This is a genomic window from Rhizobium sp. OAE497 (genome assembly GCF_040546565.1).
Taxonomy (GTDB): domain Bacteria; phylum Pseudomonadota; class Alphaproteobacteria; order Rhizobiales; family Rhizobiaceae; genus Rhizobium.
In genome coordinates this window covers 1336760-1392777 of the sequence record NZ_JBEPOA010000001.1, presented here as the reverse complement: position 1 = coordinate 1392777, position 56018 = coordinate 1336760, and the positions used below count along the sequence as shown (strand labels likewise).

The 56018-nt window shown below is 62.5% G+C and carries 57 protein-coding genes, 1 tRNA gene and 1 pseudogene (2 of these 59 running past the window's edge); 28 read left to right on the top strand and 31 right to left on the bottom strand.

Annotated elements, in window-relative coordinates:
• The 5 genes from ABIE40_RS07110 to clpP form a co-directional block, all read right to left on the bottom strand.
• Positions 1-1373, bottom strand: the 5' portion of a protein-coding gene (locus tag ABIE40_RS07110) for a methyl-accepting chemotaxis protein (protein ID WP_199628756.1). The gene continues 550 nt to the left of window position 1, outside the view; only the first 1373 of its 1923 coding nucleotides appear in the window; the start codon lies at positions 1371-1373; its stop codon lies off the left edge, out of view.
• A 299-nt stretch (positions 1374-1672) separates the two neighbouring features.
• Positions 1673-1948, bottom strand: coding sequence for a DNA-binding protein HupB (gene hupB, locus ABIE40_RS07105; protein ID WP_112718664.1), 276 nt, complete (start codon positions 1946-1948; stop codon positions 1673-1675).
• A gap of 205 nt (positions 1949-2153) precedes the next feature.
• Positions 2154-4571: an endopeptidase La gene (gene lon, locus ABIE40_RS07100; protein ID WP_112718666.1), complete on the bottom strand. Its 2418-nt coding sequence runs from the start codon at positions 4569-4571 to the stop codon at positions 2154-2156.
• 405 nt (positions 4572-4976) lie between these two features.
• A complete protein-coding gene (gene clpX, locus ABIE40_RS07095; protein ID WP_112718668.1) occupies positions 4977-6254 on the bottom strand; it encodes an ATP-dependent Clp protease ATP-binding subunit ClpX in 1278 nt (425 codons plus the stop codon).
• Between the two features lie 303 nt (positions 6255-6557).
• On the bottom strand, positions 6558-7187 hold the full coding sequence (gene clpP / locus ABIE40_RS07090; protein ID WP_112718670.1) for an ATP-dependent Clp endopeptidase proteolytic subunit ClpP: 630 nt from the start codon (positions 7185-7187) through the stop codon (positions 6558-6560).
• Positions 7188-7564: 377 nt separating this feature from the next.
• Here clpP and ABIE40_RS07085 point away from each other — a divergent pair, with 377 nt between their 5' ends.
• The gene (locus ABIE40_RS07085) at positions 7565-8818 is read left to right on the top strand and encodes a GGDEF domain-containing protein (RefSeq protein ID WP_112718674.1); all 1254 of its coding nucleotides are present in this window, start codon (positions 7565-7567) and stop codon (positions 8816-8818) included.
• Between the two features lie 57 nt (positions 8819-8875).
• On the top strand, positions 8876-10120 hold the full coding sequence (locus ABIE40_RS07080) for a cytochrome P450 (RefSeq protein WP_199628757.1): 1245 nt from the start codon (positions 8876-8878) through the stop codon (positions 10118-10120).
• Between the two features lie 2 nt (positions 10121-10122).
• Here the strand turns inward: ABIE40_RS07080 and ABIE40_RS07075 are convergent, their stop codons facing one another.
• The 6 genes from ABIE40_RS07075 to ABIE40_RS07050 all read right to left on the bottom strand — a co-directional run bounded on the left by ABIE40_RS07075 (position 10123) and on the right by ABIE40_RS07050 (position 15826).
• On the bottom strand, positions 10123-10878 hold the full coding sequence (locus tag ABIE40_RS07075; protein ID WP_199628758.1) for a DUF1194 domain-containing protein: 756 nt from the start codon (positions 10876-10878) through the stop codon (positions 10123-10125).
• A gap of 115 nt (positions 10879-10993) precedes the next feature.
• A complete protein-coding gene (pstB, locus tag ABIE40_RS07070; RefSeq protein WP_413709262.1) occupies positions 10994-11800 on the bottom strand; it encodes a phosphate ABC transporter ATP-binding protein PstB in 807 nt (268 codons plus the stop codon).
• Positions 11800-12651, bottom strand: a complete 852-nt coding sequence (gene pstA / locus ABIE40_RS07065) for a phosphate ABC transporter permease PstA (protein WP_112718687.1) — start codon at positions 12649-12651, stop codon at positions 11800-11802. Before pstA ends, pstB begins: the two co-directional genes overlap by 1 nt.
• A gap of 1 nt (position 12652) precedes the next feature.
• Positions 12653-13630 carry a phosphate ABC transporter permease subunit PstC gene (gene pstC / locus ABIE40_RS07060; protein WP_112718689.1) on the bottom strand — a complete coding sequence of 326 codons (978 nt, stop codon included), beginning with the start codon at positions 13628-13630 and terminating at the stop codon, positions 12653-12655.
• A gap of 84 nt (positions 13631-13714) precedes the next feature.
• Positions 13715-14737, bottom strand: coding sequence for a phosphate ABC transporter substrate-binding protein PstS (gene pstS / locus ABIE40_RS07055; protein ID WP_130282636.1), 1023 nt, complete (start codon positions 14735-14737; stop codon positions 13715-13717).
• Between the two features lie 291 nt (positions 14738-15028).
• Positions 15029-15826, bottom strand: a complete 798-nt coding sequence (locus ABIE40_RS07050) for an SDR family NAD(P)-dependent oxidoreductase (RefSeq protein ID WP_199628760.1) — start codon at positions 15824-15826, stop codon at positions 15029-15031.
• Positions 15827-15977: 151 nt separating this feature from the next.
• On the opposite strand from ABIE40_RS07050, the gene ABIE40_RS07045 reads away from it, so the two are divergent.
• Positions 15978-16439: a MarR family winged helix-turn-helix transcriptional regulator gene (locus ABIE40_RS07045; RefSeq protein ID WP_199628761.1), complete on the top strand. Its 462-nt coding sequence runs from the start codon at positions 15978-15980 to the stop codon at positions 16437-16439.
• Positions 16440-16451: 12 nt separating this feature from the next.
• On the opposite strand, the gene ABIE40_RS07040 is transcribed toward ABIE40_RS07045, so the two are convergent.
• The 3 genes from ABIE40_RS07040 to ABIE40_RS07030 form a co-directional block, all read right to left on the bottom strand.
• On the bottom strand, positions 16452-16796 hold the full coding sequence (locus tag ABIE40_RS07040) for a cupin domain-containing protein (protein ID WP_112718699.1): 345 nt from the start codon (positions 16794-16796) through the stop codon (positions 16452-16454).
• Between the two features lie 8 nt (positions 16797-16804).
• A complete protein-coding gene (locus ABIE40_RS07035; protein WP_199628762.1) occupies positions 16805-17422 on the bottom strand; it encodes a LysE family transporter in 618 nt (205 codons plus the stop codon).
• Between the two features lie 79 nt (positions 17423-17501).
• A complete protein-coding gene (locus ABIE40_RS07030; RefSeq protein WP_354540984.1) occupies positions 17502-19490 on the bottom strand; it encodes a tetratricopeptide repeat protein in 1989 nt (662 codons plus the stop codon).
• A 108-nt stretch (positions 19491-19598) separates the two neighbouring features.
• Here ABIE40_RS07030 and ABIE40_RS07025 point away from each other — a divergent pair, with 108 nt between their 5' ends.
• A complete protein-coding gene (locus ABIE40_RS07025) occupies positions 19599-20444 on the top strand; it encodes a class I SAM-dependent methyltransferase (RefSeq protein WP_199628764.1) in 846 nt (281 codons plus the stop codon).
• Positions 20445-20514: 70 nt separating this feature from the next.
• Positions 20515-20835, top strand: a complete 321-nt coding sequence (locus ABIE40_RS07020) for a hypothetical protein (protein ID WP_130282646.1) — start codon at positions 20515-20517, stop codon at positions 20833-20835.
• A gap of 55 nt (positions 20836-20890) precedes the next feature.
• Here ABIE40_RS07020 and ABIE40_RS07015 read toward each other — a convergent pair whose 3' ends face one another.
• The gene (locus tag ABIE40_RS07015; protein WP_199628765.1) at positions 20891-21565 is read right to left on the bottom strand and encodes a TetR/AcrR family transcriptional regulator; all 675 of its coding nucleotides are present in this window, start codon (positions 21563-21565) and stop codon (positions 20891-20893) included.
• Between the two features lie 76 nt (positions 21566-21641).
• Here ABIE40_RS07015 and ABIE40_RS07010 point away from each other — a divergent pair, with 76 nt between their 5' ends.
• Positions 21642-22772, top strand: a complete 1131-nt coding sequence (locus ABIE40_RS07010; RefSeq protein WP_199628766.1) for an FAD-dependent oxidoreductase — start codon at positions 21642-21644, stop codon at positions 22770-22772.
• Positions 22773-22881: 109 nt separating this feature from the next.
• On the opposite strand, the gene ABIE40_RS07005 is transcribed toward ABIE40_RS07010, so the two are convergent.
• On the bottom strand, positions 22882-24165 hold the full coding sequence (locus ABIE40_RS07005) for an O-acetylhomoserine aminocarboxypropyltransferase (RefSeq protein WP_112718709.1): 1284 nt from the start codon (positions 24163-24165) through the stop codon (positions 22882-22884).
• A 103-nt stretch (positions 24166-24268) separates the two neighbouring features.
• Entirely contained in the window at positions 24269-24697 is a 429-nt protein-coding gene (locus ABIE40_RS07000; protein ID WP_112718710.1) for a CoA-binding protein, read from the bottom strand.
• Between the two features lie 95 nt (positions 24698-24792).
• On the opposite strand from ABIE40_RS07000, the gene ABIE40_RS06995 reads away from it, so the two are divergent.
• Positions 24793-25116 (top strand): hypothetical protein, encoded by a 324-nt coding sequence (locus ABIE40_RS06995; protein ID WP_112718711.1) that lies wholly within the window; start codon positions 24793-24795, stop codon positions 25114-25116.
• A gap of 447 nt (positions 25117-25563) precedes the next feature.
• On the top strand, positions 25564-26400 hold the full coding sequence (locus ABIE40_RS06990; RefSeq protein WP_112718713.1) for an EamA family transporter: 837 nt from the start codon (positions 25564-25566) through the stop codon (positions 26398-26400).
• Here ABIE40_RS06990 and ABIE40_RS06985 read toward each other — a convergent pair whose 3' ends face one another.
• Positions 26401-27234, bottom strand: a complete 834-nt coding sequence (locus ABIE40_RS06985; RefSeq protein ID WP_199628767.1) for an enoyl-CoA hydratase — start codon at positions 27232-27234, stop codon at positions 26401-26403.
• A 74-nt stretch (positions 27235-27308) separates the two neighbouring features.
• Between ABIE40_RS06985 and ABIE40_RS06980 the strand changes: the two genes are divergently transcribed.
• The 5 genes from ABIE40_RS06980 to ABIE40_RS06960 all read left to right on the top strand — a co-directional run bounded on the left by ABIE40_RS06980 (position 27309) and on the right by ABIE40_RS06960 (position 29596).
• Complete coding sequence (locus ABIE40_RS06980) at positions 27309-27734, top strand: PaaI family thioesterase (protein ID WP_199628768.1); 426 nt, start codon at positions 27309-27311, stop codon at positions 27732-27734.
• A gap of 230 nt (positions 27735-27964) precedes the next feature.
• Entirely contained in the window at positions 27965-28429 is a 465-nt protein-coding gene (gene rplM / locus ABIE40_RS06975) for a 50S ribosomal protein L13 (protein WP_112718718.1), read from the top strand.
• A gap of 2 nt (positions 28430-28431) precedes the next feature.
• Positions 28432-28899: a 30S ribosomal protein S9 gene (rpsI, locus tag ABIE40_RS06970; protein WP_112718719.1), complete on the top strand. Its 468-nt coding sequence runs from the start codon at positions 28432-28434 to the stop codon at positions 28897-28899.
• Positions 28900-29004: 105 nt separating this feature from the next.
• Positions 29005-29295 carry a type II toxin-antitoxin system RelE/ParE family toxin gene (locus ABIE40_RS06965; protein ID WP_199628769.1) on the top strand — a complete coding sequence of 97 codons (291 nt, stop codon included), beginning with the start codon at positions 29005-29007 and terminating at the stop codon, positions 29293-29295.
• Position 29296: 1 nt separating this feature from the next.
• Complete coding sequence (locus ABIE40_RS06960; RefSeq protein WP_199628770.1) at positions 29297-29596, top strand: addiction module antidote protein; 300 nt, start codon at positions 29297-29299, stop codon at positions 29594-29596.
• 3 nt (positions 29597-29599) lie between these two features.
• On the opposite strand, the gene ABIE40_RS06955 is transcribed toward ABIE40_RS06960, so the two are convergent.
• Entirely contained in the window at positions 29600-29977 is a 378-nt protein-coding gene (locus ABIE40_RS06955; protein WP_199628771.1) for a VOC family protein, read from the bottom strand.
• A 279-nt stretch (positions 29978-30256) separates the two neighbouring features.
• Between ABIE40_RS06955 and cml the strand changes: the two are divergent.
• The 6 genes and pseudogenes from cml to ABIE40_RS06925 all read left to right on the top strand — a co-directional run bounded on the left by cml (position 30257) and on the right by ABIE40_RS06925 (position 35153).
• Positions 30257-31436: pseudogene (gene cml / locus ABIE40_RS06950) on the top strand (CmlA/FloR family chloramphenicol efflux MFS transporter).
• 90 nt (positions 31437-31526) lie between these two features.
• Positions 31527-31883, top strand: coding sequence for an antibiotic biosynthesis monooxygenase family protein (locus ABIE40_RS06945; protein ID WP_199628772.1), 357 nt, complete (start codon positions 31527-31529; stop codon positions 31881-31883).
• Between the two features lie 90 nt (positions 31884-31973).
• A complete protein-coding gene (locus ABIE40_RS06940) occupies positions 31974-32348 on the top strand; it encodes an antibiotic biosynthesis monooxygenase family protein (RefSeq protein WP_199628773.1) in 375 nt (124 codons plus the stop codon).
• On the top strand, positions 32338-33291 hold the full coding sequence (gene speB / locus ABIE40_RS06935; RefSeq protein WP_199628774.1) for an agmatinase: 954 nt from the start codon (positions 32338-32340) through the stop codon (positions 33289-33291). The genes ABIE40_RS06940 and speB overlap by 11 nt, the downstream gene beginning before the upstream one ends.
• A gap of 80 nt (positions 33292-33371) precedes the next feature.
• Positions 33372-34295: an N-acetyl-gamma-glutamyl-phosphate reductase gene (gene argC / locus ABIE40_RS06930; protein WP_199628775.1), complete on the top strand. Its 924-nt coding sequence runs from the start codon at positions 33372-33374 to the stop codon at positions 34293-34295.
• A gap of 66 nt (positions 34296-34361) precedes the next feature.
• A complete protein-coding gene (locus ABIE40_RS06925; RefSeq protein WP_199628776.1) occupies positions 34362-35153 on the top strand; it encodes a sulfite exporter TauE/SafE family protein in 792 nt (263 codons plus the stop codon).
• Here the strand turns inward: ABIE40_RS06925 and ABIE40_RS06920 are convergent.
• Both ABIE40_RS06920 and ABIE40_RS06915 read right to left on the bottom strand, forming a co-directional pair.
• Entirely contained in the window at positions 35150-35557 is a 408-nt protein-coding gene (locus ABIE40_RS06920; protein WP_199628777.1) for a DoxX family protein, read from the bottom strand. The two genes, ABIE40_RS06925 and ABIE40_RS06920, sit on opposite strands and share 4 nt — an antisense overlap.
• Before the next feature lie 159 nt (positions 35558-35716).
• Positions 35717-36820 (bottom strand): COX15/CtaA family protein, encoded by a 1104-nt coding sequence (locus ABIE40_RS06915; RefSeq protein WP_199628778.1) that lies wholly within the window; start codon positions 36818-36820, stop codon positions 35717-35719.
• A 116-nt stretch (positions 36821-36936) separates the two neighbouring features.
• On the opposite strand from ABIE40_RS06915, the gene ABIE40_RS06910 reads away from it, so the two are divergent.
• Together ABIE40_RS06910 and ABIE40_RS06905 are read left to right on the top strand one after the other, a co-directional pair.
• Complete coding sequence (locus ABIE40_RS06910; RefSeq protein WP_199628779.1) at positions 36937-37146, top strand: DUF2842 domain-containing protein; 210 nt, start codon at positions 36937-36939, stop codon at positions 37144-37146.
• 119 nt (positions 37147-37265) lie between these two features.
• Complete coding sequence (locus ABIE40_RS06905) at positions 37266-38504, top strand: GNAT family N-acetyltransferase (RefSeq protein WP_199628780.1); 1239 nt, start codon at positions 37266-37268, stop codon at positions 38502-38504.
• Positions 38505-38509: 5 nt separating this feature from the next.
• On the opposite strand, the gene ABIE40_RS06900 is transcribed toward ABIE40_RS06905, so the two are convergent.
• Positions 38510-40657, bottom strand: coding sequence for a GumC family protein (locus ABIE40_RS06900; protein ID WP_199628781.1), 2148 nt, complete (start codon positions 40655-40657; stop codon positions 38510-38512).
• 191 nt (positions 40658-40848) lie between these two features.
• Here ABIE40_RS06900 and ABIE40_RS06895 point away from each other — a divergent pair, with 191 nt between their 5' ends.
• From ABIE40_RS06895 to ABIE40_RS06870, 6 genes are all read left to right on the top strand, one after another.
• Positions 40849-41424, top strand: coding sequence for a polysaccharide biosynthesis/export family protein (locus ABIE40_RS06895; protein ID WP_112718731.1), 576 nt, complete (start codon positions 40849-40851; stop codon positions 41422-41424).
• Positions 41425-41430: 6 nt separating this feature from the next.
• Entirely contained in the window at positions 41431-42594 is a 1164-nt protein-coding gene (locus tag ABIE40_RS06890; RefSeq protein WP_199628782.1) for a glycosyltransferase family 4 protein, read from the top strand.
• A gap of 66 nt (positions 42595-42660) precedes the next feature.
• A complete protein-coding gene (locus ABIE40_RS06885; RefSeq protein ID WP_199628783.1) occupies positions 42661-44223 on the top strand; it encodes an undecaprenyl-phosphate glucose phosphotransferase in 1563 nt (520 codons plus the stop codon).
• Positions 44220-45473, top strand: coding sequence for an O-antigen ligase family protein (locus ABIE40_RS06880; protein WP_199628784.1), 1254 nt, complete (start codon positions 44220-44222; stop codon positions 45471-45473). The genes ABIE40_RS06885 and ABIE40_RS06880 overlap by 4 nt, the downstream gene beginning before the upstream one ends.
• Before the next feature lie 31 nt (positions 45474-45504).
• Positions 45505-45798, top strand: a complete 294-nt coding sequence (locus ABIE40_RS06875) for a helix-turn-helix domain-containing protein (RefSeq protein WP_112718735.1) — start codon at positions 45505-45507, stop codon at positions 45796-45798.
• 64 nt (positions 45799-45862) lie between these two features.
• A complete protein-coding gene (locus tag ABIE40_RS06870) occupies positions 45863-46012 on the top strand; it encodes a hypothetical protein (protein WP_165402739.1) in 150 nt (49 codons plus the stop codon).
• A gap of 3 nt (positions 46013-46015) precedes the next feature.
• On the opposite strand, the gene ABIE40_RS06865 is transcribed toward ABIE40_RS06870, so the two are convergent.
• Entirely contained in the window at positions 46016-46228 is a 213-nt protein-coding gene (locus tag ABIE40_RS06865; RefSeq protein ID WP_112718736.1) for a hypothetical protein, read from the bottom strand.
• 174 nt (positions 46229-46402) lie between these two features.
• Between ABIE40_RS06865 and ABIE40_RS06860 the strand changes: the two genes are divergently transcribed.
• Entirely contained in the window at positions 46403-46636 is a 234-nt protein-coding gene (locus ABIE40_RS06860) for a DUF982 domain-containing protein (protein ID WP_199628785.1), read from the top strand.
• A gap of 16 nt (positions 46637-46652) precedes the next feature.
• On the opposite strand, the gene ABIE40_RS06855 is transcribed toward ABIE40_RS06860, so the two are convergent.
• The 8 genes from ABIE40_RS06855 to bcsA form a co-directional block, all read right to left on the bottom strand.
• Positions 46653-46874 (bottom strand): hypothetical protein, encoded by a 222-nt coding sequence (locus ABIE40_RS06855; RefSeq protein WP_199628786.1) that lies wholly within the window; start codon positions 46872-46874, stop codon positions 46653-46655.
• Positions 46875-47125: 251 nt separating this feature from the next.
• A tRNA-Pro gene (locus tag ABIE40_RS06850) sits at positions 47126-47202 on the bottom strand.
• A gap of 90 nt (positions 47203-47292) precedes the next feature.
• Complete coding sequence (locus ABIE40_RS06845; protein WP_210341176.1) at positions 47293-47904, bottom strand: HAD family hydrolase; 612 nt, start codon at positions 47902-47904, stop codon at positions 47293-47295.
• Positions 47905-48000: 96 nt separating this feature from the next.
• Positions 48001-49041: a trans-3-hydroxy-L-proline dehydratase gene (locus tag ABIE40_RS06840; protein ID WP_199628788.1), complete on the bottom strand. Its 1041-nt coding sequence runs from the start codon at positions 49039-49041 to the stop codon at positions 48001-48003.
• 57 nt (positions 49042-49098) lie between these two features.
• The gene (locus ABIE40_RS06835; protein ID WP_199628876.1) at positions 49099-51519 is read right to left on the bottom strand and encodes a cellulose synthase; all 2421 of its coding nucleotides are present in this window, start codon (positions 51517-51519) and stop codon (positions 49099-49101) included.
• Entirely contained in the window at positions 51516-52562 is a 1047-nt protein-coding gene (locus ABIE40_RS06830; protein ID WP_199628789.1) for a family 8 glycosyl hydrolase, read from the bottom strand. Before ABIE40_RS06830 ends, ABIE40_RS06835 begins: the two co-directional genes overlap by 4 nt.
• Entirely contained in the window at positions 52559-55111 is a 2553-nt protein-coding gene (locus ABIE40_RS06825) for a cellulose biosynthesis cyclic di-GMP-binding regulatory protein BcsB (protein WP_199628790.1), read from the bottom strand. Before ABIE40_RS06825 ends, ABIE40_RS06830 begins: the two co-directional genes overlap by 4 nt.
• A protein-coding gene (gene bcsA / locus ABIE40_RS06820) for a UDP-forming cellulose synthase catalytic subunit (RefSeq protein WP_112718827.1) crosses the window boundary here: on the bottom strand, positions 55111-56018 show its final stretch. It continues 1294 nt past the right edge of the window; the window shows 908 of its 2202 coding nt (coding positions 1295-2202); its start codon lies off the right edge, out of view — the gene reads right to left on this strand; it ends in the stop codon at positions 55111-55113. The genes ABIE40_RS06825 and bcsA overlap by 1 nt, the downstream gene beginning before the upstream one ends.

Here is a 56018-nt window from a genome sequence, read left to right as displayed (position 1 = left end):
GCGTTCAGCGCCAGCAGGTTGGTCTGGAAGGCAATCTCGTCGATGACGCCGATGATGCTGGAGATCTGGTTCGACGACTGCTCGATCCGCTCCATCGCATCGACGGCATTGGCAACAACCGTGCCGGAAGCCGTGGCGCTGCGGTTTGCCTGGATCGCCACCTGGCGGGCCTCGTCGGCGCGCTTGGAGGAGTTCGAGACATTGACGGTGATCTCATCGAGAGCGGCTGCGGTCTCTTCGAGCGAAGCGGCCTGCTGTTCGGTGCGCTTCGAGAGATCCTCGGCGCCCTGGCTGATCTCGCGAGTACCCCCGGTGATAGAGACCGCCGACTGGGCGACGGCGCGGAGCGTGCCGCCGAGCTGCGAGATCGCACCGTTCAGGTCATGGCGGAGTGCTTCGAAATCCGGGGCGAAGGCGTCGTTGAGCTGGAAGTCGAGCTCGCCGGCTGCGAGGCGGCGCAGACCACCAGCAAGACCGGCCGTTGCCTGCTCGAGGCGCTGCTGGGCGGCGGCTTCCGCTTCGGAAGCAAGGCGAGCCCTGTCGGCGTCGGTCTTGGCGCGGGTCATCTCGGCGTCGGCCTGCAGGCGCTGATTGTCTATCGCGGCAAGACGGAAGATCTCGACGGCATTGGCCATCTGGCCGATTTCGTCCTCCCTGCCCTTGCCCGGAATTTCCGATGCGGTGTCGCCGGCGGCCAGACCGCGCATCGACTTGGTGATGCGGACGATCGGGCTCGCGATGCCCGAAATGCCGAAATAGATCGCGGCGAAGACGATCAAGGCGCTGAGGCCGAGAACGGCGGAGATCAGCGTCAGGGTCGTGGAATACTGGCTGCGGCTTTCGGCGAGACCGGCGGCAGCTGCGTCCTCGTTGAAGGCGACGAGCTTGTCGACATTGTCGGCCAGGATATCGGCGACCGGGCCGAGGTTTGCGTCGAAGGCATTGATCGCGTCCTGCTGCTTGCCGGCCTTCGCCAGCGCGATCATCTTCTGGCCCTCTTCGATATATTTCTGCGAGGAGCTGTCCATCTCCTGATAGATGCCGCGCTCGACATCGGTATCGACGAGGTCCTGATAGGCGAGGACCGTCTTGCGGAGCTTGGCTTCGCGCTCGCCGATCTTCTTTTCCAGCGCCGCCTCGTCGCCCGAGGTGCGGCCCATCGCCAGATCGCCATAGGAGCCGCGCAGCGAATAGCGGGCAAGCTGGATATCCTTAGCCTTGGAAATGCCGGGATGCATGCTGGTCGCGAACAACTCGTTGTTCTTGTTGGAATCGCGCAGTCCGGTGACGGCGATATAGCCGGTGGCTCCGAACATTATGGTGAGAACGGCGAAAATACTGATCATTGCCGTTTTAATATCAGGACGCTTCATCGAAAGACCTCATGAAAAACACGCCGCTACCGGCGCCAAAATCAAGCAACAGAAAAAGGAGAAAGCGGCGTCATGCCGACCGGATACGATCGGAGAGCAATGAAGGACGACCGTTGGGGGCGGATGGTATGGATCAATATTTAATCGAATGTGAACGATGCACGGCAGCTATTGCCAGAGAACTGCGCGCTTTTGCGCGGTGAAGCAAAGCCCTGAAATGCGCAAAGGGTCCGGCTTTCGCCGAACCCTTCGAAACTTTACCTGCCGGTCTCGTTATCCGGCGGCCAAGTTAAACCGGATTAGCCGTTGACGGCATCCTTCAGGCCCTTGCCGGGCGTGAACTTCGGCACGTTGCGAGCCGGAATATCGACTTCAGCGCCGGTGGACGGGTTACGGCCCTTGGTAGCTGCGCGATGAGAAACGGTGAAGCTGCCGAAACCGGCGAGGCGTACGTCGCCCTTCTTCTTCAGTTCGCCCTGGACAACGTCGAAAACAGCGTCGACAGCAGAAGCGGCATCAGCCTTGGTGAGGCCAGCCTTTTCGGCAACTGCGGACACGAGTTCATTCTTGTTCATGTTTCCACCCCTTTCAATGGTTTGAAACGACTCAAATCTGTAAGCCAGGCACAGAATAGGTTTCATCAGGCCCGCCGCAACCCAAAAGCCCTGCAAATCAAGGAAAAGCAAGCACCTCCGGCAGGTTTTCACAAAAAAGGCTGGCGATTTACGCCAGCCTTTTTCAGGATTTGCAGCAATTTGACATAAATGCGGCGGATATCGCTCAGTGAGCGATGCCGGCACCCGTGTCATCAAGGCCTTCGACCGTTGCGATGACCGGCGTTTCAACCGTTCCATCCCATTCGATCGGCTCCGGTCTGCGGATCAGAGCATGCTTGATCACCTCGCCCATGCGGGATACCGGGATGATCTCCATGTTGTTCTTCACGTTATCCGGAATCTCCGCCAGATCCTTGGCGTTCTCTTCCGGGATCAGCACCTTCTTGATGCCACCGCGAAGCGCCGCAAGCAGCTTTTCCTTCAGACCACCGATCGGCAGCACGCGGCCGCGCAGGGTGATTTCACCCGTCATCGCCACGTTCTTGTCGACCGGAATACCAGTCATGATCGAGACGATCGCGGTTGCCATTGCCACGCCAGCAGACGGACCATCCTTCGGCGTCGCGCCTTCCGGCACGTGGACGTGGATGTCGGACTTGTCGAAGCGCGGAGGCTCGATACCGAAATCGACGGCGCGCGAGCGAACGTAGGATGCAGCAGCCGAGATCGACTCCTTCATCACGTCCTTCAGGTTGCCGGTGACCGTCATGCGGCCCTTGCCCGGCATCATCACGCCTTCGATCGTCAGCAGCTCGCCGCCGACTTCCGTCCATGCGAGACCGGTGACAACGCCGACCTGATCCTCGCGCTCGGCTTCGCCGTGGCGGAAGCGCGGAACGCCCAGGTAGGTGTCGATGTTCTCGGCCGTGACATGAACCGACTTGGTCTTGCCCTTGATGATCTCGGTGACCGCCTTGCGGGCGAGCTTCATCAGCTCGCGCTCGAAGGAACGGACACCGGCTTCGCGGGTGTACTGCTGGCTGATCGCCATCAGGGCATCGTCGCTGACCGAGAACTCGTTCGGCTGCAGCGCATGTTCCTTGATGGCCTTCGGCAGCAGGTGCCGCTTGGCGATCTCGCGCTTTTCATCTTCGGTGTAGCCGGCGATACGGATGACTTCCATGCGGTCCATCAGCGGAGCCGGAATGTTCAGCGTATTCGCCGTCGTGATGAACATGACGTCGGACAGGTCGTATTCGACTTCCAGGTAGTGGTCCATGAAGGTCGAGTTCTGCGCCGGGTCCAGCACTTCGAGCAGAGCCGAAGACGGATCGCCGCGGAAGTCCTGGCCCATCTTGTCGATTTCGTCGAGCAGGAAGAGCGGGTTGGACTTCTTCGCCTTTTTCATCGACTGGATGACCTTGCCGGGCATCGAGCCGATATAAGTACGGCGGTGACCGCGGATTTCAGCTTCGTCACGAACGCCGCCGAGAGCCATGCGGACATACTCACGGCCGGTCGCCTTGGCGATCGACTGGGCCAGCGAGGTCTTGCCGACGCCCGGAGGGCCAACGAGGCACAGGATCGGGCCCTTGATCTTGGTCGAGCGGGCCTGGACGGCCAGATACTCGACGATGCGTTCCTTGACCTTCTCCAGACCGAAGTGATCGGCCTCGAGGATCTTCTCGGCATTGTTGAGATCGCTCTTGATCTTGGACTTCTTGCCCCACGGAATGCCGAGCAGCCAGTCCAGATAGTTGCGGACGACGGTGGCTTCAGCCGACATCGGGCTCATCTGGCGCAGCTTCTTCAGCTCCGCATCGGCCTTTTCACGGGCTTCCTTGGATAGCTTCGTCTTGGAGATGCGCTCTTCCAGTTCGGCCATCTCGTCGCGGCCTTCCTCGCCGTCGCCGAGCTCCTTCTGGATAGCCTTCATCTGCTCATTCAGGTAGTATTCGCGCTGGGTCTTCTCCATCTGGCGCTTGACGCGCGAGCGGATGCGCTTTTCGACCTGCAGAACCGAGATCTCGCCTTCCATGAAGCCGAGCGCCTTTTCGAGACGAGCCTTGACGCTGGTGGTTTCCAGCATTTCCTGCTTCTCGGTGATCTTGATCGACAGATGCGATGCGACCGTATCGGCGAGCTTCGAGTAGTCGTCGATCTGGCTGGCAGCGCCGACAACTTCCGGAGAGATCTTCTTGTTGAGCTTCACGTAGCTCTCGAATTCCGAGACGACGGAGCGCGACAGCGCTTCCAGCTCGACCGGATCGTCATGCGGCTCTTCGAGCACATGGCCGAGGGCTTCGTAGAAATCTTCACGGCTGGTGTAGGCGTCGATCTCGGCGCGGGCGCGGCCTTCGACCAGAACCTTCACGGTGCCGTCAGGCAGCTTCAGGAGCTGCAGGACGTTGGCCACGGTGCCGACATTGTGGATCGCGGACGGATCCGGATCGTCATCGCTGGCGTTGATCTGGGTAACGAGCATGATCTGCTTGTCGGAACCCATGACTTCTTCAAGCGCACGGATCGACTTTTCGCGGCCGACGAACAGCGGCACGATCATGTGAGGGAAGACTACGATGTCGCGCAGGGGCAAAACAGGATAGGCAACACTGCTCGCTACAGACGTTTTCTTCGTCATTTCTTATTCCTTTCCGTCGTCCCGTTTCCGGGCTCTCTGGCGCGGCCGCTTGGGACCCGGCCGGCACTCTCACTTGCCTATACAAGTGGAGGTTCTTCTTACGCTTTTCAAGCCACGCTAACGCCCGCGCTCCCTGCTTGTGACAGACTTATTACAATGGAACGCCAACACTATGACGCGCGTAACTGTAGTGGCGCTTACCAATTCCGGACCGGCTAAAACACAAGGCCGGAAAACACGCTACGGAATCATTCCATCATTGCCAAGGACGTGGCTTTCCGCAACGTCAGGAACAGCGTTTTCAAGCTTCTTCTGCAACAATTAACAGGCCCGGTCCCGGTTCTCAAAATAGAAAGGGGCCTGCCGACGGCAAGCCCCTAAATCTAACCATGCTGTCTACGACTATCAGGCAGAGGCGTTGGCCTTCTCATCCTGACGGTCAGCGTAGATGTAGAGCGGACGGGCAGAGCCGCGGGCAACCTCTTCCGAGATGACCACTTCGCGGACACCTTCCAGCGCCGGCAGTTCGAACATCGTGTCGAGCAGGATCTTTTCCATGATCGAGCGAAGGCCGCGGGCGCCGGTCTTGCGGACAATCGCCTTGCGGGCGATTTCGCGAAGAGCGTCCTCGTGGAAGGTCAGTTCGACGTCTTCCATCTCGAACAGGCGCTGATACTGCTTGCTGAGCGCGTTCTTCGGCTCAGACAGGATCTGGATCAGTGCGTCCTCGTCAAGATCTTCCAGCGTCGCCAGAACCGGCAGACGGCCGATGAATTCCGGGATGAGGCCGAACTTGACCAGATCTTCCGGCTCGAGTTCGCGCAGAACTTCGCCGACGCGACGGTCATCAGGAGCCTTGACGGTCGCGCCGAAGCCGATCGAGGTCTTCTCGCCACGGGCGGAGATGATCTTGTCGAGGCCTGCGAAAGCGCCGCCGCAGATGAACAGGATGTTCGTCGTATCGACCTGCAGGAATTCCTGCTGCGGATGCTTGCGGCCACCCTGCGGCGGCACCGAGGCAACCGTGCCTTCCATGATCTTCAGCAGGGCCTGCTGCACGCCCTCGCCCGACACGTCGCGGGTGATGGACGGGTTGTCGGACTTGCGGGAGATCTTGTCCACTTCGTCGATGTAGACGATGCCGCGCTGGGCGCGCTCGACATTGTAGTCGGCAGCCTGCAGCAGCTTCAGGATGATGTTTTCAACGTCTTCACCGACATAGCCGGCTTCCGTCAGCGTCGTCGCATCGGCCATCGTGAAGGGAACGTCGATGATGCGGGCGAGCGTCTGGGCAAGATAGGTCTTGCCGCAGCCGGTCGGGCCGACCAGCATGATGTTCGACTTCGCCAGCTCGATTTCGCCGTTCTTGGTCGCATGCGCGAGGCGCTTGTAATGGTTGTGAACGGCAACCGACAGGATCTTCTTCGCCTGACGCTGGCCGATGACGTATTCGTCGAGAACCTTGATGATGTCCTGGGGCGTGGGAACGCCGTCACGGGACTTGACCATCGAGGACTTGTTCTCTTCGCGAATGATGTCCATGCACAGTTCGACGCATTCATCGCAGATGAAAACCGTCGGTCCGGCAATCAGCTTCCGGACTTCGTGCTGGCTCTTTCCGCAGAAGGAGCAGTACAGGGTGTTTTTAGAGTCGCCGCCGTTGCTGCCGCTGACCTTGCTCATATCACTTTCCTTCCAGCACGCCGCATTTCAAGGTGAAATCGCGGTCCACTCAATGGCCCGCCAGCCCGCTCCGCCACCGGAGCGTCAGCCGGCCAAGCTTTAAAGGGGTAAGAACCGGAACCTAACCCAACACGCTCAAGTTCCGGCGGCAACGAATTCCCCTTCGAATGCCGAATGCTATGTCATAAAAATTCAACATAGCATTAATACTTATTCTTAGCGTGTTCGCTCCGCGATTAAACCCCTTGTTCAATCACAATTGGGATAGAACTGTGGCAGCGAAAACACCATCCCAATTATTCACTAGGCCGCATCGCCTTCCATCTCGCTGCGCGAGGTCAGGACCTTGTCGACGACACCCCAGTCACGGGCTTCGTCGGCAGTCATGAAATGGTCACGGTCGAGGGTCTTTTCAACTTCGTCGTAGGTACGGCCGGTATGCTTGACGTATACCTCGTTCAGGCGGCGCTTCATCTTCAGGATGTCGCGGGCGTGACGCTCGATATCCGATGCCTGGCCCTGGAAGCCGCCGGACGGCTGGTGAACCATGATGCGGGAATTCGGCGTTGCGAAGCGCATATCCTTGTCGCCGGCGCAGAGCAGCAGCGAGCCCATGGAAGCGGCCTGACCGATGCAAAGCGTCGAGACGGCAGGCTTGATGAACTGCATCGTATCGTAGATCGCCATGCCGGCGGTGACGACGCCACCCGGCGAATTGATGTAAAGCGCGATTTCCTTCTTCGGGTTTTCAGCCTCGAGGAAGAGAAGCTGGGCGCAGACGAGCGTCGCCATGTGGTCCTCGACAGGGCCCGTCAGGAAGATGATGCGTTCCTTGAGCAGGCGGGAATAGATGTCGTAGGAGCGTTCACCGCGATTGGTCTGTTCTACAACCATCGGCACGAGGGCCATAGCGGTATCGACTGGATTTCTCATGTGCGTCCTTTGTCAACGTCTTGCCGGCAGGGCCGGGAATCAAAGAAAATGCCTTACCCCTACATAGAGTGTCCCTGCCCTCTACTTCAAGACACGCATAAGGATAACGTTAAGAAGCAAGCGGGCGGTGGATAAGGCTTTCCCCTGCGATGTAGCTCCTATCTCCGAATTGCCTCTTAACGGCGAGAGACTGTCGGCCGCCAGCACAGCTTTTCTCGGCGACAGGATGAAGCAAAGCTTAATCCATCCGCAGGTGCTTTCGGACGTTCACGCTTTGGAAACGCTAACCAAGAATATCGCCGGCAGGCCCGCATCGAATTAATCAACTGGCGAGCTTTGGCGAATGACTATGCCCCGGATTTTGATGGGGTATTGCCGTGTTTAATATTGCTACAGGATTGGCGATCTGGTGCTCGGAAGCGATGACGCTCGCGTTGCTGCTGTTCATGGCCTGGCGCCACAACACGCGCAATCGTGCCTATCTCATCTGGGCGCTCGGCTTCCTGTTGAACGGCGCGGGCTTTGCCATGGTGGCGCTGCGCGGACAAATCCCCAACATTCTGTCGATCGAAGCCGGAAATGCCGTGGCGCTTGCCGGCCAGAGCGCCTGGGTCGCCGGTTTCATGGTGCTCGACCGCCGCAAGATCGAGTGGTGGGCGCTGCTGCCGCCGGCCGTTTGGCTCGCCGGCGTGTTCCTGCCCTGGGTCGCATCCGACTACGGCAACCGCGTCATTCTCTATAACCTCGCCTCGGCAACGGGCGCGACCGGCCTTGCCATGGCGGTTGCCACAGGCAATGTCAGGGGCGAGCGCACGCGCAGCAAGCTTGCCGCGATCTTCGTCGTCCAGGGCGTGCTCTGTTTCTCCGTGGCGCTGATGATGGCGCTGACCTTGCCAACCGACGCGCAAGCGACCAATTACGGCGGTGCGGCGGCCATGGCGAGCGCCTTCCTGCTGACGATCGCCTTCGCGCTCACCTGCCGCATGATCATGGAACGCTCTGAAAGGCATTTGCGCGTGTTGAGCCTCACGGATTCACTGACCGGCGTCTGGAACCGCCGCGGCCTCTTTGCCCGCTTCGATGCCATCCAGGAAAAGGCATTCGACGAGAAGCGCCAGGTCGCCGTCCTGCTGTTCGACCTCGACCATTTCAAGCGGGTCAACGACCGCTTCGGCCATCAGGCGGGCGACGCCGTACTCTCCGCCTTTGCGCTGACGGCGCGCCAGTTCGTGCCGCACAATGTCTTCGGCCGCATGGGCGGCGAAGAGTTCGCGGCCTTTGCGACCGTTGCCGACCAGACCGAAGCGGAAGCGCTGGCGGAATCGATCCGCGCCGAATTCTGCCGCCTGCCGATCGCCACCGGCGAGGCGATCGTGCCTGCAACCGTCAGCATCGGCGTTGCCATTTCTTCGGCAATCGAAGCCAATGTCGACAAGATGATCTCCGCCGCCGACCGGGCGCTCTATGCCGCCAAGGGCGCCGGGCGCAATTGCAGCGTCATCTTCGGCGAACAGGAAACCGCAGCCCCTGCCCCGGCGCAGATGGACCAGAATGCCGGCGAACTCGTTCCCACCGTCGACGACCAGGTCGAGGCGCTGCGCCGCATGGGATCGCTTTCCCGCGCCGGTTGACGCGCGAGCTTCCCTCACGTCTTTTCGAGGCTTGGCAAATCCGCTAAGCCTCGAAGCATGATGATAGCACCCTTCCTTTCGATCGATCCCGATACCCGCCGCGTCTCTCTCGACAGCAGCAATCCTGCTTTCTACAGCAATCCGAACGCCGTCTATTCGGCGCTCCACCAGCATTGTCCGACCTTCTACTGGGAACAGCAGAAGCAGTGGTTCTTCACCGGTTACGACCACGTGAACAGCCTGCTGCGCGACCGCCGCTTCGGCCGCCAGATCCTGCATATCGCGACCCGCGAAGAGCTTGGCCTGCCGGAGCCCGACCAGCATGTGGCTAATTTCGATCTGGCGGAGCGCTATTCGCTACTCGAACTCGAGCCGCCGGAGCACACGCGGCTGCGCACGCTGGTCAACCGCGCTTTCGTTTCCCGCCATGTCGAGCGGATGAAGCCGGAGCTGGAAGAGCTCGCCAACCGGCTGATCGACGGCTTCCAGGACAAGGGCGAAGTCGAGCTGCTCTCGGCCTTCGCCGACATCATCCCGGTGACGATGATCGCCCGGATGATCGGCATCCCCGAGGAGATGGGGCCGCAGCTTCTCGACTGGTCGCATGCCTATATCCGCATGTATCTCTTCGGCCGCACCCGCGAAGACGAAGACGGCGCCGAGAAGGCCGCCAAGGAATTTTCCGATTACGTGAAGACGGTGATCGCCGAGCGCCGCGCCAATCCGCGCGACGATCTGCTCAGCCACATGATCCATACGGAGCACAAGGGTCAGTTCCTGACCGAGGACGAGCTGATCTCGACGACCATCGTGCTGCTCAATGCCGGTCACGAGGCGACCGTGCACCAGATCGGCAATTCGGTTCGCGTCATCCTCGATAACGGCTGCGATCCCGCCCTGCTCTTCAAGGACGAGCCAACGACGGAGCGGACCATCGAGGAGACGCTGCGCATCTGCGCACCCGTTCACATCTTCCAGCGCTGGGCGCTTGAGCCCGTCGAGATCGACGGCATCTCCTTCAAGCGTGGCGACAAGGTGAGCCTCATCCTGGCGGCCGCCAATCTCGACCCGGCCAAGTTCACCGATCCCCTCTCCTTCAAGCCGGATCGCAACGAAGCCCCCAACCTTTCCTTCGGCGCCGGAATCCATTTCTGCATCGGCGCACCGCTGGCGCGTCTCGAGCTCAACATCGTCCTGCCGATCCTCTTCAAGCGGCTGCCGGGGCTCAGGATGGCGAAGGTGCCGGAGGTCAAGGACGTCTATCACTTCCACGGGCTGGAGCGGCTCGATCTGGCTTGGTGAGCTCAGCGCTTATCCGCAATCTCGCCAAATCCGCCGATTTCGCGCAGGAGCTTGCGATAGATGGCACTCGGGTAGTCGGCGGCTGAGCGGACCGGCATGGCGAAGGCGCCTGGGCCGCCTATGACCTCGCGGTGGAAATAGGAGAACAGGGCTTCCGGCGAGAGCGGCGGCTCGTCATCGTCGTGCTCGCCGCGGGCGCTGATGACGAGGGCGTTGATGGTCATGCCGCCGGCGATCAGTTCTCTTCGCACCGGCTCGACATCGCGGCCGATGCTGTTGATGCCGTCGCTGGAGATGTTGACGACGAGGCGCTCGGGCGCGTAGCCGCTCTGGCGCAGGAGAGACGCCGAATAGGAGAGCGCCTCGCTGATCGAGGTGCCGCGGCGCAGTTTCGTCGGAGAATTCTCCGCAAGCCGCAGCGAGAACATCCAGCAATCGGCCTCGTCCTTCAGCAGCGTCCAGGGGATGACCATGCGCTGGCCGTGGTCGCCGCCCCATTCGAAATAGGCAACAGCGATACGGCCGTATTTCCCGCGGCCGATCGCGTCGATGATCTCGGGCTGGCGGAAGGCGGCGACGAAGCCCTCCTGCTGCATCGCCTTTTCGCGCGGATCCATCGACGTCGAGACGTCGGCGGCGATCACCAGCGCCAGATCGATCCTTTCGCTGGCAGCGGCGTCCGATGTCATGCAGATCGAAAGCAGAACTCCTGCGACGGCTCCATGCAGAAGCCATCGGCGCATCATTGTCCGAACCATGGTGCCCCCCGCGCGGCATGCCGCTAGCGATGCAGCCGTCTTATCGAAAGCACCATCGGCTGTACATTAGCACATTGGGATACACCTGTATGGATATAGCCGAGCAGTTGCGGCGTCAGCCGTAACGACCGGTGATATAGTCCTCGGTGCGCTTGTTCTGCGGTGCCTGGAATATCTGCGAGGTCGGGCCGTATTCGACGAGCTCGCCGAGATACATGAAGGCCGTGTTGTCGGAGATGCGGCTCGCCTGCTGCATGTTGTGCGTGACGATCACGATGGTGAAATCGGTCTTCAGCTGCGAGACGAGCTCTTCCACCTTGGCCGTCGAGATCGGGTCGAGCGCCGAGGTCGGTTCGTCGAGCAGCAGGACTTCGGGGCGAAGGGCTACGGCGCGGGCGATGCAGAGACGCTGCTGCTGGCCACCGGAAAGGCCGAGGCCGCTGCCCTTCAGCTTGTCCTTCACTTCGTCCCAGAGGGCCGCCTGGCGCAGTGCCTGCTCGACGCGGACGTCCATGTCGGCCTTGCCAAGGCGTTCGTGGTGGCGGATGCCGTAGGCGATGTTGTCGTAGATCGACATCGGGAACGGCACCGGCTTCTGGAACACCATGCCGACGCGGGCGCGCAGCTCGTTCATCGAGTAGCGCGGGTCGAGGATGTTCTGACCGTCGAGCTTCACCGTGCCGGTCGCCCGCATCTTCGGATAGAGCATGTAGATGCGGTTGAGGATGCGCAGCAGCGTGGACTTGCCGCAGCCGGAGGGGCCGATCAGCGCCGAGACCTGGCGTTCGGGAAAATTGAGGCTGACGCTACGGATGGCATGGGCGTCGCCGTAGTAGAAGTTGACGTCTTCAAGGGTGAGCTTGTCGTTAGCCATCGGCGTCGCGGTCCTGCGGGTGTCTAATGTGGAGGAAGATTGCAGCATCATTTGCCACCTTTGCGGTTCAGAACGGCGCGGGAGCCCACGCTGAGCAGCAGCACGATTGCGGTCATGACGAAGGCGCCGGCCCAGGCGAGCACATGCCATTCGTCATAGGGGCTCATCGCATATTGGAAGATGACGACCGGGATGTTGGCCATCGGCTCGGACATGTCCGTGCTCCAATACTGGTTGTTGAGCGCGGTGAAGAGCAGCGGTGCCGTCTCGCCGGAGATGCGGGCGACAGCGAGCAGGATGCCGGTCAGAATACCGGCGGACGCTGCGCGATAGAGCACGGCGACGGTGACCTTCCAGCGCGGAATGCCGAGCGAGAGTGCAGCCTCGCGCATGACGTCTGGCACCAGCCGCAGCATCTCGTCGGTGGTACGCACGACCACCGGCAGGAAGATGAAGGCGAGCGCGATGCCGCCGGCATAGCCGGAAAAGTGGCCGGTCTGGCGCACGACGAGCTCGTAGACGAACAGGCCGATGATGATCGACGGCGCCGACAGCAGGATGTCGTTCATGAAGCGGATGATATCGCCGATCTTCTTGCCGCGGCTGAATTCGGCGAGATATGTGCCGGCCAGCACGCCGACCGGCGTACCGATGATGACGGCGAGAACCACCATCATCAGGCTGCCCATGAAGGCATTGGCAAGACCGCCGTCTTCGCCCGGCGGCGGGGTCATTTCGGTGATGAGCTTCGGGCTCAGCGCCGAGAGGCCGTTGATCAGCGTCGTCCAGAGGATCCAGATCAGGAAGATGAGGCCGAGGCCGGTGGCGGCGACGCAAAGCGTCAGCGCGATTGCGCTCTTGATCTGGCGGCTGCGGTAGAGGGAGGAGGAAACGCTCATGTTACTCGCCTCTCTGCTTTGCCATGCGCAACAGCATCAGCTTTGCGGCCGCAAGGACGATGAAGGTGACGACAAAGAGGATGAAGCCGAGGGCGATCAGCGACGACAGATAGATGTCGGTATCGGCTTCGGTGAATTCGTTGGCGATGGCGGCGGCAATCGAGTTGCCGGGCTCCATCAGCGAGATCGCGATGTTGTGCGTGTTGCCGAGCACGAAAGTGACGGCCATGGTTTCGCCGAGCGCACGGCCGAGGCCAAGAAAGATGCCGCCGACGACGGCGGTGCGGGTGTGCGGGATGACGATATCGCGCACCACTTCCCAGCGGGTCGAACCCAGCGCATAGGCCGATTCCTTCAGCTGCGCGGGAACGACGAGGAAGACGTCGCGCATGACCGAAGAAATATAGGGAATGATCATGATCGCCAGCACGATACCCGACGTCAGCATGCCGATACCCATCGGAGCGCCGGAGAACAGCAGACCGATGCCGGGGATCGGCCCCAGCCAGTCGATCAGCGCCGGCTGAACGTAATCGGACATGAAGGGGGCGAAGGTGAAGAGGCCCCACATGCCGTAGATGATCGAGGGAATGCCGGCGAGCAGCTCGATGGCGCCGCCGATCGGTCCGCGCAGCCAGCGCGGCGCGACTTCCGTGACGAAGACGGCAATGCCGAGGCTGATGGGAACGCCGATCAGCATCGCCAGCGCAGAAGTGACCAGCGTGCCGTAGATCGGTACCAGACCGGCAAAATGCTGGGCGACGGGATCCCATTCGGTGCCGGTGATGAAACCGAAGCCGAAGGTGCGGAAGGCCAGAAGCCCGCCCCATGCCATGGAGATTGCAGCGGCCAGAAGCGCTGCGAGGACGAACAGGCCGCAGCCCATCACGATCCAGAAGAAAATGCGGTCGCCGGTGGCGCCATCGCGGCGCTTCACCTCCGGCCCAACGGCCGGCAGCGATGCCAGTGCTTCGCTCATATCTATACTCGACTTGCTTTTGAGGGGGCTTCAAAGCAATCGGGGCAGAGAGAAACGCTCCCTGCCCCGGCATTCACGGAGGACTTAGCCCTTGAAGGACGCCGTCCAGTAGTCTTCGATCTGCTTGACCAGGCTGGCCGGCAGCGGAACGTAGTCGAGGGAAGAGGCTTCCTTCTGACCGTTCTCAAGCGCCCACTTGAAGAAGGCGAAGGCGGCCTTGGAGCGCTCGGCGTCCTTCGGCTGCTTGTACATGATCGCCCAGGTGGTCGCGGTGATCGGCCAGGCCTTTTCGCCCGGAGCGTTGGTCATGATCAGGTAGAAGTCCTGAGCCTTGCCCCATTCGGCGCTGGCAGCGGCAGCCGAGAAGCTGTCTGCATTCGGCTTCGGATACTGGCCGGCAGCGTTCTCGACGAGAACGTAGGGCAGCTTGTTCTGCAGGGCGTAGGCGTATTCGACGTAACCGATCGAATCCTTGACGCGGGTGACGTAAGCAGCGACGCCTTCGTTGCCCTTGCCGCCGATACCGACCGGCCAGTTGACGGCGGTGCCTTCACCGACCTTGGACTTCCAGTCCGGATTGACCTTGGAGAAGAAGTTCGTCCAGTTGAACGAGGTGCCCGAGCCGTCCGAACGGTGAACGACGGCGATCTGGCTGTCGGGCAGCTTGAGGCCCGGGTTCAGGTCGGCGATGGCCTTGTCGTTCCACTTGGTGACGTTGCCGAGGTAGATGTCGGCGAGAACCTTGCCCGAGAGCTTGAGTTCGCCCGACTTGATGCCCTTGACGTTGATGACGGGAACGATGCCGCCGACGACGACCGGGAACTGGCCGAAGCCACCGGCCGAAAGGTCTTCAGGCTTCATCGGAGCGTCGGACGCGCCGAAATCGACCGTAGCAGCCTTGATCTGGGCGATACCGCCGCCCGAGCCGATCGACTGGTAGTTCAGCTTGTCGCCGGTCTGCTTGTTGTAGTCCGCAGACCACTTGGACAGGACCGGATAGACGAAGGTCGAACCAGCGCCGGTAATGTCGGCGGCGGAAGCGGAGACTGCGAAAGCCGCAGCCAGGCCGGCGCCGAGGCAGGCCGAAAGAAGTTTCTTGGTGAGCATTATGGTCTCTTCCCTGAATGGAACGAACAATCGACGAGACCGGCGCCATGGAGGGGGTATCCATTGGCAAGGGCGCTGAAATTTCCCGTCGCAAAGGCGGGCTAGGCGCTGCACATTACAGTTTGATGACAGTCCTGCGACAGTTCGGAGTCAGTGCCTCAAGGCGGAACATGCGTGCAGAAGTGTTCATTCACTAAATCAAGGATTTAACTTGTAAGGCTCTGGAAAGATTACAAAATGTTAATGTCGAGCTGCGTTGGTTTGACGCAGCTCGACACCCAGGCTTACCGATTAAGCGACGCCGTAGCGGCTTGCCGGCTTGTTATGAGAGAGGTTCGGACCGAGTGCGTGGCGCGCGGTCGTGAAGGCTTCGTAGTCGGCGGGATCCGGGAGCGACGGAATGGTAACGACTTCGCCCTGGTCGAAACCGGCGAGTGCGGCATCGACGAGATCAGTGACCTCCATGACCATCGACGGCGGCAGCTGATCGATGGAATTGCCGGCGCGCTCGAAGATTTCGGTGCGGGTGAGGCCCGGCAGAACTGCCTGAACCTTGACGCCCTTCGGACCCGCTTCGGCATGGATCGACTGCGTGAGGTTGAGCACGAATGCCTTGGTGGCATTGTAGGTACCGTGGAACCGCTCAGCGAGGAAGGCCACGACCGAGGCGATGTTGATGATGCTACCCTTGCCGCGCTTGGCAAAAGTCTGGGCGGCAGCGACGCCGAGGCGGTTGACGGCAACGACGTTCACTTCGATCATCGTCTCGAGATAATCGATATCATCTTCGAGCATCGTGGTTTTCGAGCCGATGCCGGCATTGTTGACGAGAAGCGTGATCGCCTCGTCCTCCCGCAGCCGCTTCTCAACCTTGCGCACTTCGTCGCGATTGGTCAGGTCGGCCTGAAACACCTCTGCCTTGATGCCATGAGCAGCCGAAAGCTTGTCCGCCAGAGCCTTCAAGCGGGCGGCGTCGCGGGCCACCAGCAGCAGATCGTAGCCACGTTTTGCAAGGCGATCGGCATAGGTGGCGCCGATGCCGGCGGAGGCGCCGGTGATGAGAGCAGCACCAAGAGACGAGTGTGACATCGCTAAATCCTTTTCGATGCGTTGGTAATTAGTGGTATATGCCACTATATTGAGATCGATTGGATTTTGCGCAAGAGCGCACGGCAGAAAAATAATCAAAGGCGATTGACGATCGCCCACGATGCGGGGAGATGGGATCAGGAGATCGACGATGGATGAGAAAGTACCGGTTTACGAAAGCTGGGCCGTTTGCAGCAACAGCGCGCTTCGCCGCGCAACGCGACAGCTCGGGCAGCTCTACGAGGATGTGTTTGCGCCGAGCGGGCTGAGAGGCACGCAATTCAGCCTGATGACGCAGATCCACATGAACGGCAGGCCCTCGCTGAAATTCCTGGCCGACGGGCTCGTCATGGACCTTTCGGCACTCGGCCACACGCTGAAACCGCTGATCCGGGATGGGCTGGTGAAGCTTGAGCCGGATGCGAAGGACAAGCGCGTCAAGCGCGCCATGCTGACGCCAGCCGGCATCGCCAAATGGGAGGAAGGCAACCGCCTCTGGGCCGAAGCTCGCGACCGCTTCGAAAACGCCTTCGGCGCTGAAGCCGCGGCAGAGCTGCGCAACACGCTGAACCGCATTTCCTCAGCGGAATTTGCGGAGAGTTTCAGACGTTGAGGCGGCTCGCCGCTACAGCCGGATCACGTAATCCTTGCGAGTCGTTTCAATGACTTCCCAGGTTCCCTTGAAGCCGGGTCTGAGGATCATCCGGTCGCCGGCTTTGAGGTGAACGGCGGCGCCGCCGTCTTCGGTAACGATCGAGTGGCCGGAGAGGACGTTGAAATATTCCCATTCGTCGTAGGAAATGCGCCACTTGCCGGGTGTCGCTTCCCAGATGCCAGCGTAGAGGCCGCCCTCGGCTTCCTCGAAATTCCAGGTGCGGAACTGGGGATCGCCGGAGAGGATGCGGTCCGCATCGGGAGCGCCGGCCTCCGGTTCGACGGCGTCGATATCGAAAACGAACTGGTTCGGCATAGGGCCTCCTAGCGGGCGGATGTGAGGAGCTTCATGCCGAAGCCCATGAAGATGACGCCGGCCATGGCATCGATGACCCGGCGGCCGCGGGCATAGGCACCGGCAACGGCCGGATTGCGCAGGATCGTCAGCACCAGCGTGTACCAGAGCGACGAGACTAGGACCATGGTGGCGACGGCAAGCGCGCCATGCATCCAGGAATGATCGGCCGGCAACGTCGCGGCGAAGAGACTGGCGACGAAGAAGGCGGATTTCGGATTGGCGAGATTGGTGGCAAGACCCGACCAGAAAGCCTGCTTCGGGCTGATTGCGGGGCGCAGCACGGGTTCGCCCGGCAGCGCAGCGTGGCGGTAGGTGCGCCAGAGCAGCTTGGCCCCGAGCCAGAGAAGATAGGCGCCACCGGCGATCTTCAGGAAGAGATAGGCGAAGGGGGCGGCCGCAAATAGCGCGCTGATCCCGAGCCAGCCCGCCAGTCCCCAACAGAAGGTGCCGAGAATGACGCCAGCGATCACCGCGACCGCAGCGCGGGCAGAGCCTTCGAGCGCCGTGCGCACCACGAGGAAGAAATTCGGGCCGGGCGTGATGGCGGCAACGGCCCAGATGGCGGCAACGGAGAGAAGAAACATGGGGCTGCGGACTCGCGAGAATGGATTTCGAGCGCGAGCTTAGAGGCTTTGCATCCGGCGGCCAAGGCCGTGGGCGGCGCTATTCCAGCCCGACGCGCTTTGCTCCATCTCGAAAGGGTGCCTGATCGGCCGGGGCCAGATGGAAGGCGATGAAGAAATCGTCCATGCGATAGCCTGGATATCGCAGGTTCAGCGCCGCGACATGCGCCCGCCCCTCATCGAGCCGACCGGCGATCGCAAGGCAGAGCGCCGCAATCGCCATGATATGGGCATGCGCATTCGGGCGGGCCGCCGCCCTCGCCGCCCAATCGGCTGCCTCGTCGAAACGGCCGAGGCGCACCAGCGCGATCGCCCGGCTGGCCAATATGCCGAAGAGCATCGGATCGAAGGGGCTGAGCGACTGCGACTGATCGGCTGCGGCCAGCGCCGACAGCGGATCGCCGGACTGGCATTGAACGAAGGCCAGCGAATAATGCGCGATCGCAAAGCTCGGGCTGAGATCGACGGCCTGCTGCAGCTCGGCGACCGACTGATCATGCTGCTTGCGCAGGAAATGTGCACGGCCGAGGGAGAGATGGGCAGCCGGATCGCGGTCATCGGCCATCAGCCCCTGATTGGCGGCGCTATACGCGAGCTCGGTTTCCGTGTCGCGATCCGCCCAATGCTGAAAGGCGCTCTGGAAATGCGTGAAGGACAGCCCGGCATAGGCGCGTGCGAAAGTCGGATCGAGGCTGATCGCCGTTTCGAAGAAATTCCGTGCCTGGTCGTTATCACCCTTGGTGAAGCGGAACATGTGCCAGAGGCCGCGGTGATGCGCTTCCCAGGCATCCAGCGAATTAGGCGGCTTCAGGATGGCGCGGTTGCGTTCCAGCGTCTCCACCTCGCGCTCGATCGAGGCGACGACGCGGGTGCCAATCTCTTCCAGCAAGGTCAGCGTTTCCGCCGCGTTCTGATCGAGGCTGTCGGCCCAGACGATGGTGTTAGTCCGCGCCTCGGTCAGCTCCAGCCGGACGATAAGGCGGGTTGCGATGCGCTCGAAGGTGCCGTTGACGACGTAATCGACATCGAGCGCGGCGGCGATCTCGCCGGGAGAGCGCGGCCGCTCCCTCAGCGCAAACATCGTGCCCTGGGCGATCACCCTCAGCGTGCGCAGCTTCGAGAGCCGGGTGATGATGTCATAGACCAGCGCATCCGCCGTGCCGCCGGGGATCGCCAGGGCCGACATGTCGTTGAAGGGCATGACGGCGATCGAGGCGCGGCGGGCGCCGCTCTTGGCCGGCTCCGGCGGTTGCGGTTCTGCCGCTGCGGCTGCTGAAGTTCTCGCATTTCGGGCGCCTTCCCAGGTCCGGCGCAGCGAACCGGCATCGAGCCCTTCTGCGGCGAAGGCTCTGGCCGCAGCCTTCATATGCTCCTCCGCCTCGCGGAGACGGCCCTCCGAGGCGAGTGTCGCCAGCAGCAGCTCATGCGGCTTCAGATCGAAAGGGGCGATCTCGATCCAGCGGTCGAGATAGGGCAGCCGTTCGCTGGCATCGAGCCGATCGGCGATGGCTGCGAGGATTTCCGCCTGGATTTCACGGAAGCGGCGGCGTTGGGAAACCAGCCATGTCTCGAAGGCCGGATGGCGCTCGATGACGAGGCCATCGAGGAGCTCGCCGGATGACCGGTCCGCAAGCTCACGCAGCCGCTCCCGCGGCAGGCCGCCCAATCCCTCGCGGTAGGCGGCAGCGGCCTCGACGGCATCGATCGCACAACCGGCAAGATCGAGTGCGACGGTATCGCCATGGGCGATGATGCGCTCGCCGATCAGCGAACGGATCCGGCTGAGGCACCAGCGCAATTCGCCGCGCGGATCGTCGGCCACGTCCCAGAAGAGATCGCAGAGCTGCGCCCTGCCCTGCGGATAGGGAGCAAGGATCAGATAGGCGAGCAGCGCCCGCACCTTGCGTGATCCCGGCAGCTTCAGTTCCGCTCCCTCACGGCGGATGGCCATCGGCCCGAGGAGGCAGATTTCGAGCGGCGGCCGCTGCTGGTCCGCCGTTTCCACGGTCGTTCCCACGCCTGATGACACGGCGCCCCCCATGGCCTGCGCCTATACCAGAGCCGTTCGAAGCGGCAGCACCTGTTCACCGGGCGGCCGCTCTTTCACGCTCAACCAATGTGACCCAGGGAGGTCCAAATGTCCACTTCCGCGGCCCTTGCCGGCATGCCCGCTCAACCTGTAACCGATCTCGCAGCCCTCAAGGCCCGCCAGCAGGGCGCTTGGTCATCGGGCGATTACGCCGTCGTCGGAACGACGCTGCAGATCGTCGGCGAAAGCCTCTGCGAAGCGCTCGATCTGCGTGCCGGTTCGAAGGTTCTCGATGTTGCGGCCGGCAATGGCAACGGCGCGCTCGCCGCCGCCCGCCGCTGGTGCGAGGTGACTGCCACCGATTACGTCCCTGCCCTTCTCGACAAGGCGATGGAGCGGGCGAATGCCGACCGGCTGGCAATGGAATTCATGGAGGCCGATGCCGAGAATCTGCCGTTCAAGGATCAGAGCTTCGACTATGTCATGTCGATCTTCGGCGTGATGTTCACGCCCGACCAGGAGCGCGCCGCCGCCGAACTCATGCGCGTCTGCAAGCGTGGCGGTTCGATCGGCTTGTCGAACTGGACGCCGGATGGCTTCATCGGCCAGCTGTTCAAGACGATTGGCAAGCATGTGCCGCCACCGGCCGGCGCCCGCTCGCCGGCCCTCTGGGGCACGCGCGCCAGGCTCGAGGAGCTGTTTCCGGCCCATGTCGCGTCGATTGCCGCGACGCCGCGCCAGTTCGTGTTTCGCTACAAGTCGCCGGCGCATTGGCTGGAGGTGTTCCGGACCTTCTACGGTCCGGTGCTCAAAGCCTTCGGCGCGCTGGACACGGCTGGCCAGATGGCACTTGCCGGCGAGCTGACCGACCTGATGACCCGTTTCAACCGGGCCGAGGACGGAACGATCGTGGTGCCGAGCGACTATCTCGAAGTGGTCATCACACGGCACTAGAGGGGGCGCAGACATGCAGCGGGCGGAAGCGTCCGCTGCATGTCGCGAGACAATTTTCACGAGGCATATCATGTCCGAGACGAACGAATTCATCTCCGAGGTGACGAAGGCCGCCCATCAGCTCCAGACGCTTGGACAGGATGAGGCCCACCATCTGATCCTCCGGTCGGTCACCGAGATACGCACGATGCGCGCGCTGGTCGGCATTCCGGCCAACAGCAATCACGACGCCGTCTTCGATCTCCTGAAGATCGCCACATCGGCCACAAGGCAGACGCCCGGAGATCTCGCACGGGCGCTGCTGATGGCGGCCGACATGATGCGCACGCTCGACATGGTGATCGACAGCCGCGCCGCAATCTGCCTGACCGGCATCTGCCAGTCGAAATAGCGGCACGGGTGTTCGCTCGGATGCGGCTCATCACATACGATTGACGGGCCGGCCGTCATGACGACGCGACGATGCCGCGCAAGAGCAGGTCGATGCCATCCAGATAGTCCTTTCGGTCGTCGTGGGCGGGCAGCTGCGCCGCCACGCTGCGCGTAAACGGATAGCTCTCGGGATCGAGTGCCGACCAGGCTGCCGCGACCTCCCCGAGAAAACTTGCTCGCTCCAGCCCTTGGACAGCTGCAAGCTTGGCGTTTGCCGCGTTTTGGCCCGCCACGCCCAGAATGTAATTGAGCAAGGCAGAAACGGCAGACCATTCGTGTTCGGCAGAAACGCCGAGGGAGCGGACCTGCTGACCGATGCGCTCGAAAATGCGCACCATCGGCAACTGCCCGGGCGCCGACATCAACGCCGCGCCGACCCATGGATGGGCGTCGATGGCATCGAATAGATCCAGCGCCAGGGCGCGGATCGTTTCCTCCGGCGATGCTCCCGCCGGCTTTGCTTCCATTGTCCGGGCGATGATCTCGTCACAGGCTGCCGTGACAAGATCGCTTTTATCAGCGACGTGCCAATAGATGGCACCCGGCCCCGTCGCGAGCAGCTTCGACAAGGCCTGGAAGGTCAGGCCGCCTTCTCCGCCTTCATCCAACAGCCGGATAGAGGCGTCGATAATCTGTTCTCTGGTGAGGGACCGCTGCCGCCTCGATCGTGTGTCGTTCCGTTGTTTCATGGAACATCCTTGACATGAATGGAACGGCATTCCAACCATGGAATGACATTCCATTAAAATTGCGAGGCAGTTTGTCATGCAGAAATCAGTAACGATCATCGGCGCCGGTCTTGGAGGGCTCATGCTCGCCAGGGTCCTCCGCGTCCACGGCATCACATCGACCATCTACGAAGCAGAGGCGTCTCCAACCGCACGCGGCCAAGGTGGCATGCTGGATATCCACGAGGAGAACGGACAGCGGGCACTCAAGGACGCCGGGTTGTTCGACGAGTTCACCAAGCTCGTCCACCCTGGCGGCCAGCAGAGCCGGGTCCTCGACATGCACGGCAAGGTCCTGTTCGATCATCCGGACGATGGCACCGGCGGCCGGCCGGAAGTTCCGAGAGGCGAGCTTCGCCGTATTCTGATCGAGTCACTTCCTGACGGTGCGATCCGCTGGGATCACAAGGTGACGTCGATCAGCGCGCTGGGCAGCGGGCAACAGCTGGTGAAGTTCGCGAACAGTACGACAGCGGCCGCCGATCTTCTCGTGGGCGCAGATGGGGCGTGGTCGAAGGTGCGCCCGCTCATTTCAAGCGCCAAGCCGGCTTACTCCGGTATTTCGTTCATCGAGACCTATCTTCACGATGCCGACGCCAATCACAAGCCGACCGCAGATGCCGTCGGCGGCGGTTCGCTGTTCGCCGTCGCTCCAGGTAAGGGCATCCAGGCTCACCGCGAACCGGGCCAGGTATTGCATGCCTACATCGCCCTGAAGCGCCTGGAAGAATGGTTCGAACGCATTGACTTCTCCGATCGTGCGGCCGCATGCGCCGCTATCGCCGGAGAGTTCGAAGGTTGGGCTCCCGAACTCACTGCGCTGATCACGCGTGCCGACACGGTGCCGGTTCTGCGCATGCTGCACACTCTGCCCGCCGACCATCGTTGGGATCGCGTTCCCGGCGTGACGCTTGTCGGCGACGCGGCGCATCTGATGATCCCCTCAGGCGAAGGGGCCAATCTGGCAATGTACGATGGCGCGGAACTCGGAAAGGCGATCGCCGCCCATGAGGACGATATCGAAACAGCGCTTTCTGTATATGAACGGGAACTCTTCGCTCGCAGCGCGGCTGCGGCAGTGGATGCCACCGGCATGATGGGCGTGCTGTTTGGAGCAGACGCGCCCCAAAGCCTGCTCGACTTCTTTAAGGCGAATGTCCCGAGTTGAATGTCGGCCTGCGGCCCGGCCGCCGAAAACGCCCTGTTTTCAGGGGTTCTCGGCGGCCGGATCATTAAAACCTGCTGACGTCGATGTCAGAGGTATGTGACGAACTGCATCAGATCTTCGCCAGCGACTGCTCGAGGTCGGCGATGATGTCCTTGACGTCTTCGATGCCGATCGACAGGCGCACGACGTCGGGGCCGGCGCCGGCGGCGATGCGCTGCTCGTCGGTCAGCTGGCGGTGCGTCGTCGAGGCCGGGTGGATGACCAGCGAGCGGGTGTCGCCGATATTGGCGAGGTGCGAGAAGAGCTCGAGGCCTTCGACGAAGGTCTTGCCTGCCTCGTAGCCGCCCTTGACGCCGAAGGTGAAGACCGAGCCGGCGCCCTTCGGCGAATAGCGCTGCTGCAGCGCATGGTTCGGATCGTCTTCCAGGCCGGCATAGTTGACCCAGGCGACCTTGCTGTGCGCCTTCAGCCATTTGGCGACGGCAAGGGAGTTCTCGCTGTGGCGCTGCATGCGCAGCGGCAGCGTCTCGATGCCGGTCAGGATCAGGAAGGCGTTGAAGGGCGAGATTGCCGGGCCGAGGTCGCGCAGGCCGAGAACGCGGCAGGCGATCGCAAAGGCGAAGTTGCCGAAAGTCGAGTGCAGCACCACGCCGTTATATTCCGGGCGCGGGCTCGACAGCATCGGGTAATTGCCGGATTTCGACCAGTCGAAGGTGCCGCCATCGACGATGATGCCGCCCATCGAATTGCCGTGGCCGCCGAGGAACTTGGTCAGCGAATGGATGACGATATCGGCACCATGCTCGATCGGGCGGATGAGATAGGGCGATGCCATCGTGTTATCGACGATCAGCGGCAAGCCGTGCTTGTGGGCGACCTCGGCGATCGCTGCGATATCGACGAAGGTGCCGCCCGGATTGGCGAGGCTTTCGATAAAGATCGCCCGGGTTTTGCCGTCGATCTGGCTCTCGAAGCTCTTGGGATCGGCGACATCGCCCCAACGCACCTGCCAGCCAAAATTATCGAAGGCGTGGCCGAACTGGTTGATCGAGCCGCCATAGAGGCGCTTGGCGGCGACGAAATTGTCGCCCGGGCGCATGATGGTGTGGAAGACGATCATCTGCGCGGCGTGGCCGGAGGCGACGGCGAGGGCGGCCGTGCCGCCTTCGAGCGCGGCAACGCGCTCTTCGAGCACGGCCTGCGTCGGGTTCATGATGCGGGTGTAGATATTGCCGAAGGCCTGCAGGCCGAAAAGCGAGGCGGCGTGGTCCGCGTCGTTGAAGACGTAAGCCGTCGTCTGGTAGATCGGCGTCGCGCGGGCGCCGGTCGCCGGATCGGGCTGCGCACCCGCGTGAACTGCCAGTGTATTGAAGCCAGGATTATTGCTTGCCATGAGGCCCTCCCATCGTTGTCGATGGCCGCAGCATAACCAAGGCGCAGCAAATGTTAATCGCCTGCCGTTTCAACCAACGGAAGAAACGTGGAAAATCCGTTCGCTATCCCGCAAGCCGCGGAATTTCGATTGCCGGGCAGCGGTCCATGACCACCTTGATGCCGCCGGCTTCGGCGCGCCGGGCCGCATCGTCATCACGCACGCCAAGTTGCGCCCAGATGACCCGCGGACGAACGGCGAGCGCCAGCGTCTCGGTCACCACTTCCTGCAGATATTCCGAAGCGCGGAACACATCGATCATATCGACCGGCACCGGTATATCCTCCAGCTTGCCGTAGACCAGCTGGCCGTGGATCTGCTTGCCCGCCTGGCCGGGATTGACCGGGATCACCTGATAGCCGCGCGAGAGCAGATATCCCATCACGCCGTTGCTTGGCCGCGCCGGGTTTGGCGAGGCGCCGGTGAGAGCGATCGTCCGCACCGAATTCAGAATGTCGGCAATATAGCTGTCGCTGTAGTGATCGTGATCCATTGGCCCGTCCCCCGTCGGCATTTTTCCACCCAGTTGAAACCTGCAGTTATTTGGAGCGTATATATAGCCATAGGGTTCCCAAGGAGGAATGGCCCATGAAAAAACTTGCGCTCACGCTCGCCATCGTTCTGGTGGCATCTCCGTCTTTCGCGATCTCCCGTCTCAACCCGCTGGCGATGAGCTGCGCCAGTGCCCGGGCGGCGGTGCATAACCAGGGCGCAGTGATCTTTCGCTGGACCTCGCCGCGCGGCCTGCCGCTCTACGACCGCTTCGTACGCAACAGCCGCTATTGTGACGCCAACCAATATGCCGAGTGGAAAAACATACCGACTCGCGACGATCGCTCCTGCCCGGTACTCAATTGCCAGAACATAGACAATCTGGACGGGAATTTCCTGATTCCAGACAATTCATTGTGACGTATCGTGGCGTGTGAGAAACCGCTCTCACCCGGGAATGCCGGGCGCTGCATTTCGCGCATTTGCGAGGCGATTGCGATGAAATGCAGCCTATGGGAGCACAATTTTCACGATGCCAGAGTAATAGAATAATCTCTATATTTCAGCAGGATAACCAGTTGGTGAATAGATCCGGGCACAGATGTTCCACTTCCGTTTCATCTTTAAGCCAGCTTCGTTCACGCATATATTAGAAACACCTCACAGTTGAGTTCGGCGAATCGGAATAAACGCATGAGGAGTGCTCGCAAAACGGGTCCATGCAAAGTACCGTCTTTCGATTTTGCGAGGCCCGAACAACCGATAAACGTGCCGTCAGGTTGCAAAATATGACAGGCGCATTGCTTTTTGCCCGGCCGGGGCTCATACCGCTGCAGCAGTCTCGCCCCACCGTTTCCGGTCTCGATCGTGCCCCTCGACGTCATTCTTCTGGTTCTCTTCGGCGCTCTTCTCCACGCGACATGGAACGCCATCATCAAGGCCGGCGTCGACAAGTCGCTGGATGCGGCGCTGGTATCGGCGGGCGGCGCGGTCTCGGCCCTTCCCTTCCTCGCCTTCCTGCCGCTGCCCAATGCGGCGGCATGGCCGTTCATCGGCTGCTCGGCGATCCTGCAATTTGCCTATTTCCAGCTGGTGGCCGGCGCCTACAGGGCGGGTGATATCGGGCTGGTCTATCCCTTGATGCGCGGCTGCGCGCCGCTTCTGATTGCCGCGACCAGCAGCTTCGTGCTTGGCGAAACGCTGACCGGTGGCGCCTTGATCGGCACGATGACGATCTGCGCCGGCATTCTGACACTCGCCTTCGAGGCCCGGCACGGCAGCCGCCACGCGATCATGCTGGCGCTGATCAATGCCTGCGTCATTGCCACCTATACCTATGTCGACGGCATCGGCGCCCGGCTTTCCGGCAATGCGATTTCCTATACGCTGTGGATGTCGCTGCTGCCGCCGGTGCTGCTGTTTGCCTGGGCGATCTCGCGCCGCGGCGCCCGCGTCGTCGCCATCCATGTCCGGGTGCACTGGTGGCGCGGGCTGATCGGCGGCGCAGGCTCGATCGCTTCCTACGGTTTCGCACTCTGGGCGATGACCAAGGCGCCGGTCGCAACCGTCGCGGCGCTGCGCGAAACCTCGATCCTCTTCGCGCTGATCATCTCGGTGCTGGTGCTGAAAGAACGCGCCAGCCCCTGGCGCTACCTCGCCGGCGTCATCATCGCCGCCGGCGGGTTGATCCTGAAGCTTGGCTGATCACTCCTCCGGCCAGACCGGCATGCGCTTGCCGAGGAATGCGCCGATCCCCTCTTCGGCATCAGCCGTCAGCATGCTGTCGACCATGGTTTCGGCGGCGAAGGTGTAGGCTTCCTCGATCGGCATTTCGAGCTGGCGATAGAAGGCTTCCTTGCCGATGCGGATCGCTTCCGGCGATTTCGAGGCGATGACGGAGGCGTATTTGGTGACCACCTGCGTCAGATACTGCTTCGGCACGATGCGGTTGACGAGGCCGAAATCCTTGGCGGTCGAGGCGTCGATGGTTTCGCCGGTCAACAGCATTTCCATCGCCTGCTTGCGATGCGCGGCGCGCGATACGGCGACCATCGGCGTCGAGCAGAACAGCCCGATATTGACGCCCGGCGTGCAGAAGGTCGCGGTGTCGGTGCAGATCGCCAGATCGCAGGAAGCGACCAGCTGGCAGCCTGCGGCCGTCGCCAGGCCATCGATCTCGGCGATGACGGGCTTCGGCAGACGAGCGATCTCCAGCATCAGGTCGGCCGCCAGCGCAAAGCTCTCTTCGAAAAAGGCCACGCCATCGTCGGCATCGGCGCGGTGCGCGGTCAGCTCCTTCAAGTCATGCCCGGCAGAGAAGACGTTGCCGGTCGAGGCGATAATGACGACGCGGACGGTAGAGTCTTCGCCAGCGGCCTGGAGTTCGCCCATCAGCGTTTCCATGACGGCGATCGACAGCGCGTTGGCTGGCGGATTGTTCAAGGTCAGCCTGAGAACGCCGTCATTCAGCTGGCGCAGCACCAGCGCGCCCTCGCCCGCCTTGTCTGGATCTTTCCGGAAGGAAACGACTTCGGCCATTGGTCTAACTCCCTGCATGTGTCTTTCGTGCTAGATGTTCTGCCACAGCCAGCCGGCAATTTCGAGGAGAAGCGATGCAACCGGTCATGACGATCGACGAGGTCCACCGTTTTCTGGAGACGGACTTTCCGCAGATCCACACCGACGGACGCGTGCTGGAGGTGATCGATATCGCGCCCGGCAAGGCCTCGATGCGGCTCGATCCCTCAGAACGGCATCTGCGGCCGGGCGGCACGGTTTCCGGCCCGGCGCTTTTCACGCTGGCGGATGTCACCGCCTATGTCGCCGTGCTCGCGCATATCGGCCCGGTGGCGCTTGCAGTGACCACAAATCTCAACATCAATTTCCTCCGATTGCCGAAGCCGGAGCCGACCTTCTGCACCTGCCGGATTCTCAAGCTCGGCAAGCGTCTGGCGGTGATCGACGCCTCGATCTTTCAGCGCGATGAGAGCGAATTGATCGCGCAGGCCACCGCCACCTACTCGATTCCGCCGCGATAAATGTGAGGTATCACAATACCATATACTTATCGCATTGATTTTGCTTATCTATTTTTTCGAGCGCCCGGTTTCGCGATATTGACCGCAGAAGGCATTGCCTCTATACACACCGCCAGAAACGCAGCCTTTCCGGGCTGCTTTCTTTTTGGTGCGTCCCAGGACCACTAAACCAAGCAACAAGAAACGCCCTTCGCCTTCGGGCACAAGGGATCCAAAAGAGAGTAACTACTATGGCAACTTTCTCCCAGAAGCCTGCAGAGGTGGAGAAGAAGTGGGTCATCATCGACGCCGAAGGGCTCGTCGTTGGCCGTCTCGCTTCCATCATCGCTATGCGCCTGCGCGGCAAGCACAAGGCAACCTTCACGCCCCACGTTGACGACGGCGACAACGTCATCGTCATCAATGCCGACAAGGTCGTATTCACCGGCAAGAAGTATTCCGACAAGGTTTACTACTGGCACACGGGTTACGCCGGCGGCATCAAGGAGCGTACCGCTCGCCAGATCATCGAAGGCCGCTTCCCGGAGCGCGTTCTCGAGAAGGCCGTTGAGCGCATGGTTCCGCGTGGCCCGCTCGGCCGTCGCCAGATGAAGAACCTCCGCGTTTACGCTGGTTCCAACCATCCCCATGAAGCACAGCAGCCGACCGTCCTCGACGTCTCCAAGCTGAACAAGAAGAACGTAAGGAGCGCCTAAGAATGGCTGACCTCTCCTCCCTGAAGGATCTCGGCACGTCCGCTGAAGCAGCTGCTCCGGTTCACGTCCGCAAGGTCGACTCGCTTGGCCGTTCCTACGCGACCGGCAAGCGCAAGGACGCCGTAGCCCGTGTTTGGGTCAAGGCCGGCTCCGGCAAGATCATCGTCAACGGCAAGGACTTCACGGCATACTTCGCCCGTCCGGTTCTGCAGATGATCCTGCGTCAGCCGATCGTCGCTGCTGCCCGTGATGGCCAGTTCGACATCATCGCAACGGTTGCAGGCGGCGGTCTTTCCGGCCAGGCCGGCGCCGTTCGTCACGGTCTGTCCAAGGCTCTCACCTACTTCGAACCGGGCCTGCGCTCGGTCCTGAAGAAGGGTGGCTTCCTGACCCGCGACAGCCGCGTCGTCGAGCGTAAGAAGTACGGTAAGGCCAAGGCCCGCCGTTCGTTCCAGTTCTCGAAGCGCTAATCGCTTTCTGGATATGCTTTTGGAAAGGCCGGGTGCAAACCCGGCCTTTTCTTATTGGCGGGACGCGTGCTTTGACATCCCGAATTTGTGAACTATAATTCACAGATGATCGAAGTTCGCCAGACTGCCTTGTTCGGGAAATGGCTCGGCGAGCTTCGTGACGCGCATGCCCGCATCCGCATCGTCACACGCATCCGTCGCCTGGAACTCGGCAATCCCGGTGATGTCAAACCGGTCGGCGGTGGCGTCAGCGAGATACGCATCGACTACGGACCTGGATACCGCGTCTATTTCACGCGTGTTGGCGACGCGATCGTCATTCTCTTGTGCGGCGGGGACAAATCCTCGCAAAGCCGAGACATTGCCCAGGCCAAGCAATTGGCGAAGGAGATCTAAGATGCCTCTCGAAACCACGCGCTTCGACGTTCAGGATCACCTGAAGACGGAGGATGAGCGCATGCTCTATCTCGAAGCGGCGTTCGAAGACGGCGATCCGGCCCTCATTGCCCGCGCCCTCGGAGACGTCGCTCGCGCCGCAGGCATGAGCGCGGTCGCCAAGGAGGCGGGCGTCACCCGCGAGGCGCTCTACAAATCGCTGAGCGAAACCGGAGATCCCCGGCTTTCGACATTCTTCGGCGTGCTCAAGGCCCTTGGCCTGAAAGTCTCGATCTCGCCTGCTGATGCGGATGCCGCCTGACGCCTATTCCTCTTTGTGGAAGAAAGTCTCTAGCCGGTAGCCATCGGGGTCGATGATGAAGGCGGCGTAGTAGAACTGGCCGTAATCCGGGCGGATGCCGGGAGGACCGTTGTCTTCGCCGCCATTGGCAATGCCGGCGGCGTGGAAGGCGTTGACGGATTCTTCGCTCGGCGCGGTGAAGCAGAAGTGCAGACCAGATCGGCGGTCGGCCGGGACCGGGCGCTCGACCTGGCTCACCCAGAAGGCCGGGCCATCGGCACCGTAGCCGACTGTTCCGTCGAAATTCGACAGTCGCTCATAGCCGAGCGGCGCAAGCAGCGCATCATAGAAGCGGCGCGAGCGCTCCAGATCCTTCACCCCAATCGATACGTGATCGAACATGCCCATGGGCGCCTCCTTGTCCGTTTCCGCAAACTTCATGGAAGCGATTGCCGAAGTCAACGCGGCATTCGGCAGCCCTGGCTTGCCCGATAAGGGACCGGCTGTTAAACCGGGATGAGGTTTTCAACCGGACAAGACAGGACCTGACATGGGAGCCACCCCGTCCGCAGACAGATAGGCCGCAGCGACCCTTGATGTTGTTGCGGCGTCTGTCCCGTCAATCCAGACCGATGAGAAGGCAGATCGCCGTCGAATGAACGTTCGAACGGATGAAGATACATGCCTTTTCGAAACAGAGACTGGACATACCCTCTCCCCGTGGCGCTGCTTCTGCTTGCGCCCTTCGATATCCTGGCTTCGCTTGCCATGGATATCTATCTGCCCGTCGTGCCGGAGATGCCGGCAGCGCTCGGCACATCGGCCACCGTCATCCAGCTGACGCTCAGCCTCTACATGCTGATGCTCGGCGCCGGACAGCTGCTGTTCGGCCCGCTCTCGGACCGTATCGGCAGACGGCCCGTGCTGCTCGGCGGCGCGCTGCTCTTTGCCGGTTCGTCGCTGATACTGGCCGCCACCTCCTCCGCGCCGCTCTTCGTCGTCTTCAGGCTGCTGCAGGCGGCGGGAGCATCGGCGGCGCTGGTCGCGACATTCGCCACTGTGCGGGACGTCTATGCGGCGCGGCCTGAAGGCGCCGTCATTTTATAGCCTGCTCGGCGCCATCCTCTCCTTCGTCCCGGCTCTCGGGCCGATTGCCGGTGCGCTGATCGCCGGTCATTTCGGATGGCGGGCGATCTTCATCCTGCTTGGCGCGCTGATGCTGACGGCGATGATCGCGGCCCTCGCACGATGGCACGAGACCCGGCCGGAGACGGCGGCTGGCGCGGCAATCGGCATCGGTACGATCCTCAGAAGCGGTGCCTTCTGGACCTATACGATCGGCTTCAGCGCGGCGATGGGGTCGTTCTTCGTGTTCTTCTCCACCGCGCCCCGCGTGCTGATCGAAAGGGCCGGTTTCTCGCAGATGGCTTTCAGCCTCTCGTTTGCGACATCGGCGATGGTGATGATCGTTGCCGCCCGTTTTGCCGGGCGCTTCGTCAGGCGTTGGGGAACGGCGGGCAACCTGGCGCGGGGCATGGGGCTGCTCATTCTCGGCGCGGCGCTGCTCGGCTTCGGCGAACTCTTTCTCGCGCCGTCCTTCGTCAGCTTCATCCTGCCGATGTGGATCATCTCGCTCGGCATCGTCCTGACGACGGCGGTGACGGCGAATGGGGCGCTGGCCGATTTCGGCGACAGGGCGGGCACGGCGGTGGCGCTCTATTTCTGCATTCAGAGCCTGATCGTTGCCTGCGCCGGGACGGGATTCGTGCTCGTTCTCGGCGGCGATACGGCCTGGCCGCTTGCGGGCTTCTGCACCGTCTCGGCTGCGGTCACTCTCCTCGCACTCCGGCGCCTCACATAACAGACGATGCGATGGCGGCGGTCCACCTGCCGCCATCGCTTGCAATCAGCAGCATCCTCGCCTAGGCCTGTCTTCCGAAGAGGAATTGCCATGTCCAGCCAGCCCTCACCCTTCGCCGAAACGCCAGAGCCGCCCTACTACGTCGTGACCTTTTCGTCGACGCGAACCGAGGGCGATCATGGTTACGGCGCCATGGCCGACCGGATGGCCGAGCTGGCGTTGCAGCAGCCGGGTTGTCTTGGCGCCGAGAGCGCCCGCGACGCCGACGGCTTCGGCATCACCAATTCCTATTGGGCCGATGAGGAGAGCCTGAAGGCCTGGAAGCAGGTCGCGAGCCATCTTGCCGCCCAGCGCATCGGCCGCGACCGCTGGTACAAGCAATACAAGGTTCGCATTGCGCGCGTGGAACGGGCCTATGAATTCACCGCCTCTGATGACGGCGAGTAAGCCTGAGATCGGCGGACAGCCGTCGCCCGGAGCCTTCGCTTGCAATCGGCGGCGTCCTCGCCTAGGCCTTTCTTCCGAAGAGGAATTGCCATGTCCAGCCAGCCCTCACCCTTCGCAGAGACTCCGGAACCGCCTTATTACGTGGTGACCTTTTCGTCCCAGCGCACGGGCGAGGAAAGCGGCTATCTGGAAATGGGCGGCGCGATGGTGGAACTCGCGCAGCAGCAGCCCGGCTATCTCGGTTTCGAAAGCGCGCGGACCGCCAGCGGCTTCGGCATCATCAATTCCTACTGGAAGGACGAGGCGAGCATTCTCGCTTGGAAAGCGGTCGTCGACCATGTCGAGGCGCAGCGCCGCGGCCGGTCAGACTGGTATTCACGCTATGAAATTCGCGTCGCGCTGGTGCAGCGCGCCTATGGCTTCGACAAGAATGCCGCGACAACGGGAGACGAACTTGGCCAATAAGACCATCGACCACGCCTTCACGGCCACGAGCCTGACCTCTGCCGCCAGCGACCCGACATTTGCGGGCGCGCTCTCCTTCATGCGCCGCCGCTTCACCAAGGATCTGAAGGGCGTCGATGTTGCCGTATGGGGCGTGCCCTTCGATGCCGCGGTCTCCAATCGGCCGGGCACGCGGTTCGGGCCGCAGGCGATCCGCCGGGCATCGGCGATCTTCGACAACGATCCGCAATATCCGTTCAACCGCGATCTCTTCGCCGATATGGCGGTCATCGATTATGGCGACTGCCTGCTCGACTACGGCGATCACCAGGAGACCCCTGCAGCGATCGAGCGGCAGGCGACCACAATCCTCGACAGCGGCGCCTTCATGCTGACGCTCGGCGGCGATCACTACGTCACCTGGCCGATCCTCAAGGCGCATGCCGCCAAGCACGGCCCGCTGGCGCTGGTGCAGTTCGACGCGCATCAGGATACCTGGCTTGACGACGCCGGGCGCATCGATCACGGTTCCTTCGTTGCCCGCGCGGCGCGCGACGGCATCATCGACCCGGATCGCTCGATCCAGATCGGTATCCGCACGCATGCGCCTGACGATTGCGGCATCCAGATCCTCTATGGCCATCAGGTCGAGGAGATGAGTGCGGGCGAGATAGCCTCGACGATCATCTCGCATACGAAGGGGGCGCCCGCCTACCTGACCTTCGATATCGACTGCCTTGATCCGGCCTTCGCGCCGGGCACCGGCACGCCGGTTGCCGGCGGCCCTTCGAGCGCCAAGATCCTGTCGGTGCTGCAGCGGCTGCATCAGCTCGATATCAAGGGCGCCGACGTCGTCGAGGTCTCGCCGCCCTATGATCACGCCGACGTCACCGCCATTGCGGGGGCGACGGTCGCAATGTATATGCTGGGCCTTCACGCCGAAAGGCGCGCGGCCGCCAAATGACGGCTGTTATCAAACTGATTCAACTTCATGGCAAACTGATTCCGAAAGAACCCGGAACCTATTGAAAGCGCAGGATTATCATGGCAGCGAAGATATTCATCGATGGCGAAGCTGGTACGACGGGTCTGCAGATCCGTGAGCGCCTGGCTGGCCGCCGCGATATCGAGCTGCTGTCGATCCCGACCGAAAGCCGCAAGGACAAGGCGGTTCGCGCCGAACTTCTGAACAAAGCGGACGTCGCGATCCTCTGCCTGCCTGACGATGCGGCCAAGGAAAGCGTCAGCCTGATCGAGAACGACACGACCAAGGTCATCGACGCCTCGACGGCGCATCGCGTCGCCGAAGGCTGGGCCTATGGCTTTGCCGAACTCAGCAAGGATCAGGCCGGCGTCATCGCCTCGGCCAAGCGCGTCGCCAATCCGGGCTGCTGGCCGCAGGGCCCGATCGCGACGCTGCGCCCGCTGATCGAAGGCGGCCTGCTGCCTGCCGATTTCCCGGTCACCGTCAACGGCATCTCGGGCTATAGCGGCGGCGGTCGGACGATGATCGAGGATTATGTCGCCAAGGGCGAGGATGCGCCGGAATACATGCCCTACGGCCTTGGCTTCAAGCACAAGCACCTGCCGGAGCTGCAGCGCTATGCCAAGCTCGGCCGCGTGCCGTTCTTCCAGCCCGTCGTCGGCAATTTCGCGCAGGGCATGGTCGTCACCGTGCCGCTGCAGCTGTCGCACCTGCCGAAGGTGCCGACCGGTGCTGAAATCCATGCCGCGATCGCCGACTATTTCGCCGGCATCAAGGGCGTCGTCGAAGTCGCGCCGTTTGAGAGCACCGAGCGCACGCCCGATCTCAACCCCGAGATCTACAACGACACCAACCGCATGCGCGTGCACGTCTTCGCCAACGACGCGAACGCGCAGGCCCTGCTGGTCGCCGTCTACGACAATCTCGGCAAGGGTGCCTCGGGTGCCGCCGTCCAGAACATGGACTTGATGATCGGTGCCTAAGCGTCACGCCTGATTTCCGGTGGCTGCATCCATGCGGCCGCCGGCAGCCCACTTCCGCAGGCAATCATGTCCGCCTCCCTCTCCTTCGACAGTTTCTCGTCCTGGCTGGTGTCAGCGCTTCCCGATCACGGCGTCTACGCATTGATCTTCTTTGCGCTGATCGCCGGGCTCGCTCGTGGCTTCTCGGGCTTCGGGGCCGCGCTGATCTTCATTCCGCTCGGCGGCGCGATCGTCGGGCCGAAGCTGATCTCGCCGGTGCTGCTGGTCATCGATGGATTGGCGACACTCGGGATGATCCCGGATGCCTGGCGCAATTCGAACCGGCGTGAGGTCTTCGTGATGATTGCGGGGGCGGCACTCGGTGTTCCCGCCGGAACGGCAGTGCTGACGCTAATGGACCCGTTGCTGCTGCGCTGGCTGATCTGTGCCGTCGCGATCTGCCTGCTGGCGCTCCTGGTTTCCGGCTGGCGCTACCACGGCGAGCCGTCTGCGCCGCTGAGCTCAGGCGTTGGCCTGCTGGCCGGGCTCTTCAGCGGGGCCGCCCAGCTCGGTGGGCCGCCGGTGGTTGCCTATTGGCTCGGCGGCAAGAGCGACTTTCAGCGCGTGCGCGCCAATGTCATCTTCTACTTCTCGATCTCCACGATCTTGAGCACGATCAGCTATTATCTTGGCGGCCTTTTCGTCCAGGCCGTCTTCGCGCTGACGATCGTCATTCTTCCGGCCTATGCGGTCGGACTTTACGGAGGCTCGAAGCTGTTCGGGCTGGCGAAGGAAAGCACCTTCCGCCTGATCTGCTATCTCCTGATCGGAGCCTCCGCGATATTCGGTCTGCCCGTCCTCGACGGTATCCTGCGCTAGGCGGGCTGGCGAAGCAGGCCCATCTTGACGCTGAGCTTCTCGCCCGGGCCATGCGCGAAGGCGAAGAGCAGACCAGCCAGGAAGGTGAAGTGATCGACGAAGAAGCCGAACTCGGCCTGATTACCTTCCCAGCGGTTCGGACCGTGGAAAGCGAAAGCGAGGAAGATCACGTAGACGCCGGCAAGCAGCGCCGCTTCGCTGAAGAAGGCGCCGGTGAGGAAGGCCATCGCGAGACCAACCTCGAAGACGGCCGCGACCCAGGCGAGGAACAGAGGGAACGGAAATCCTGCCGCGGCGATATAGCCCGCGGTCGCGCCCATATCCATGAACTTGAAGCTCGTCGCCATCAGGAACATTGCGCCGAAGATCAGCCTTGCGACGAGAATTGCTGTTGTCTTTGCCATTGTCCTACCCTCTTTCGTGGCCGCAGCCATTGTGGAACCATGCCACAAGGACGGGTGGCAGACAGCATTGCCGACAGGGACGCGATATTTTTCTCACGGCATCAAAAAGCCGCGGCGCATGGCACCGCGGCTTAAAGAGTTCGGGAATCTATCGGCGCGTCAGCTGCGCTCGGCAATCACCGTCTGACGGGTGAACTCACCGTAATAGCCACGCCAGTTGGCGACGGCGAAGCCGAAGACGACGAGCGCGCCGCCCTGGTGCAGCAGGCCCCAGTGCAGCGGCACATGCAGCAGCAGCGTGGTGATGCCGATCGCCGCCTGGATGGTTACCAGCGCGAAGAGCACGACGGCGCGGCGGGCATGGGTCGTCTGTGGCGCAGCGCGCAGCGCCATGATCATGTTGATCAGCGTCAGCGCGAAGAGCGTATAAGCGCCGATGCGGTGGATGAACTGCACGGTCTTCGGGTTCTCGAAGAAATTGATCCAGGCCGGCTGCTGGATCAGCAGGTCGCCGGGAACGACAGAGCCATCCATCAACGGCCAGGTATTGTAGGTGAAACCTGCATCGAGACCGGCCACGAGCGCGCCGAGATAGATCTGGAACAGCGCGAAGATGGCGATCACGGCGGCCCACGTCTTCGAGCTCGAGGTCGGCGCCGCTTCATTGGAATGCGGCGAGAGACCGCGCATGATCCACATGCACGAGGCGAAGATCAGGCAGGCCATGACAAGGTGGGTCGCCAGGCGGTACTGGCTGACATCGGTGCGCACCGCAAGACCCGAGGAGACCATCCACCAGCCAATGAAGCCCTGGAGACCGCCGAGCGCCAGAATACCCGCCAGCGGCCAGCGCAAACGGCGCTCGACCTTGCCGGTGATCCAGAAATAGAGGAGCGGCAGCGCGAAGATGACACCGATGCCGCGGGCGATCAGGCGGTGAGCCCATTCCCACCAGAAGATGCCCTTGAACTGTTCGACCGTCATGTCGCTGTTTAACTGCTGGAACTCGGGAATACGCTGATAGAGCTTGAATTCCTCATCCCATTCGGCCGCGTTCAGCGGCGGGATGACGCCGTGGATCGGCTTCCATTCGGTGATCGACAGGCCCGAATTGGTGAGACGCGTCGCGCCGCCGACAAGCACCAGACAGAAGAGCGCGAGCAGCACGAAACCCAGCCAGATGCGAATGGCGCGGCGGTTGCGGTCCTGCTTGCGGACTTCGCCCCGGATTGCATGCTCGGTGGTGATATCTGCGACGGCCATGATTGCTCCTTGTTATCGGCAGTTGATTTGCCCTAGCGGCTCATGCAAAACAAGCCCCGAACCTTTGCGGCATGCCGTCGCGCTGGTTCCATCCTGCAATCCGGAAGCCAAGACTGATGCCCGTTCGCCTGCGCAAATTCATCGGCACGATCCTGATCATCATCCTCGTGCTCGGCTCTGCGCTGATCGCGAACACGATCGCGGTGGCGACGCTCGGCGAAGCTCCCTGGTGGGGCCATCTCCTCTATTTCGCGCTGACCGGCCTGATCTGGATCCTGCCCGCAATGCTGATCATCAAGTGGATGGCAGGCCCGAAGCAACAATAGGCATTAACAGGCAGATAACCCTGATCTGCGGAAAACCGGCCTCTTTCGCTTGCGTTTAAACCCTCTCTAGGCCTTGGCCGCTATATCTTCCGGCACGCAATCTTGACCGGAGATCTCCCGTGCGGACGCAGAAGCTCGATGCCGACCACCAGCCGCTTGACGATGCAGGCAAGGCCGATGCCGGTATTTCCCGGCTGAGATCGGTCGGCGCGCAGCTGGCGATCGCCGATCTGGACATCACCGTCCATACAAAACTGGAGCCGTTGGAGAGCGACTGGCGGGCGCTTGAGAAAGATCCCCTCGCCTCGCTGCATCAGGGCTATGAGTGGTGCCGCTCCTGGGTGCGCGCCTATGACAGGCCGCTTGCCGTGCTCAAAGGCACCGCGCAGGGCAAGGCCGCCTTCATCCTGCCGATCGAGATCGAAAGCCGCCAGGGCGTGCGGATCGCCAAGTTCATCGGCGCCGATCACAGCAATATCAATACCGGCCTGTTCTCGGCCGCCTTCCTCGAAGGCGCAGGCGGTCTCGATGCCGATCGTTTCACGGCGATCCTGAGAGAGGCGCTGCATGGCAAGGCCGATCTGTTGCTGCTGCAGAACATGCCGCTGGAATGGCGCGGGCGGGAAAACCCGCTGAAGCTGCTGCCGATGGTGCAGAACCAGAACCACGCCTACCAGCTGCCGCTGCTCGAAAATTTCGAGGCGACGTTGAAACAGCTGAATGCCAAGAGCCGCCGCAAGAAATTCCGCGTGCAGTCCAAGCGGCTGGAGGCAATCGGCGGCTTCGACTATATCGACGGCGGCTCACCCGTCGAACAGCATGCGCTGCTCGACCTGTTCTTCAGGCAGAAGTCCGAGCGCTTCCGTTCGCTCGGTCTGCCCGACGTCTTTGCCGATGCCGCGACGAAGGCGTTCCTGCATGGGCTCATCGATATCCGCGACGGTAGCGACTATGGCCTGGAAATGCATGCGCTGCGGTTGAAGGGTGAATTCGACGGCAAGATTGCGGCCGTCTCGGGCATCTCGCGCAAGGGCGATCACGTCATCTGCCAGTTCGGTGCGATCGACGAGAACCTCGTTCCGGATGCCAGCCCCGGCGAATTCCTCTACTGGCAGATGATCTCCGGCCTGCAGAACAAGGGCGTCGCGCTCTTTGATTTCGGCCTTGGCGACCAGACCTACAAGCGCTCCTGGGCGCCCGTCGAGACCGACCATCATGACGTGGTTCTGCCGCTGTCGCTGAAGGGCCGGATTGCAGGGACGGCGCATCGCGCCATCACCCGCAGCAAGGCCTATATCAAGGCGCGGCCGGGCTTTTACAGAACAGCCCAGCGCCTGCGCGCCAAGATCGGCATCTGACCGCCTCAGGCGGCGTGGCGGGTAAGATCGGGCTCGGCGCTTTCGCCGCCCGACATCAGCACGACGCGCTGGTAACCGGCCTTTTCGAACTCGGTCATGGCGGTGACGAACTCGTCTTCCAGCACTTCCGGCATCGAGAGGATGATCTCGACATCCTTGCTGCGCGTCAGCCGCGACACGCCGGCGACATCGGCCGCGCCGCATTCGACGACGACGATATCGTAAGCCGACATCAGGGCATCGAGCAGCAGCGACAGGCGGTCGGCGCCGCGCATCGCCTTGCGCACATCGCTAGTGCCCTGCGGGATGAGATGCGCATCTGACGAGCGGTCGCCGTGGATCGTGTCGCCGAAGGCAGCTTCGCCGCAGAGCAGGTCGGTAACGCCTGGCGCTTCCAGGTCTTCGGCCATCATTGCCGTCGGATAGCCGGAGCCGGTCATGTCGACGAGGATGGCGCGCTGGCCGGAGGCGGCGAGCCTGCGGGCAAGCGCAACGGTGGCTGCGGAGCCGTCGTCACCAGTCGGTGAAATGGCGATTGCGAGCGGCGCACGGCTGCCGGTGAGATAATCGGCAACGGAGCCGATCGAGAATTCGTTCTCTTCGACAGCTTCGACGGCGACGGCGGGCTCTTCGGTTTCAGGTTCTTCTGCCGGGGCAGAGAGCATGCTGGGGGCCACCGCACGTTTCGTCTTTGCGGGAGCGGCAACGATAACCGTTTCCTCTTCCTCGATACGGGCAACCGGCAGGGCGGGACCAACAGGACGCAACGCACGACCGCTGAAGAGCTCGGCCAGCATGATGACGATCGAGGTGATGATCAGCGTTGCGAAAGCGGCGACGATGACGATCGGGACGACCTTCGGGAAATAGGGATCGACCGGCTGGATCGCCTTGGAGACGACGCGGGCATCGGCCGGGCTGGAATTGCTGTCGGCACGCGATGCGGCTTCGCGGTAGCGCACCAGATAAGTTTCGAGAAGCTGGCGCTGGGCATTGGCTTCGCGCTGCAGGGCGTTCAGGCCGACTTCGTCTTCGCCGGCCTTGGCGCTGTTCTGCTGCAGGGCGCCGGACTGGCGCTCGAGCTCGGTGGCGCGCAGATCGGCAACCTTGGACTCGTTCTCGATGCTGGTCAGGATTTTCTGCGTTTCGGCGCGGATCTGCGTCTTGATGTCGGCGAGTTGGGCGCGGAGACTGCGCAGGCGCGGATGGTTGTTGAGCAGCGAGGTGCTGAGATCGGAGATCTGCGACTGCAGTCCGGACTCGGTACCCTTCAGGCGCTGCATCGACTGCGAATTCATGATGTCGGGCAGCGTATCGGAGGCTTCGCCGGAGGACAGCGCGTTACGCACGGCCTGGGCGCGGGCTTCGGCATTGGCCTTCTCGCCGCGCACCCGGGTCAGTTCGGCGGAGATATCGTTCAGCTGCTGCGTCGGGAAGTTGCTGCCGCCATTGGTCGGCAGCAGGCCGTGCTGAGCGCGGTATTCGGCAACCTTCTGCTCGGCGTCATTGACCTTCTGGCGCAGGCTTTCGATTTCAGGCTCCAGCCAGCGGGTCGCTTCGGAATTGGAGGCGAGCTTGGCGCCGCTCTGGGTAGCGAGATAGACCGATGCCATCGCATTCGGAATGCGGGCGGCGAGCTTCGGATCCTTGGAGGTGAAGTTGATGCCGATGACGCGCGAGCCCGGCACCTGGAAGACCTGCAGGCGCTCGGTGAAGGCATCGATGACGCGCTCTTCAGGCGGGTTTTCAGCCGGGTTCTTCTTCAGATGCAGGGCAACGAGGATATCCGTCAGCGCCGAGCCGTTGGCTGCCTCGTCGAATTCCGGGAGCTCGTAGAGCTTCTCGCTGTTGATGACCTTCTTGATCAGGTCGGCGGACTGCAGGAGCTGCACCTGGCTCGCGATATTCAGCTCGTCGAGCAGCGGGCCTGCCGTGGCGTCGGATGTCTGGGTATTGGCGAAGGCCGGCGCGCGCTGCTCGATCAGCAGGCGCGTCTCGCCGCGATATTTCGGCGCGATCATCTTGGCACCGGCGAAGGCAACCCCTGCCCCGATCAGCGTGATCGCAACGACCTTCAGCCGCCGTTCCCATACGGCACGGACAAGCTGGCCAAGATCGATGTCGACATCCTGATTTCCCGATACGCCGGACATACTCGTACTCCAAGAACAAAGGTGCCGCGAAGCGTAAACGACTATAGTAACCCAAGCGTTAATTGCCCCGTCCTCAAGTAAGAGGCGGGAGAATGCACCGGGGACAAAAAAAGCTGCGGATTTTTACCAGCCATTAACCCTAACGGATCGATAACGGCGGGGACCAATTTGTTTTCTGTGAGCCTGCACGGATGCCTCTCGCTACGCCAAAGATGTTTCTGGCCCTTGGCCTTGCCGCAATGACTGCGGTCCTGAGCGGCTGCAACACCTATAAGCCGGCGCCGAAGGCTTTCCAGCAGGCGACGATCCAGCCCTATACGCTGGATAGCGGCGACCGCCTGCGCATCACCGTCTTCGACCAGCCGAGCATGACCAACAGCTACACTGTCGATCAGGCCGGCTATATCGCATTCCCGCTTGTCGGCCAGGTCCCTGCCCGTGGCCGCACCCTGCAACAGCTTTCCGGCCAGTTGGCTGGCAAGCTGCGCCAGGGTTATCTTCGCGATCCCGATGTCACCATCGATGTCGATCGCTACCGCTCGATCTTCGTCATGGGCGAAGTCGGCCAGCCCGGTCAATACGCCTATGTTCCCGGCCTGACGGTTCAGAATGCCATCGCCGTTGCCGGCGGTTACACCTCGCGCGCCAATCAGGCCAGCGTCGACGTGACGCGCAAGATCAACGGCCAGGTCATCACCGGCCGCGTCAACATTTCTTCCGCCATCATCGCTGGCGACACGATCTATGTACGCGAACGGCTGTTCTGATCTGACATGACAGACGAACAACGGCCTCTCCGCATCATTCACTGCTTCAGGTCGCCGATCGGCGGAATCTTCCGCCATGTCCGCGATCTGGTCGAGGAGCACAGCAAGGCCGGTCACGAAATCGGTATTCTCTGCGACAGCTCGACAGGTGGCGAGCATGAGGACCGGCTGTTCGACGATATCCGTCCCTATCTGTCGCTTGGGCTGACGCGCGTGCCAATCCGCCGCGCCCCTGGCCTCTCCGATATCCCGGTGATCTGGGATACATACAAGACAATCAAAAGTTTGCGGCCTGATGTGCTGCACGGACACGGCGCCAAAGGCGGTGTGCTCGCGCGGCTCGTTGGCTCAGCCCTGCGGGTGAACAGGTATCGCGTAGCCCGCCTCTATACTGCGCATGGCGGAAGCCTGCATTATTCCCGCACCTCGCTCCTCGGGCAGTTCGTGCTCAAGATGGAACGGCTGCAGGAATATCTGACCGATGCGCTCGTCTTCATCTGCGAATACGAGCGCGACACCTATGCCAAGAAGGTCGGCAAGCCAAAAACCAAGACGCGGCTGATCTATAACGGCATCGGGGAACGGGATTTCCAGGTCATTCCCACCCGATCCGATGCGGTCCATTTCATCTATATCGGCATGCTTCGGGACCTTAAGGGTCCCGATCTTTTTGTGGACGCCTTCGCCAAGACCGAGCGGCTGGCCGGCCGTCCCCTCTCCGCGCTGATGATCGGCGACGGGCCGGACCGCGACAAGTACCGCGACATGATGGTCGAGCGCGGTCTCGGCAAGCGCATCAGCATGCTGCCTGCAATGCGCGTGCAGGAGGCGTTCACGATGTCGCAGAATGTCGTGGTTCCCTCCCGTGCCGAGGCCATGCCCTATATCGTTCTCGAAGCGCTCGGCGCCGGCAAGACGGTGATCGCCAGCCGCGTCGGCGGCATTCCGGAAGCGCTCGGCAAGGAGAGCGCAGCACTGGTGACGCCGGGTGATGCGACCGATCTTGCGCGGGTTATGGCCGAGGCGCTTGCCAAGCCCGAATGGGGGCATCAGACCATGCCTTCGACGGAAGCGGTGAAGGCGGTGTTTTCAGCGCCGGTGATGGCGAAAGATGTGCTGAAACTATACTACGAGCTCATCGGCCAGACGCCGACATCTTCAAATATATAAGATCCTGTAAACCTTTCTTAGGGGCTTCCTGCTATGCCGTTTGTATCAACGAGCGGCGGAAGCCTCATGAACAAGGCAGAAAAGAGCGGTCAGTTCGACGTCGAAACGCTGCGCAAGCAGGTCTCGGACATCCATGCGCGCGGCGATACGGCCGAGAAAGCGGATGAGGCAGGGTCGATCAACCCCTACGCCCTGCAGATCGCCGAACAGTTTCGCGAAGGCACGCATTCGCCCGCCATCATCATCGGCCAGTTCCGGCTCTTCGAATTCGCCTCGCAGTTCGTCATTGGCCTCCTTGCCTTCCTGATCTGGCCGGGCGACGGCAGCACCGAGACCTTCGCCTCGCGCGTCGCGCTCGCCTTCTTCATCGCAGCCTTCGCCGTCGTCAGCCTGCAGATCAGCGATACCTATTCGATCCCGGCGCTACGGTCGCGCGTGCGGCTGTTGCCGCGGATCTTCCTCTCCTGGGCAGCCGCCTTCCTGCTGACGGAAATGGTCTTTGCGCTCTTCAACGAGACCTCTTGGGCGAAGATCAACCTGCATCTTGCCTGGTTCTCGGTCGCCGGCCTGTTCCTGATCGGCATCCGCTTCCTCGTCGCCTACGGCATCCGCAACTGGGCGCGCAACGGCGTCATGGAGCGGCGCGCCGTCATCGTCGGCGGCGGCGATCCGGCCAAGGATCTGATCCGTCTTCTCGAATTGCAGCCCGACAACGACATCCGAATCTGCGGCATCTTCGACGATCGCGGCGAGAAGCGCTCGCCGATCATGGTCGCCGGCTATCCGAAGCTCGGCACCGTTGCCGAACTCGTCGAGTTCGTCCGCCTGACACGCATCGACATGCTGATCATCGCCCTGCCGCTCAGCGCCGAAGCCCGCATCCTGCAGCTTCTGAAGAAGCTCTGGGTGCTGCCGGTCGATATCCGCCTTGCCGCCCATGCCAACCGCCTGCGGTTCCGCCCGCGCGCCTATTCGCATGTCGGCACCGTGCCGATGCTCGATATCTTCAAGAAGCCGATCCAGGACTGGGATTCGGTTGCCAAGCGCGGCTTCGACATCTTCTTCGCGACACTCGCCCTGCTCCTGCTCTGGCCGGTGATGATCGCAACGGCTGTTGCGATCAAGCTGACCTCGAAGGGCCCGGTCTTCTTCATGCAGAAGCGCCACGGCTTCAACAACGAAGTCATCAACGTCTTCAAGTTCCGCTCGATGTACACGAACATGAGCGACCCGAGCGCGAAGGCGGCCGTGACCAAGGGCGACCCGCGCGTCACCCCCGTCGGCCGCTTCATCCGCAAATCGTCGATCGACGAGCTGCCGCAGCTCTTCAACGTGCTACGCGGCGAGCTGTCGCTGGTCGGCCCGCGTCCGCATGCCGTCGCTGCCCAGGCCCACAACCGTGCCTTTGGCGATGTCGTCGAGGGCTATTTCGCCCGCCATCGCGTCAAACCGGGTGTCACCGGCTGGGCGCAGATCAACGGCTGGCGCGGCGAAGTCGACAATGACGACAAGATCAAGTTCCGAACGGCCTACGATCTCTATTACATCGAGAACTGGTCGCTCTGGTTCGACCTGAAGATCCTGTTCCTGACACCGATCCGGCTGCTCAATACGGAAAATGCCTATTGAGCGCGATCGAGGCGACATATCCGCGCGTCGCCGACCCGCAGCGCGTCACGCTGCGCATCATCGGCTCGGCGCTGGTCGCCTTCGGCGTGTTCCTCTCCGGCTTCGTCATCGACGAGCCGGCGCCCTACGAGCTCTGGATGGCCGCCCTTACCGGCATCTGGTTCATCCTCGGCCTGCGCATATCACGCTACAGCGGCATCCTGCTCGCCCTGCTCATCACCTTCAATGTCGGCGGCATGCTGTCGCTGACGCAGATGAAGGACATGACGGGCGGGCCGATGTATATCGCCGTCTCGACCTTTCTGGCGCTGACATCTGTCTTCTATGCCGCGATTATCGAGGACAATGCCAAGCGCCTCGTGCTGATCTTCAACGCGTGGGTGTTTGCCGCCGTCATCACCTCGCTGCTCGGCATTCTCGGCTACTTCCACGCCTTCCCCGGCTCGGAAGTCTTCACGCTCTACGACCGCGCCAAGGGCGCCTTCCAGGATCCGAACGTCTTCGGTCCGTTCCTCGTCGCCCCCTCGCTCTATCTCGTGCACGGTATGCTGACGCGCAGCCTGCTGAGCTCGCCGGTCCGCGCCCTTGCGCTGCTGATCCTGGCGCTCGGCGTCTTCCTGTCCTTCTCGCGCGCCGCCTGGGGCCTCTTCCTGCTGACGATCGTCATCCTGATCTTCGTCATGCTCCTGAAAGAACGCACCGGCGCCTTCCGCCTGAAGATCCTGCTGATGTCGATGACGGCGGTGATCCTGATGGTCGCGGCGCTAGTCATCGCCCTGCAGATTCCGCAGGTCGCCGATCTCTTCAGCACCCGCGCCCAGCTGGTGCAGCAATATGACGGCGAGTATCTCGGCCGCTTCGACCGCCACCGCATCGGCTTCCAGATGATGATGGAGCGGCCGCTCGGGATCGGCCCGATGGTGTTCGGCACGATCTTCCCAGAGGACGAGCACAATATCTGGCTGAAATGCCTGACGACCTACGGCTGGCTCGGCTTCATCACCTATGTCTCGATGCTGATCTGGACCATCTATCTCGGCTTCAAGAACCTGCTCAAGGACCGCCCCTGGCAGCCCTTCCTGATGATCGCCTGGATCTGCGTCATCGGCCATGCGACGATCGGCAACGTCATCGATATCGACCACTGGCGCCACGTCTACCTGCTGTTCGGCATCGTCTGGGGCTGCGCCGCACTCGAGCACCGCCACCAGATCGCCGAGACGCGCAAAACCGGCGTCAGCGCCACTTGAGAAGCGGCCCGTCCGCGCTAAACTTCTCCTCATGATCACGGGAACACAGATACGCGGCGCCCGCGCCATGACGGGCATGAGCATCGAGGAACTGGCCGCTGCATCCGGCCTTTCCGCAAAAATCATTTCGGCGCTCGAACAGGGCGAAGGTAGCGGCGAGCCGCAGGCCTTTCTCGCGGCCAAGCACGCGCTGGAGGCGGCCGGCATCATCTTCATCGCCAGCGGCAATCATGACGAAGGCGGTCCCGGCGTGCGCCTCAAGGCACGCGGCAACGGCGACGATGGTCTGCGGCCCGAAGAGCTCAACGCCACCAACGACGATTAATCCGGAACCAAACCGGCCCTCACGCGTTTTCCGCGCGCAATCAATGCGTTGAGGGAAAATCATCTTGAATCGTAACAGCAGTCTTTATTTCGTCATCGGCGCGCTCGTAGTCGTCGTCATCGGCCTCGGCGCCTATATTTATCGTGAAGAAAGCAAGCCTGAAGGCGTCGAGCTCAGCATCGGCCAGAACGGCATTTCCGTCGAGCAGAAGTAATCTTCAGAGATAGGCCTTGGTCAGGGCGGCGAGCTTTGCGCCGTCTCTGACACCCTGCCGGTAAAGCTGGATCATCACCGCGCCCAGGCGCTCGGCCTCCTGCGTGCGGCGGCCGACGCCGCGGTCCTCGCAGACTTCATCCAGGACATTGGAAATCACGTCGAGATCGTCCGAAAACAGCGGAAGGTCGCGCGGATGGATAGTCGTGTCGAGCATCGAGGCGGCACTTCCTGAAAGCCTGGGACAGGATACCTGCACCGGCAGATGAGATCGGGAACACCTGCACTATGCGCGCGGATTTCACGCTTTGCAACTCTCTGAAATTTAGCGGGAACAAAGGGACATGCCCGGCGTTCGATGCCAGGTTCAAATCAGTACAAAGACCGTGTCATGAGTCAGAGAAGTTTCCCCTCCCCCGTTCGCGTCAAATCCGCAACCGCAGACCTCATCATCTCCACCGCCTGGGATGCTGTCGAGTTCCTGAAGCGCTGGCCGGGCAACCGCGGCCGCGAATACCGCATCGCCATGCAGCATTGCCTCGACGCGCTCGACGGCCTGATCAGCGCCAGCAAGGCGCGGCTCTCCTTCATCACCGCCGCCCGCATCGCCGGGCTGCTTGCCTGAACGGCCGAGGCGGCGGTCAGTGCTTGCGCAGCGGCACGACCTCGGCCAGCCGCGGATGCAGAGCACCTTCGGTGATCGCCCTGCCGCTGAGTTCGATGAGATATTCCCCGGCAAGCTCCGTCAGCGCTATCGCGACATCGCCTTCTGCCCATCCGGCCCTGACAGCCTCGTCCGTCAGCGCCTGAAACGCCTCGACAAGCCGCTCCCGCGAACCGTCCATCATCCTGCGACCGGTCATCGCTGTCCCTCCGCTGCGCCATCTGGCGCGCCGATAGAATAGATGCGCGGGAGGCAAAAAGACGAGGACTATTCAGGATTAGGCCACGTCCAATTTTGGTGGGGTTTGCGAAAGGCGCGGCTGCGCCATGCGCGAGAAGGCAAAATCATCCGGTGGGAATTTGGTGGAATTTCTCCGACGCTTCGTTCTCCTCTAGGCCATCTCGGCCCTTGGGGGAGAGAACGAAAACCCTTGGTGTTCAAGGGTTTAAATGGTCGGGGCGACAGGACTCGAACCTGCGACCCCTTGACCCCCAGTCAAGTGCGCTACCGGGCTGCGCTACGCCCCGACCTGCCTAAACGGCTTGCATCGTTTAGTTTTTCGACGGCTTGAATGCAAGCGGAAAAAGGATCTATCCGCTCAAAAAGCCGACAGTTGATTACGCCCTGGCGATCGAGACGGCGCCGGGCTTGGTTTCGACGCGGAAATCCATGTAGCCGTCGGTTTCGGCATGGGGTGTTTCGAAGGGTGTTGCGTGGGTCGTGGTGATGACGACGACATCGGCGCCGGCGGCTTCACCGGCGAGAATGCCGGCGACGGCATCTTCGAAGACGAGGCAACGGGCCGGATCGACGCCGAGGCGCTTGGCGCCGAGGATATAGCATTCCGGGCTCGGCTTGCCCGCCGAGACTTCCTCGCCCGTCACCATGACCTTCGGCAGCGGAATGCCGGCCGCCTTCAGGCGCTTGAAGGCGAGTTCGGCAGGAGCAGAGGTGACGATCGCCCAACGGTCATCCGGCAGGCTCCTGACGAAATCGATGGCGCCGGGGATTTCGATGATGCCCTCGACATCCTCCATCTCGGCGTCGAGCAGCAGCTTTGCCTCATGGAAGGGATCGACGCCCGGCAGGCCGAGATTGCGGACGGTGTCGGAGGCGCGAACACCGTGCACCGTCTTCATGAACACCTCCGGCTCCAGGCCGTGGCGCTTTGCCCAGTCGCCCCAGACGCGCTCCACGACGGCGATCGAGTTCACCAGCGTGCCGTCCATGTCGAAGAGGAAAGCGTCGTAGTCTTTGCCGAAGATATTGGAGTTGGGCACTGCGTATTCCTTGTCTGCTAGGTGATTGGCGGGCGATGGTCCGGTTCAGCCGGTCTGCTTTTCCATCGGCCAGGTGTCCGAGAGGCGGTAGCCAGCGGGATAGGGGTCGGAGGGGTCGAGCATCAGCTGCTGCGTTCCCGTCACCCAGGCGCGGCCGGAGATGATCGGCACGATGCCCGGCTTGCCGCCGATATCGGCTTCGGAATCGATCGAGCAATGGAACTCGGAGCCGATGATCGAGCGGCCGGTGAACTTGTCGCCGACCTTCATCTGTCCCCTCGCATGCAGGACGGCCATGCGCGCCGAGCAGCCGGTGCCGGTCGGCGAGCGGTCGATCTTGCCCGGCCGGATGGCAACGGCATTGGCGCCGGTCAGGATGCCGTTCTCGACGGCGACGGGGGCTGCGAACTGGCAGAAGGAGATGTGGTCCCAGCCGCTGTTGACGGGGTGGACGAAGCCGAGCTGCTCATTGGCGGCTTTGGTGATCTTCATGCCGAGTTCGGCGAGATCGCGGGCCTCGTGCGGGGCGATCGAGAAGCCGAGCGCATGGGCATCGACGATGACGAAGCTGTCGCCGCCATAGGCGGTATCGACGGTCAGCGTGCCGAGCCCCTCGACCTCCAGTTTCGCATCCAGCTTGTCTGCAAAGGAGGCGACGTTCTTGACGCTGATGCGCTCGGCCTTGCCGTTGCGGCAGGTGGCGGTGACCTCGATGAGACCGGCCGGCGGCTCGAGGGTCATCTTCGTTTCCGGTTCCTGCATCGGGATGATGCCGGTATCGAGGAGCACGGTCGAAACGCAGATCGAGTTGGAGCCGGACATCGGCGGCGTGTCGGCGGGCTCCATGATGATCCAGCCCATCTGCGCCTTCGGGTTCTTCGGCGGCACCAGCAGGTTTACATGGCGGAAGACGCCGCCGCGCGGTTCGTTGAGCACGAAATTGCGCAGCGTCTCATCCGTGGCGATGAAGCGGGACTGATCCCAGACCGTGTCACCGGGCGGTGGCGCGACACCGCCGACGATCACATCGCCCACCTCGCCTTCGGCGTGGCAGGTAACGACATGGATGACCTTGGATGTTCTCATCGCCCCCAACTCCTCTTCAGGCCTCCTGTCTAACCGTGGCAGCGGCGCTTGCCAAGGTCAGTAGCGGCCATCCGGGTGGGTCGCCTCGCGGACATTGGCGAGGCCGCGATTAGCGTCCTTGCTGCCGGTCGCGGCGGCCGCCTCGAAAACGCGGGTGGCATCGCCATACATCTTGAGGTTCAGGTAGCAGTAGCCACGCAGCACCATCAGGTCGATGGTTTCCTGCTTCAGCTGGGCGCGCTGGTCGAGATAGATCAGCGTTTCGCGATAGCGCTTGGCGCCATAGGCGGAGAGCGCACGGTCGGCGAGGATCGCGACCTGCAGCTCGGCAGCGCGCTGGCGGTTCTGTGGGGCGCGGGTTGCGGAGACGGCAGCGTTGTTAGAAAGGCCGGCGCGCAGATAGGCGAGGCTCTGGCCGTAGGCGGCATCTTCGCGGTTCTGCCGTGCCGGGCTCTTCAGCGCCGTCTCGAAGGCGGCAATCGCCTCCATCGGGCGGTTGAGATCCATCAGGCACCAGCCGCGGGTCAGCGCATCGCCGGGGCTCAGCATGCTGGCATCGATCGTCGTGGCGCAGCCGCGGGGGGCGCGTGCCGTCTGCTGAACGGCGGCGGGCCGGGACGGCTCGGCATCGTAGCTCGCAACCTGCGTGCGCTGGCGCTGAACCGGCTGCTGGTAGGCCTGCTGCTGTTGCACCGGCTGATATTGCTGCGGCGCCTGCTGGTACTGTTGCTGCTGCACCGGCTGCGGCGTGGGCGCCACGGCGACGGGTGCATTGGTCTGCGGCGCCTGGGTCGGGCCCGGCAGCGGCGCGGAGACGTTCGGCGTCAGCGACGAGGTGTCGTCGAGCGTGGCGATACGCTGCGAGCGGCCGGCCCAGAGCCTCTGGACTTCGGCTACGCCCTTGCGGTCGTTCAGTTGCTCGCGGGTAATCGCCAGACCATAGGCGGAAGGCTCGTCATCGGGCTTCCAGCGCAGCGCCGTTTCGAACCAGCGCGCGGCCGTCTGCGGCTGGTTGAGCGAACGGGCATACCAGCCATATTGCTGGGCGGTCGGCACGTATTTCTGGGCGATGATCTCGGTCGCCATGCGGCCGAGCACATCCTCGGTGATGTTGGCCGGGGGCTGCAGCGCCATCAGGTTGGCGGTGGCGGCCAGATAGGTGTCCATCGCGTCCTTGGAATCGTTGCGCCACTTGAACATGACGTCTTCGGCTTCCTGCGGCGCCTTGCGGTCGACCAGCGCCAGAGCGAGGCCTTCGGAGGCCGAGGCGCTGTCTTCCTTGGTGCGGGCGGCACGGAACCACTTTTCGGCATCGGTCGCATTCTGGCGGCGCAGCTGGTACCAGCCGAGCAGCAGCGCATCGGCCGGTTCGCCCTGGGCTTCGGCAAGGCGCTCGACGCGCGAAATGTAATCGGCAGCGATCGTCAGCTTGTCGTCGGCATTGCCTTCGGCGAGGAAACGGCGGGCAAGATCGTCGCGGATGCTGTCGAATTCGCGCGCGCCGCTGACGGCCGGCTGTTCGAGCGCGAGCAGCGACTGCATCGGCTGGTACGGCAGCACGGCTGCGGCCTTCTGGACGGTCGCCAGGCGCTCCTGCGGATTGGTGCAGTTCTTCAGGATATAGGTATAGGCGTCGATGCCGCGCTGCTGGCGGTCCGTATCGACGAAGGCTTCGGCGACACGCCAGAGGACATCTATATCGCTGCAGGTCAGGAGGCTCGGCGTTGCGGCGCCGATATCGACGACGGTCGCATATTGCTTGAGATCGGATGCGTTGATCAGCCGCGCGCGGGCTTCGGCGACATCCAGGCGGTCGAGCAGGTCGGCTGGCGGCTGCCAGGCGGGCTCGGCGGTCTGCCGGTTGGCGATCGCCGAACGCAGCTCGGCATAGCGGCCCTCGGAATAGAGCTGCCACATGGTCTCGAGCTGCTTGTCGCCACTCTGCGGTACGGCCAGCGGATCTGCGGGGGGAACCCAGTTCGGATAGAGCGCCTGAAGACGGGAGATTTCGGCCTGCAGACGCACCTTGTCGCCGCGGCTGGCGAAATAGCGCAACGCGCTTTCATCGACCTTCGGCTGTCCCTGGCTCTGGCTCTGTGGCTGCGCAGCAGGTGTTGCCGGTGCGGGCTGCGTCTGCTGTGCTGTCTCGACCGGAGCGGCATCGGCATTGACCGGTGCGGCCGGTGTCACCGTGACCGGCGGAACGGCCGAAATCGGCGCCTGTCCCTGCCCTTGTGCCTGCGTCTGGGCAGTCAGAACGGGCGCTGCAGCCTGCAGACGGTCGGTGATCGCCTGAACGTCGATCTTCGGGTCAGCCGGCGCATCCGGACCCTTGATGCGCTCCATCAGCATCAGGTTCGGAGCGTTGTCTTCTTCACCAATCCCGAAGCGCTGCTGTAGCGCCGCGCGATCCTTCAGGCCGGTAATGACACCAGCCACGACGACTGCCGCGGAAATTGCAACGAGAGAGGACTTCACAGACACTCCGGATGTTTCTCCCCAACGAATGCCAGCCCGAGCAGCTGGAGGGTGGACGGATAGTAGAGCGCTGGCGAGAACTGCAGAGCTGATTCTGGCAGTTTCGTACCATGCACCACACAGGCCACAACATCGTTAACAATTCGATAACCAGCATCCGAAAGTGCCGCCTTCGGTTTACCAGTCGTGAGATCGATTGTGGCCGGAACCCCGTCCACCGTCATGCCTTGCTGCAGCCGTCCGAAGAGCTGGGCATCGGTCACACCGGCGCGCGCGAGATAGAGCGGGATGCGGATGGCATTATAGGCGAACTCGGCATCGAAGCCCTCTGCCGGTGCCGGCATGCGTGCCAGGCTCACCCATTCGGCCGGCAGCTTGCGAGGGCCGAACTGCATGGTGCGCAACAGCGCAAGACCATCGTCGCTGAGCTTCTGCCACTGGTCGGAGGGCGCCAGAAGCGCCATGACCGGCAGCGCCTCATAGATCCAGTAGGATGGGTTGATGACGGGACCATCCTTGCGGCCGGGCGGCATGAAACCTTCGACGCCGGGCATCAGCAGCGTGCGGCCGCCCGATTGCACGACCGCCTCGGTCAGTAGCGAGTGCGCCATCTTGGCGGCTGCCTCTATATATTCAGGCTTCTTCCAGGCAGCACCGGCAAGCGCCAGCGCATAGGCGATCAAGAGGTCGCCGTCGGAGGCGTTGTTGATGTCGGTGACGTGCGGCTTCGAATTCGGATCCCACTTCCAGACCGCCAACCCGTCATTGCGCAGCAAGAGCTCGGTGCGGGTGAAGTACCAGATCTGCTCGAAATCGGAGGGGCTGTTGGCGAGGTAGGAAAGCAGCAGGCCATAGCCCTGCCCTTCGCTGTGGCTGATATTGCCGTTGCCATTGTCGATGACGCGGCCGGTCTGATCGAGGAACTGTGTCTTGTAGGCCGCCCAGGCCTGAGGAGCGACCAGAACCTGTTGTGCCGCGGCTGGCTGCCACAGCAGGTTCAGGGCAACGACGCCCGCCATCAGCCGCGTCGCGATGCCCCTCATTTTCCTCGTCCCAGTCTGCCGAGCATGCTCGATGTCGCGACGCCGATCAGCATCGACAGGACGACCAGCAGGAAGGCATAGGAGAGAATGTTGGTCGACAGCCAGTTGGCGGCGATCAGGCGATAATTGGCGATCGTCCAGGTCTGCGACGGGACGAAATCGAAGCGCGTCACCGGGACGCTTTCGACCTTGCCCGTCTTCGACGAATAGGTGGTGATGTGGCCTGATATCTGCGGCCAGTTGGCCTGAGAGGTCAGCGCTTCGGCGCCTTCGCGCAGATCCTTTGCCGAGGGTGCGGTGACCAGCGTCCAGGTGCCGTTGCCTTCAGGGCTCGTGCCCTGCGCCACCATCATCGTTGCAACATTCGACGGGGCGAAGACCTCTTCGGCACCCGGCACGAACTGCAGCGAGCTCAGCGAAATATCGAAGTTGCGGCGCATCCATTCCTGGAAGGCGGTGACCTGCCCCTTCCAAGCGCCGCCGCTGACCTTCGAGCGCCATTCGTCGAAGGCGGCGTTGGTGTCTGGCGCCGCCGCGCCGGTATCGGGCACGGGACGCCAGGAGGCCTGGCTGGCGGTCGCGACATTGACCTGCGACAGCGCGGTTGCCGGAAGCTGCGAGATCGAGCCGATGAACATCGCGTCGCGGTCGCCGATCGTGCTCGGCGATGCCGAGGTCTCGATATCGATCGGGTGACCGGCCATGCTCGCCATCTGGCCGAGCAGGGTTGCCGCAGCGGAGAGCGTGTCGGCATCGGCGCGGTCCAGGAACAGCGGCATCGGTGCGGTCAGGCGGCCATAGGGATAGGCAGTGCCGGCCATCGCCGCGAGGTTCGGCCGCTGCCCGACGCGGGCGAAATCCGGCATGTGGAATTCGGTCGTATCGAAGAGCGCGAAACGCGGCGTGCCGCCGGCTGTCGAACCGGGCGCGCAGGCGGCGTCTTCCTTGGTCTGCAGGATCGCTTCCAGCGCCAGCTCGTTCAGGCCCGGCTTGAAATGCCGCATCGTGACGCGGATCGGCAGATGGCGCAGGATACCGCCGCCGGTCGAAGTGATCGGTACGGTCGAGGCGATGTTGCCGTTGACATAGATGTCGATATGGCTGCCGGGGAGAACGTTCTCTGTATAGGCGGCATCGAGCAGCACGGTCGCTTCGCCATAGGCATTGGCATAGAAATCGGCGGGAACGGCGACGTTGAAATCGGTGCGGAAGCGGCGGCCGGAGAATTCGGTGGTCTTGACGCCGAGCTTCTGGAAGCTGAGGCGCGTGTCCTCGAAGAGCAGCGGCGCATCCGGCGCCGTCCAACGCTGCGTCGTCAGCACGTCACGGCGTACGTCGGGCGAACGGTCGGTGGGCTGAACGATCGTATCGATCGCCTGCGAGATCGCCGGCCAGGACGGGCCGCTGATCAAGAGCACTGTCGAGCCCGTCCGCGGATCGGTCGCGAAGGTGGCGAGCGGGGCCGACTGGACGGCCGGAGGCAGCGCCGGGAAGTAAGGCGCGAGCTCGGCCGGTGTGCCGACGAGAACGGTGAGCTTGCCGGCACCACCGGTCGGCAGGCGATCGGCGCTGAAGGAGAAGGTCTGGTTCGGCATGCCGCTGAGAACGGACAGGCCCTGCGTCAGGCGCAGCAGCGGCTTCGTCGTACCCGGCTGCTCGAGCGCCGGGACCAGTAGATCGAATTCGGTTTTGCCTGCACCATCGACGCCGATTGCGCGGATCGCATCGGTGCTCGACAGGCGCGCAGCATCCTGCCCGGCAAAGCTAAAATAGGTCTGCGACGGATCGATATTCGACCACAGCTCATAGGTGGACTGGATGCTGCAATCGGTGCGGTGGCGCTGATTGGTCTCGAAGGTCAGCAGATTTGCGCCCGGCTGCAGCAGCCCGCGCGGCACGTCGAAGCTGACGGAAGACTGGCTGTCGGGCGAGCCGACCTGCTGCTGGCCGACCGGCCGGTTGTTGATCAGCACGGTGATTTGCGACGCCTCGGGGGCGACGACGATCGAGTTCTGATAGGCGAAGTTGAACTTTGCCGGTGCGGCCGCCTGTTCGGGCGTCAGATAGACGGACCAGGACTTGCGGTCATACTCGCCTTCCAGGCCGAACTTGGCGGCAGGCACGACATAGCGCACGACATTGCCGGCTGCACGGGCCGTGGCTGCCGCATCCGGCGTCGCAGGCGTCTGTTGCGGCTGCGCTGCGGGCTGCTGTGCGGCGATGGGCGACGCGGGAACCGGGGATGCCGGGACAGGTGCCGGAGCGGCCGCGGGCTGCGACAGGACCGGCGGCGTTGCCGGAACGGCAGGAACGGGTGCAGGCTGCGCAGCGACGGGTGCGGCCGGGACAGGTGCGGCGGGAACCGGCGCCGGCTGCGCAGGAGCTGCCGCCGGCTGCTGGGCCGGAACCGTCATGCGCGGCACCATCGGCTGCAGGCCGGCCGGGCGCTCGCCGGACATGTCGAAGGGTGCGGGCGCCTGCGCGGTCTGCGCATAGGCGATTGCCGAGGCACTGAGAAGCAGAGCGGAGGCAGCGGCAAGCTTCTTCATCAGCCGTTCGCCTTTGCCGTCTGTTGCTGTTGCTGTTGTTGCGCCTCGCGCTCCGGCCGCATGCTGCGGAAGAAATACACCAGGCCGCGGCTGGTCTGATAGAAGGACAGGCCGAGAAACCAGATGGTGCCGCGGATGAGGCCCGGGTTGCGGCGGCGGCTCTGCTGGAATTGCGTCCACTGGTCCGAGTTCGCAAACATCAGGTCGGCGATCAGACGGTGGTCGAGAGCATTCTTCGGAACATACTGGCAGCCGACCATGGTGATGTCGCCCGAAGGCTCCATGTTGCGGACGATGAGCGGCAGGGTTTCGAGATCGGCACCGCTATAGGGGCGGAAGCGGATTTCGCCCTCGGCCCCGACCGTCATCTGGTCGAGTTGCTTGTTGAAGACATGCAGGCGGGCGCCGTGGACGGAGACGTCCTCGATCGAGGCTGTGTACCATTTGCCGTTGACCCCGAGTTCGCAGCGGCGGTTGACGCGCACACGCCGCGACGAGGAGCGCTCGCCGCGCTCGGAAACCACGCCCAGCGCACAGCCGGCCATGATCAGGTTGATGATGTTCCAGCCGCCGACGACGAGCGTCACGTCGGCCTTATAGGGCTCGGCATAGATGCGGTAGATGGTGATGATCAAGGCGATGATCTGCACGGCGAAGATGACGAAGAACGGACGGCTGATTTCCGACAGGCGGCTGACGGCGATCGACTCGTCCTTCGCGGTCACCTTGAAGGTCGGCTTGCGCGGATTGAGCATGACCGAGACGACGGCGGGCAGAAGGTGGACCGTCTGCACGTATTCGTAGAGCTCGGAGATCCACGGCCAGCGGAACGAACCGTAGAGGTAATTCTGCATCATCAGGTTCACGAGCATGTAGGCCAGCGTATAGGCTAGGAACTCGCCGCCCG

Excerpts from the sequence above, each read along its gene's own strand:
- ABIE40_RS07020 (WP_130282646.1), top strand. The coding sequence starts at position 20,515 with ATGTCCGAGACGAACGAATTCATCTCCGAGGTGACGAAGGCCGCCCAT.
- clpP (WP_112718670.1), bottom strand. The coding sequence starts at position 7,187 with ATGAGAAATCCAGTCGATACCGCTATGGCCCTCGTGCCGATGGTTGTA.
- ABIE40_RS06860 (WP_199628785.1), top strand. The coding sequence starts at position 46,403 with ATGAGTCAGAGAAGTTTCCCCTCCCCCGTTCGCGTCAAATCCGCAACC.
- ABIE40_RS06885 (WP_199628783.1), top strand. The coding sequence starts at position 42,661 with ATGAACAAGGCAGAAAAGAGCGGTCAGTTCGACGTCGAAACGCTGCGC.
- rpsI (WP_112718719.1), top strand. The coding sequence starts at position 28,432 with ATGGCTGACCTCTCCTCCCTGAAGGATCTCGGCACGTCCGCTGAAGCA.
- ABIE40_RS07045 (WP_199628761.1), top strand. The coding sequence starts at position 15,978 with ATGGATGAGAAAGTACCGGTTTACGAAAGCTGGGCCGTTTGCAGCAAC.
- ABIE40_RS06940 (WP_199628773.1), top strand. The coding sequence starts at position 31,974 with ATGTCCAGCCAGCCCTCACCCTTCGCAGAGACTCCGGAACCGCCTTAT.
- ABIE40_RS06920 (WP_199628777.1), bottom strand. The coding sequence starts at position 35,557 with ATGGCAAAGACAACAGCAATTCTCGTCGCAAGGCTGATCTTCGGCGCA.
- ABIE40_RS07000 (WP_112718710.1), bottom strand. The coding sequence starts at position 24,697 with ATGGATCACGATCACTACAGCGACAGCTATATTGCCGACATTCTGAAT.
- ABIE40_RS07040 (WP_112718699.1), bottom strand. The coding sequence starts at position 16,796 with ATGCCGAACCAGTTCGTTTTCGATATCGACGCCGTCGAACCGGAGGCC.
- hupB (WP_112718664.1), bottom strand. The coding sequence starts at position 1,948 with ATGAACAAGAATGAACTCGTGTCCGCAGTTGCCGAAAAGGCTGGCCTC.
- pstA (WP_112718687.1), bottom strand. The coding sequence starts at position 12,651 with ATGAGCGTTTCCTCCTCCCTCTACCGCAGCCGCCAGATCAAGAGCGCA.
- ABIE40_RS07080 (WP_199628757.1), top strand. The coding sequence starts at position 8,876 with ATGATGATAGCACCCTTCCTTTCGATCGATCCCGATACCCGCCGCGTC.
- ABIE40_RS06980 (WP_199628768.1), top strand. The coding sequence starts at position 27,309 with ATGCAACCGGTCATGACGATCGACGAGGTCCACCGTTTTCTGGAGACG.
- ABIE40_RS06895 (WP_112718731.1), top strand. The coding sequence starts at position 40,849 with ATGCCTCTCGCTACGCCAAAGATGTTTCTGGCCCTTGGCCTTGCCGCA.
- ABIE40_RS06865 (WP_112718736.1), bottom strand. The coding sequence starts at position 46,228 with ATGCTCGACACGACTATCCATCCGCGCGACCTTCCGCTGTTTTCGGAC.
- ABIE40_RS06890 (WP_199628782.1), top strand. The coding sequence starts at position 41,431 with ATGACAGACGAACAACGGCCTCTCCGCATCATTCACTGCTTCAGGTCG.
- ABIE40_RS06965 (WP_199628769.1), top strand. The coding sequence starts at position 29,005 with ATGATCGAAGTTCGCCAGACTGCCTTGTTCGGGAAATGGCTCGGCGAG.
- ABIE40_RS06875 (WP_112718735.1), top strand. The coding sequence starts at position 45,505 with ATGATCACGGGAACACAGATACGCGGCGCCCGCGCCATGACGGGCATG.
- ABIE40_RS07010 (WP_199628766.1), top strand. The coding sequence starts at position 21,642 with ATGCAGAAATCAGTAACGATCATCGGCGCCGGTCTTGGAGGGCTCATG.
- clpX (WP_112718668.1), bottom strand. The coding sequence starts at position 6,254 with ATGAGCAAGGTCAGCGGCAGCAACGGCGGCGACTCTAAAAACACCCTG.
- rplM (WP_112718718.1), top strand. The coding sequence starts at position 27,965 with ATGGCAACTTTCTCCCAGAAGCCTGCAGAGGTGGAGAAGAAGTGGGTC.
- ABIE40_RS06855 (WP_199628786.1), bottom strand. The coding sequence starts at position 46,874 with ATGACCGGTCGCAGGATGATGGACGGTTCGCGGGAGCGGCTTGTCGAG.
- ABIE40_RS06985 (WP_199628767.1), bottom strand. The coding sequence starts at position 27,234 with ATGGCCGAAGTCGTTTCCTTCCGGAAAGATCCAGACAAGGCGGGCGAG.
- ABIE40_RS06955 (WP_199628771.1), bottom strand. The coding sequence starts at position 29,977 with ATGTTCGATCACGTATCGATTGGGGTGAAGGATCTGGAGCGCTCGCGC.
- argC (WP_199628775.1), top strand. The coding sequence starts at position 33,372 with ATGGCAGCGAAGATATTCATCGATGGCGAAGCTGGTACGACGGGTCTG.
- ABIE40_RS06825 (WP_199628790.1), bottom strand. The coding sequence starts at position 55,111 with ATGAAGAAGCTTGCCGCTGCCTCCGCTCTGCTTCTCAGTGCCTCGGCA.
- ABIE40_RS06840 (WP_199628788.1), bottom strand. The coding sequence starts at position 49,041 with ATGAGAACATCCAAGGTCATCCATGTCGTTACCTGCCACGCCGAAGGC.
- ABIE40_RS07005 (WP_112718709.1), bottom strand. The coding sequence starts at position 24,165 with ATGGCAAGCAATAATCCTGGCTTCAATACACTGGCAGTTCACGCGGGT.
- ABIE40_RS07075 (WP_199628758.1), bottom strand. The coding sequence starts at position 10,878 with ATGGTTCGGACAATGATGCGCCGATGGCTTCTGCATGGAGCCGTCGCA.
- ABIE40_RS06845 (WP_210341176.1), bottom strand. The coding sequence starts at position 47,904 with ATGGACGGCACGCTGGTGAACTCGATCGCCGTCGTGGAGCGCGTCTGG.
- ABIE40_RS06925 (WP_199628776.1), top strand. The coding sequence starts at position 34,362 with ATGTCCGCCTCCCTCTCCTTCGACAGTTTCTCGTCCTGGCTGGTGTCA.
- ABIE40_RS07025 (WP_199628764.1), top strand. The coding sequence starts at position 19,599 with ATGTCCACTTCCGCGGCCCTTGCCGGCATGCCCGCTCAACCTGTAACC.
- ABIE40_RS07035 (WP_199628762.1), bottom strand. The coding sequence starts at position 17,422 with ATGTTTCTTCTCTCCGTTGCCGCCATCTGGGCCGTTGCCGCCATCACG.
- ABIE40_RS06945 (WP_199628772.1), top strand. The coding sequence starts at position 31,527 with ATGTCCAGCCAGCCCTCACCCTTCGCCGAAACGCCAGAGCCGCCCTAC.
- ABIE40_RS06900 (WP_199628781.1), bottom strand. The coding sequence starts at position 40,657 with ATGTCCGGCGTATCGGGAAATCAGGATGTCGACATCGATCTTGGCCAG.
- ABIE40_RS06960 (WP_199628770.1), top strand. The coding sequence starts at position 29,297 with ATGCCTCTCGAAACCACGCGCTTCGACGTTCAGGATCACCTGAAGACG.
- ABIE40_RS06995 (WP_112718711.1), top strand. The coding sequence starts at position 24,793 with ATGAAAAAACTTGCGCTCACGCTCGCCATCGTTCTGGTGGCATCTCCG.
- ABIE40_RS06910 (WP_199628779.1), top strand. The coding sequence starts at position 36,937 with ATGCCCGTTCGCCTGCGCAAATTCATCGGCACGATCCTGATCATCATC.
- pstS (WP_130282636.1), bottom strand. The coding sequence starts at position 14,737 with ATGCTCACCAAGAAACTTCTTTCGGCCTGCCTCGGCGCCGGCCTGGCT.
- ABIE40_RS07050 (WP_199628760.1), bottom strand. The coding sequence starts at position 15,826 with ATGTCACACTCGTCTCTTGGTGCTGCTCTCATCACCGGCGCCTCCGCC.
- pstB (WP_413709262.1), bottom strand. The coding sequence starts at position 11,800 with ATGCTGCAATCTTCCTCCACATTAGACACCCGCAGGACCGCGACGCCG.
- ABIE40_RS06915 (WP_199628778.1), bottom strand. The coding sequence starts at position 36,820 with ATGGCCGTCGCAGATATCACCACCGAGCATGCAATCCGGGGCGAAGTC.
- ABIE40_RS07015 (WP_199628765.1), bottom strand. The coding sequence starts at position 21,565 with ATGAAACAACGGAACGACACACGATCGAGGCGGCAGCGGTCCCTCACC.
- ABIE40_RS06830 (WP_199628789.1), bottom strand. The coding sequence starts at position 52,562 with ATGAGGGGCATCGCGACGCGGCTGATGGCGGGCGTCGTTGCCCTGAAC.
- pstC (WP_112718689.1), bottom strand. The coding sequence starts at position 13,630 with ATGAGCGAAGCACTGGCATCGCTGCCGGCCGTTGGGCCGGAGGTGAAG.
- lon (WP_112718666.1), bottom strand. The coding sequence starts at position 4,571 with ATGACGAAGAAAACGTCTGTAGCGAGCAGTGTTGCCTATCCTGTTTTG.